This window comes from Streptomyces sp. NPDC096152 (genome assembly GCF_044763235.1).
In the GTDB taxonomy this organism is placed as follows: Bacteria; Actinomycetota; Actinomycetes; order Streptomycetales; family Streptomycetaceae; genus Streptomyces.
Genome location: NZ_JBIWFW010000011.1, coordinates 114,191 through 171,861, shown reverse-complemented (window position 1 = coordinate 171,861; position 57,671 = coordinate 114,191). Strand labels below are relative to the sequence as shown.

Sequence of the window (57,671 nt, the reverse complement as noted above, 5' to 3'; positions counted from 1 at the left end):
CGAGGTCCATGTGGACCCTCCGCCACAGGCGCACATCGGTGTCGGTCATGATCCGGAGTACACCACGGGGGTGCGAAACGGTCAACTGACCGTCACCATGCGGACGGGGCACGCGCCGGGCACCCGCAGACCGGCGCCTGCGCCGGACCGTGCCCGCCCACCAGCCTGCGACCCCGCGCTCCGCGCTCAGCGCGTCCCCGCGCCGCCGGCGTCAGCGAGCCGACCCACCGATCCTCAGCGCGCCCCCGCCGACGCCCGTGCCGTCGACGGCAGGGGGCCGCCGAGTGCCGCCTCCGCCGCCGAGTACAGGTCGGCCGGCCGTACCCCGCTCAGCGCGGTGACGAGGTGCCCGTCGGGCCGTACGAGGAGCACGGTGTGGGCGGCGGCGCCCGGGTAGCTCTCGGCGACGAGCAGTTCGGCCGGTCGGGGCAGCGCGGTCACCGCGGCCGCCAGCCGGGGCATGAGACCGGCGCTCACCCAGTGCCGGCGCTCCCACACGACGGTGCCCGGCGCGACCAGCACCACCAGCAGCGCGCCGCGGCCGAGCCGGTCCCGCAGCGGTACGAGGGAGCCGTCCTCCGCGGTGACCGGTACGTCGGCGACCTGCGCGCCGACCGGCGTGTCGACCGGGGTCTCGCCCTCGGCGGGCGCGGGCGCGAGCGGCGAGTCGGCGTACGTCCCCGGCGCGCCCAGCGGCCCGCGCCCCAGATGGGCGTCCAGGAAGAGGGCGTCGTGCCCGCGGGACGTCCCGGGGACGTACGAGCGCAGCCCGCCGCCCCCGCGCAGCAGGGGCAGGGCCTGGTCCGCCGCACGCAGCCGGGCGGCGACGGCGGCCCGCCGCTCCGCCTGGTAGCTGTCCAACAGGGCCTCGTGCGGCCCGTGGTGCCAGGCGAGCGAGAGTTTCCAGGCGAGGTTGTCGGCGTCCCTGAGTCCCTCGTCGAGACCCTGTGTGCCGAACGCGCCCAGCAGGTGCGCCGCGTCGCCGGCGAGGAAGACCCGCCCGGCGCGCCAGCGGCGGGCCAGCCGGTGGTGGACCGTGTGGACGCCGGTGTCCAGCAGCTCGTACGTCGGTGTGGGGTCGCCGGTCCAGCCGGTGAGGGTCTCGCGGACGCGGTTGACGAGCAGTTCCGGCGTGACCAGGTCCTTGCCGGGCGGCAGCAGCCAGTCCAGGCGCCAGGACCCGCCGGGAAGCGGGCGCGCGGAGACTTCCCCGGCCGAGGGGCCCGTGGTGCGCCAGGGCGGCAGCCGGTGGAGGAACGCTTCGCCCGGCCGGGGGAGTTCCGCGCGCAACGCGGCGACGGCGTGCCGCTCGACGGCCGTACGGCCGGGGAAGCGGATGTCCTCCAGCTTGCGCACGGTCGACCGGGGGCCGTCGCAGCCCACCAGGTAACTGCCGCGCCACCATGTGCCCTTGGGGCCGCGAGTGTGGGCGGTCACGCCTGACGGCTCCTGCTCGATCGCGTCGAGGCGGCTGTCCACGGTGAGCTCGACCAGCGGTTCGTCGGCGATGGCGGCGCGCAGGGCGCCGGTCAGGACGTGCTGGGCGAGGTGCAGGGGAGCGGACTCGGCGTCGTCGAAGGCGACCTCGCGCATCACCTGTTTGCGCCGCATCGACCGCCAGCCGGCCCAGCGCAGTCCCGCGTCGCCGAGCGGGACCCGCGCGAGACGCTCCACCAGGGCGGCCGTGTCGGCGCGCAGCACCACGGTGCGCGCGGCGCGCGCCGCGTCCCTGCCCGGCCCCTCGTCCAGGACGACGGACGGCACCTCCTGACGCGCCAGCGCCAGGGCGAGCGTGAGCCCGACGGGCCCCGCCCCGACGACGATCACCGGATCCACGACGCAGCGCCCCCTGCCCGTGTCGGTGTCCCGAGGGCCGCAAGCGAACAGGTTGGTGAAGCAGGGTGCACGATCACAGAACGTATGCAACAGATTGCCGTTGCCTGCGTCAAGCGATGCTGGCTGTGCCATGGCCGAGCGTTCGCTCGGCCGGTGACTGTTCCCTGCTTGCCCGCGCTGAGTCGGCTGGTGCGCGTGAGTTCCCTGGGTGGTACCGACGCGCGACCAGTCGTCAGGCGGGCATGGCGACGACTCCGGCTTGCCACGCGATCCGGGCCGCGTGGATGCGATTGGCGGCTTGAAGCTTGACGCACAGTGTGCGTACGTGGTCCTTCACCGTTTCCGGGCTGATGTGGAGTGCCTCGCCGATAGCCCGGTTCGGGAGGCCGTCGCTGAGGAGCGCCAGGACCTCGCGCTCCCGTGAGCTCAGATTGGCCACGCGCTCCCGCGCCCCGTGGGACGAGCGGACCGGCGTGGGGCAGCCGTGGATGATTGCGTCCGCGATCTCGGGGGAGAGTGCACGGCTGCCCTCGGTGACGGCGGTGAGGGCCCAGGTCAGATGTTGGGGGGCGGAACGGTGGAGCAGGACGCCGGCCGCACCCCGGGCGAGGAGAATACGAGCGTCCTTGTCTGTGATGCGCTCCGCGATCACCAGAATGGCGGGTGACGCCGGAAGCCGGGAAACGGTCTCCACCAGCGGGAGAGAGTCCCTGCCACACGCGTCACCGCTGATCAGAAGGTCCGGGCGGGTCGTCTTCACCAACGTGGCCGCCTGCGCGCGCTTCCCTTCGGCGACGACGCTCGGCAGCAGGTTCCGGTACGGATCTGGAGCCAGGTCCTGCAACATCCCCCGTAGTCCTGCGCGGCACAGCGATCTGTCATCGATGATTCCCACCCGTAGCATGCGATCCCCGTGTGGTTCTGTCCGTACGCGACGGTACCTGCGACATCGCTCCCGTCCGGTCACGACGAGAGCACTCATGTGATCCTCCGGCTCTTGCGCGTGCACGTCAAGCGTGTTTGTCGTGTACGCCCGGGACGCTTGCGCGCGCCGACAATAATCAGCTCCCGAATTTCGCCGCAGTGGAGAGTCGGCTCTGCCGGGAAAGTCAATCCCCAATTCAGGGGGATGCCGTTCATCATCCCCATTGCCGGGGTCCTGTCCTCGTCTCAAAAGAACGCATGGTGGGTGGGAACTTCGCCAGTCCATGGACGAGAGGAACGAAATTCAATGGCTGACAGGGCACGCCGGGGGGCGGTATGGGGAGCGGCCGCAGCCGCCTCTTTGCTGACTATCGGAGCGGCCACCGCGCCCGCGGCGGCCGCTCCCGCCGCATCATCGAGTGCCGCCGCGATCCACTGCGGCAATCCGGTCCTCAAAGTCTGGTACGACTCGGACCAGTTCGGCACTTACCTCAAGGCGTGGTTCCAGACCGACCGGGGCTGCCCGCGGGGGCGCGGGGTCGCCAGCCTCTCCGGGCAGATCCACTGCTTCAAGCCGCACCCCAAGGTTGTCTACCGCGACAACGTGGCGAACAAGAAGGCCCCGGCTCAAACCATCATCAAGGCGCTGCCGCCGAAGAGTAAGTGCAAGACCTTCTATGCCGAGGCAACCATCGTCTACAAGAATGCCGGCCGAGTCCCCTTCAGGGACACCTGGCGCTGGAACTGGGGTGACTACCCTGCGTAATTCGATTTCCGCCAGAAAAGTCCACGACTTCCTCCTGTGCGGAATCTCCGCGCGGGAGGCTTCTGAAGGAGGTTGTTCATGCATGACGGGCAGAGGACCAAGGTGAGGCGCCGCGCGGCCGTGCTTCTCGGCGCAGCAGTCATGGCTTCCGCTCTGGCGGCGCCCTCGGCGTCCGCGGACGGCCCCTCCGAGATCTACCTCGGCAAACGCTCCGGCACCATCCGGGTTGGCGGGTTCTCGCACACCTACACGTGGGTGGACAAGCAGTACCGCAGTACCTCGTTGCCCAATCTGCGCAAGCACTCCATCCGCGTCACCTTCAGCGGGTGCGCCCAGTGGCGGGCCCGTGCCGCAGTGCGGTGGGGCAGGACATACGACACCTACGAGGCGAAGGCCAAGGGCTGTCACAAGTCTGTTCTGCTCACGCCCCAGGGCGACATGAAGGCCAACGTCACGCTGACCATTCACCAGGAGCCCACGGACATGACGGCGAGCACCGTCATCAAGCCCGTCCACTGATCCGAGGCGCCGCAGGTGTCCTGGCCGTCCCCGCCGCGGCGGGGACGGCCAGGACACCTGCGCTTCGGCGACTACCTCTCCGCTTTCTTCGCGTCGCCGTCGGCTGCGCCGAGGGACACTCCTGTGACGTCGAGCACCCCAGGCTGCTCGGCCGGCTCGGCCGCAACCGCCACGGCGACACCGGTCCTCGTACGGCGTCCCCGCCGCTCGATCCAGGTCGCGAGCGAGGACAGCGCCAGACACATCGCGATGTAGATCGCCGCGACGACGATGGTGACCGCCGTGAACGGGTTCTCCCCGTTGACGATGATGTTGTTGGCCATCGTCCGCGTGGCGAACAGAAGCTCCGTGTACGTGATGACGTAGCCGAGCGAGGTGTCCTTCAGGGTGACCACGAGCTGACTGATCATCGTCGGCAGCATGGAACGCACCGCCTGCGGCAGCAACAGCGTCGTCATGACCTGGTACTTGCGCAGACCGAGCGCGTACGCGGCCTCCACCTGTCCCCGGGGCACCGCGTTGATGCCTGCGCGGAAGACCTCGGCCTGGACACAGCCGTTGTAGACGGTCAGGCCGATGACGAGACCCCAGAACGCGCTGTTCTCCCCGATGACTCCGAGATCGTTCTTGTAGGTGAGGAACACCACCCACAGGGCGTAGATGGTGATGAGGAGCGGGACCGCGCGGAACAGTTCGACGAAGGTGGTCGCGGCCCAGCTGACGGCCCGATGCTCGGAGAGCCGCGCCACAGCGAGCAGCAGCCCGAGAGCCAGGGACAGCGCACCCGCGAGGGCGAACACCTTCAGGGTGGTCAGTACGCCGTCGCGGATGTTTGTGCGCACCCCGGCGTTGTTGAAGATGTCCCAGACTTTCGGGTCCAACTGGCCCTTGACGTTGAGCCGATACACGACGAAGGCGAGCACGGCGACCACGGCGAGCGAGCCGATCACCAAGTAGAGGCGGTTGCGTGTACGGGCCTTGGGGCCCGGTGCGTCGTACAGAACGCTCGAACTCATCGTGCGACCCCCAGACGTCGCTCCAGCAGCCGGAAAAGACCGCTGATCGAGAACGTGATCACGAGATAGCCCAGAGCCACCCACAGGAAGATCCAGGCGATGGCGAACCCCTGGTCACTCAGCATCTTCTGCACGCCGAACAGCTCCGTGACGCTGAAGGCGCCCGCGATCGCCGAGTTCTTGGTCAGCGCGATGAAGATCGAGCTCAGCGGCGGGAGCACGGTGCGCGTCGCCTGCGGGAGGACGATCAGACGCAGGGTCTGCGAGAAGGTCATGCCGATGGACCGGGCGGCCTCAGCCTGCCCCAGGGGCACGGTGTTGATGCCGGACCGCACGGCCTCGCAGACAAAGGCCGAGGTGTACAAACCCAGGGCCAGGAGTGCCTTCGCCCATGGGCTCAGCCCCGGTACGAAGATGACCGGGACGACGAACCAGGCGATGAGGAAGAGCAGGGTGAGGGGCGTGTTCCGGAAGAGGGTGACCCACGCAGTGCCGAACATCCGCAGCGGAGGCACGGGGGAGACACGGAACCCGGCGATAATGACCCCCAGCACCATCGCGAGGAGCCCGCTGGCGAGGGTTAGCAGGACGGTGCCGATGAACCCCTCGCGGAATTCCGCGAGATGGTCGAGCAATACGTTCACGGGGAGGTCCTCGTGGCGGTGTACGGGCAGGGAGGAGCGCGTCCATGGCGGTGCGCCGACCGGCGCCGCCAGGACGGGCGGGCCTGCCGCCGGGCACCGGTGGGGCACCGGGACCGGGGCAGCAGGCTCGTGTGACGCCGTGGTCGCGACGTCTGGGACTCGTCAGTAGCGGTTGACGGCCGGCGGCTCCGTGTACGGGGAGCCCGAGAGGCCGAGGGTCGCCTCGTACGCCTTCTTGTAGTCGCCGTTCTTCTCGTGCTTCTCGATCGCGTCGTCGATGGCGTCGCGCAGAGCCTTGTCGTTCTTGTTCATCCCGACGCCGTACGGCTCCTGGGTAAACGGCTTGCCTACCACCTTGAGCTTGGTCGGCCGCTGCGCCGCATAACCCTTGAGGATCGCGTCGTCGGTGGTGACGGCGTCAACCTCGTTGTTGAGCAGCTGCTGCACACACTCGGAGTACTTCGACAGCTCGACGGTCTTGGCCCCGTACTTGGGCTTCTTGATCTCCTGCAGGGGCGTCGAGCCCTTGATGGAGCAGACCGTCTTGCCCTTGAGTGAATCGGGTCCGGTGATGCCCTTCTCGTCCTTGCGTACGAGCAGGTCCGCGCCCGCCATGAAGTACGGACCGGCGAAGCCCACCTGCTTCTTGCGCTCGTCGTTGATCGTGTACGTACCGACGTACAAGTCGACCTCGCCCTTGGAGATGGTGGTCTCACGGACGTTGGAGTCGACAGTCTTGAACTCGATCTGGGAGGGCTTGAACCCGAGGTCGCCGGCGACCATCTTGGCGATCTCGATGTCGAAGCCGGTTCGCTTGCCGCTCGTGTCCTCGAATCCGAGATACGGCTGGTCGTTCTTGGCGCCGATCACGAGCTTGCCGGCTTGCTGGGCTTTCTTCAGCGTGGGGGAGTCGATCTTCACGTTCCCCGCGACGGCATACGTCGGCAGCTTGGGCGCGTTCGAACCGCTGGCTTCGCCGGCGGGCTGGTCGCCGGCGTTGCCGGATTCTCCACCGCAGGCCGTGAGGGCCAGCGCGAGCGCGGTGAGGACTGCCGCGGAGGCAGACGTACGGAACTTCATCCTGGACATCCTTCGAGTCGGCAGATGTGTTGAGTGCGGCATCGCGGGTGCCGCGCAGCTCGGACGCCGGGGGCGTCGGAGCCGGTGGTACGGGGTGTCGGCGTCAGTGGTTGAGGATCTTCGACAGGAAGTCCTTGGCCCGGTCGCTGCGCGGGTTGCTGAAGAACTGGTCGGGTGTGGCCTGCTCGACGATCCGGCCGTCGGCCATGAAGACCACGCGGTTGGCGGCCGACCGGGCGAAGCCCATCTCGTGGGTGACGACGATCATCGTCATGCCGTCCCGGGCGAGCTGCTGCATGACCTCCAGGACCTCGTTGATCATCTCCGGGTCCAGGGCGGAGGTCGGCTCGTCGAAGAGCATGACCTTCGGGTCCATCGCCAGCGCCCGGGCGATGGCCACGCGCTGCTGCTGGCCGCCGGAGAGCTGGGCGGGGTACTTGTCGGCCTGGGCGCCCACGCCCACCCGGTCGAGCAGGGCCCGGGCCCGCTCCTCGGCCTTCTTCTTGTCCGCCTTGCGGACCTTGACCTGGCCCAGGGTGACGTTCTCGAGCACGGTCTTGTGCGCGAAGAGATTGAAGGACTGGAAGACCATGCCGACGTCGGCGCGCAGCCGGGCCAGCTCCCTGCCCTCGTGGGGCAGCGGCTTCCCGTCGATCGTGATCGTGCCCGAGTCGATCGTCTCCAGGCGGTTGATGGTGCGGCACAGGGTGGACTTCCCGGACCCGGAGGGCCCGATGACCACGACGACCTCGCCGCGGGCGATCGTCAGGTCGATGTCCTGGAGCACGTGCAACGCGCCGAAGTGCTTGTTGACGCTCTTCATGGCGACCAGATCCCCGGTCGACGCCACGTCTTCCTTGGCCATCGATACTTCGGTCATCGCTTCTCTGGCTCCGTCCTCCTCGGTTTCGGAGGACACTAATTTCCCCGTACGACCTGCGTCATTACATCTGAGGGAGATCTGAGCATCACGATCCGATAGCAATCGGACACGTGTCGTAGCAGCGGCCGCCGGGCCGCGTACCGGCTGGATAACGGAAGCCGTGCGCGACCGGAACCCTCTTGACGCCGTCGTCGTCCATCAGCGTGACTGCCATGGTGCACACGTGCGTGCACGCGCCTCTACAGACCACGATCGTACGACGGATGAACCGGAGGGGGCCGGGATGAGACTGCTCCTCGTCGAGGACGACAACCACGTCGCCGCCGCCCTGTCCGCGGTCCTGGCGCGGCACGGTTTCGACGTCACGCACGCCCGCAGCGGCGAGGAGGCCCTCCAGGCACTCGTCCCGGAGGGCGCCGGCTTCGGGGTGGTCCTGCTCGACCTCGGCCTGCCCGACCAGGACGGCTACGAGGTCTGCGGCAAGATCCGCAAGCGCACCAGCATCCCGGTGATCATGGTCACCGCCCGTTCCGACGTCCGCTCCCGCATCCACGGCCTCAACCTCGGCGCCGACGACTACGTCGTGAAGCCGTACGACACCGGAGAGCTGCTCGCCCGCATCCACGCCGTCAGCAGACGCACCGCCCACGAGGAGCAGGACAGCGGCGGCGAGACCGCGCTGCGCCTCGGCCCCGTGCGCATCGAACTGCCAACCCGGCAGGTCAGCGTCGACGGCTCGGTCGTCCAGCTGACCCGCAAGGAGTTCGACCTCCTCGCCCTGCTCGCCCAGCGCCCGGGTGTCGTCTTCCGGCGGGAGCAGATCATCAGCGAGGTGTGGCGCACCAGTTGGGAGGGCACCGGACGCACCCTGGAGGTGCACGTCGCATCCCTGCGCTCCAAGCTGCGCATGCCGGCCCTGATCGAGACCGTACGCGGCGTCGGCTACCGCCTCGTCGCCCCGGCCGCGTAGCGGGCACGGGTGCGCACGCGTCTTCTGCCGCTGCTCATCGTCCTGATGGCGGCGGTGCTGCTCGCGCTCGGTGTCCCGCTCGCCGTCAGCGTGGCCGCGGCCGAGCAGCAGAAGGTGGTCGTCGACCGGATCGACGACACGGCACGCTTCGCCGCCCTCGCCCAGTTCGTCACCGACCGCCCCTCCGGCTCCCGCCAGACGACCCCGGACGAGCGCCGCGAGACCCTCGGCCGTGAACTCGAGAGCTACTACGAGGTCTACGGCATTCGGGCCGGGGTCTTCTACCGCACCCGCACCCCCATGGCCAACGCGCCGACGGACTGGTTCCTCCCCCGGACGGGCGAGGTCCGCGACGCGTTCCAGGAGGCGCTGCTCAGCCGCCGCAGCCACGACCCCGCCCAGGTCTGGCCCTGGCAGCGCCGCCGGCTGGTCGTCGCCTCGCCCGTCATCCGGGACGGCGACGTCGTCGCGGTCGTCGTCACCGACTCGCCGACCGGGCAGATGCGGGCGAGCACACTCCACGGCTGGCTGCTCGTCGGTGCGGGGGAGATCGCCGCGATGCTGCTCGCCGTCGGCGCCGCGCTGCGGCTGACCGGCTGGGTGCTCAAACCCGTCGGGGTCCTCGACGCCACCACGCACGACATCGCCACCGGACGGCTGAAGTCACGGGTCGCGGTGGCCAGCGGGCCGCCGGAACTGCGACGGCTGGCCAGGTCGTTCAACGAGATGGCGGACAACGTCGAGGACGTGCTGGAGCAGCAGCGCGCCTTCGTCGCCGACGCCTCGCACCAACTGCGCAACCCGCTCTCGGCGCTGCTGCTGCGCATCGAGCTCCTCGCGCTGGAACTGCCCGAGGACAACGAGGAGATCGCCTCGGTCCGCACCGAGGGCAAGCGCCTGACCCAGGTCCTGGACGACCTGCTCGACCTGGCGCTCGCCGAGCACGCCGAGGCGGACATCCGGCTCACCGACATCGGCGCGCTGACCGAGGAGCGGGTCGCGGCCTGGGCCCCGGCCGCCGAGGCCAAGGGGGTGCGGCTGGTGGCGGACTGCCCGGCCACCACTGCATGGGCCGACCCGGTGGCGCTGTCGTCGGCGCTGGACGCCGTGATCGACAACGCGGTGAAGTTCACCTCGGAGGGCGAGCGGGTCGAGGTGACGGTCTCGGCGGACGGCGGCACCTCGACGATCGTCGTCGCCGACCACGGCCCCGGCCTCGTCGAGGAGGAGCTCGCCCGCGTGGGAGACCGCTTCTGGCGCAGCGGCCGCCACCAGAACATCAAGGGCTCCGGCCTCGGCCTGTCCATCGCGCGGGCGCTCCTCGCGGCGGGCGGCGGCTCGATCGCCTACGACCGCAACGAACCGCACGGCCTGAGGGTGACGGTGACGGTGCCCAGGTCGGAGCCGGGGGCGGGGTAGGCCCAAGGGGCCGGATCGCAGGTGCCGGATCGCAGGTGCTGGGGCGGAGGTGCTGGGGCGGAGGTGCCGGGCGGAGGTGCCGGGCCGTGGGGCGTCCGGGCGGAGGTGCCGTGGCGGGGGTACTGCCCGTGGGGCGGCCGGGCGGAAGCGCCGTGGCCCGGGTGCGTAGGGGGCGGGACGAAGGTGTTGAGCCGCAGGCGCCCGGGCGGAGGTGCTGGACCGCAGGCGCCCGGGCGGAGGTGCTGGACCGCAGGCGCCGGGGCCGGTGTGCCGTGGCGAAGGCGCCGGACCGCGGGCGCCCAGGCATCAGGGGCCGAGGCGTCCAGGTATAAGGGCCGTGCGCGGAGGCGCCGGCGGCGGGTGCTACGGCTTGACCGAGCGGTAGTAGCGGCGCGCGCCCTCGTGCAGGACCAGCGGGTCGGTGTAGATGGCGGTGCGCAGATCGACCAGCTGGGCCGAGTGGACGTGGCCGCCGATCTTGTCGCGACTCTTGATCACGGTGCGGGTCACCCACTCGGTGAGCCTGGGGTCCATGTCCTTGCGGGTGATCAGCACGTTGGAGACGGCGATCGTCGGCACGGTCGAGCCTTGCTGGAAGCCGGAATAGGCAGACTCCGGCATGTTCCTGGCGCGGTAGTAGCGGGTTGCGCCCCCCGCTGCGTGCAGCCGGGACACCAAGTCGGAGCCGATCGGCACGAAGCGGAACGCGAACTTTCCGGCCAGCTGCTCGACCCCGGCCGTCGGCAGCCCGCCCGACCAGAAGAACGCGTCGATCGCGCCCCGCCGCAGCTGGTCCGGGGCCGTGTCGATGCCGTCGCTCCTCGGCCTGATCCCCGTCGTGGGGTCTATCCCGGCCGCCGTGAGCACCCGCCCGGCGATAAGCCGCACCCCCGAGCCGGGAGGCCCGATCGCCACCCGCTTGCCCCGCAGATCCGCGACCGAGGCGATGCGCGCGCCCCGGGGGACGACGAGCTGTACATAGTCGTCGTAGAGGCGCGCGACACCGCGCAGGCGGTCGGCGCCCGGTTCGTGGTTCAGCTGGTACGTCTCCACCGCGTCGGCCGCGGCGATCGTGAAGTCGGCACGGCCGGTCGCCACGCGCGCGACGTTGTCCTGAGAGCCGTTGCTGGCCAGCAACCGCACCTTCAGGCCCGGCATCTCCCGGTCCAGCTCGGTGCGCAGCAGTGTGGCGTACTCCTGGTAGACGCCTCGGGAGGTGCCGGTGCTGAAGGTGATCGTCCCGCTCGGCGGCTCGTCGCCCAGCGGCAGCAGCCACCACAGCAGGAGGCCGAGCGCCACGACGCCGGCGGCCGCGCCCCGCAGGGCCCCGCGCCTGCCGATCCGGGAGAACATCTTGGACATGCGCGCGATCCTGCCAGCCGGGGCGCGGTGCTGGCCAGGGCCGGGCGCGCGCATGCCCGGCCGGGCGGTCCCGGGCCGCGGCTACAGTCGCCGTATGAGCTCCTCGCCCGCCGATCTCGTCCGTGAGTTCCACCGCGCCTTCGGGCTCGACACCCGCGGCACACCCGCCGAGGTGTCACCGGAACTCGCCGCGCACCGCGGGGAACTGCTCGCCGAGGAGGCCGCGGAGGTCGCCGAGGTCTCGGTCGGCGGACCGCTCGACCGGCTCGCGCACGAACTGGCGGACGTCGTGTACGTGGCGTACGGCACAGCCCTGGTGCACGGCATCGACCTCGACGAGGTGATCACCGAGATCCACCGCTCCAACATGACCAAGCTCGGCCCCGACGGGAAGGTCGCCCGCCGCGCCGACGGCAAGGTGCTCAAGGGCGACCACTACCGCGCACCCGACGTGTCGGCCGTCCTGCGCCGGCAGGGCTGGGCGCCCGAGGGCGCCTGACATCCACGCGCCGGGGTGGCCCCCGGCGGCCCCAGACGCGCCCCGGTCCGGGCGCCCCGCGCGGTCAGCGACTGCCTTCGCGCACGCCGTTCCGGGCCGGCGCACGACCCGAGGGCGGGAGGGGCACCTGGGGAACGGGACGGCCCGTGGTCCGCGCCCGGTCGGTGGCCCGCGCCCGGTCCGCGGGCAGCGCCCGGTCCGTGGACGGCGCCGGCTCGGCGGCCGCCCGCGCGGGGAACGGCCGCGCGCACCGTACGGCCAGCGCCGACGCGAGCAGGGACAGGGTGACCGCGTCCTTGAACGCCCTGTGCGTCGAGGCGTCCAGCAGCGGAAACGTGAACTCGGGAACCTGCGGGACGAGCGCCGCCCAGAACCACGGCGAGCGCGTCACCGAGTCCCGCTCCAGCGCACCGGCCAGCAGCAGCGGCACGACGACGACCAGATAGTGGTCGTAGGACGGGCGGGACACCAGGTAGGACGCCAGCATGAGCATCGCGGCCGTGTCCGCGAGCCGCGCCGGGCCGGGGCCGGCGCGGCGGCGGCGCAGCCAGGCGCACCCCACGCCGGCGGCCGCCGCGATCAGGGCGACCCCTTCCGCGAGGGTCGGCGGCACCCCGAGGCGCGGCAGCACCGCGGGCAGGGAGGAGTCGAACGGCCGCATCAGGGCGTCCCCGCCCTTGAGGAGGAAGGGCAGCGTGCGGGTGAAGAACCCGCCCGGGTCCGGCATCATCAGGGCCGCGCCCAGCGACAGGGCCGCGGGCAGCCCCGCCATCCACGCCAGGGCGCGCCACCGCCGGGCCAGGACGAACAGCAGGACGACGGGCAGCAGCAGCGGCTTGACGGCCACGGAGATCCCGAGGACCACCCCGGCGGCGTCCCAGCGTCCGCGGTCCGCCAGCAGCAGCGCCAGCGGCAGGGCGAGGGCGCTGACGGCGGTCCAGTTGCCGAGGTTCACCAGGTGGCCGACGGGCGCCCAGGCCAGCACCAGCCCCAGCAGCCCGAGGACCGCGAACCGGCTGCGCGCCGGCACCCGGAACAGCCGTACGGCGCACCACCAGCCGCCGGCGATCAGCGCCACGCACACCACCGGCGCGGCGACGCGCAGCACGGACGCCGGCAGCGCCGCCTGCGCCCCGGCGAACAGCACGGCGCTCGGCAGGTACAGAAAGCGCCGGTCCGCGTAGGGGGCGCCACCCTGCAGCCAGATCTGCCCGGCGTGGACGACGAAGGCGTTGTCCATGCCGCCCCCCGCGAAGGCGACCGCCACCCGCGCGGCCCGGGCGGCCAGTACGACTGCGAGGAGCGCGACCGCGACCGGCCCGGCCGGACGCAGCAGCCACGCGCGCAGCGCCCCGGCCGAGGTGGACCCGGCCCGGGGGGCGCCGATCGAGGTGGCGCCGGGCGCGGTCGTCCGGAGGGCGTCACGAAGCCGCATCACACCTGCCTGTCCGGGAGGGCCCGCGGGAGCGGTGCTCCGCGGCTGCCATGCTGCGACCCCATTTTGTGCTCCTTGCGCCCATTTCCCGGTGATTCCGGCGAGGCGTTCCCCGCTCTTCCGCCGTCCGGACGCACTGCGCGGACCGCCTACCCTTGTGGCATGAGCAGCATCGACCGGAGCCGAGAAGTGGGCGTCACTCGCAGCTATGAGATCCGCACCTACGGGTGCCAGATGAACGTCCACGACTCCGAGCGGCTCGCCGGGCTGCTCGAGGACGCCGGCTACGTGCGGGCGCCGGAGGGGGCGGACGGCGAGGCGGACGTCGTCGTCTTCAACACCTGCGCCGTGCGGGAGAACGCCGACAACCGGCTCTACGGCAACCTCGGCCACCTCGCGCCGAAGAAGGCCGCGCGGCCCGGGATGCAGATCGCGGTCGGCGGCTGCCTCGCGCAGAAGGACCGCGACACCATCGTGAAGAAGGCGCCCTGGGTGGACGTCGTCTTCGGCACGCACAACATCGGCAAGCTGCCGGTCCTGCTGGAGCGCGCCCGCGTCCAGGAGGAGGCGCAGGTCGAGATCGCCGAGTCCCTGGAGGCCTTCCCCTCCACGCTGCCGACGCGGCGCGAGAGCGCGTACGCGGCCTGGGTCTCCATCTCGGTCGGCTGCAACAACACCTGCACCTTCTGCATCGTCCCCGCGCTGCGCGGCAAGGAGAAGGACCGCCGCACCGGCGACATCCTCGCCGAGATCGAGGCCCTGGTCGGGGAGGGCGTCTCCGAGATCACGCTGCTCGGCCAGAACGTCAACGCCTACGGCTCCGACATCGGCGACCGCGAGGCGTTCAGCAAGCTGCTGCGGGCCTGCGGGAACATCGACGGCCTGGAGCGGGTCCGCTTCACCTCCCCGCACCCGCGCGACTTCACCGACGACGTCATCGCCGCGATGGCGGAGACGCCGAACGTGATGCCGCAGCTGCACATGCCGCTCCAGTCCGGCTCCGACCCGGTCCTGAAGGCCATGCGCCGCTCCTACCGGCAGGAGCGCTACCTCGGGATCATCGAGAAGGTCCGGGCCGCCATCCCGGACGCCGCGATCACCACCGACATCATCGTGGGCTTCCCCGGCGAGACCGAGGAGGACTTCGAGCAGACACTGCACGTGGTCCGCGAGGCCCGGTTCGCGCAGGCGTTCACCTTCCAGTACTCCAAGCGGCCCGGCACCCCGGCCGCCGAGATGGAGAACCAGATCCCCAAGGAGGTCGTCCAGGCGCGCTACGAGCGTCTCGTCGCCCTCCAGGAGGAGATCTCCTGGGAGGAGAACAAGAAGCAGGTCGGCCGCACGCTGGAGCTCATGGTCGCCGAGGGCGAGGGCCGCAAGGACGGCGCCACGCACCGCCTCTCCGGCCGCGCCCCCGACAACCGGCTGGTCCACTTCACCAAGCCGGAGCAGGAGGTCCGCCCCGGCGACGTGGTCACGGTGGAGATCACCTACGCCGCTCCGCACCACCTGCTCGCCGAGGGCGCGGTGCTCGGCGTGCGCCGCACCCGCGCGGGCGACGCCTGGGAGAAGCGCAACGCGGCCGAGGCGGCCGAGCCGGCCGGCGTGATGCTCGGCCTGCCCAAGATCGGCGTTCCGGCCCCGCTCCCAGCGGCCACGGGCAGCGGCTGCGGCTGCGACTGATTGACGGCAACGGCTGCGACCGGCCGGCGGCCGTGGCTGAGGGCCGCCGGCTCCGGCTGAAGGCCGGACGGGCCGCCGCCGCGGCGGCGAGTGACCGGCTGCAACGACTGCGACTGACCGGCGGGCGCCGCTGAGGGCCGCCGGCTCCGGCTGAGGCTCGGACGGGGCCGGCCACTGCGGCTGAGACCGAGACCAGTCGGCGGGTGCCGAGCGCCGGCTGCGGCGACCGGGTTCCGGCCGCCCCACCCCGGGAATGCCGTACCGGCGGCGAGCGGCGTTACCCTGCCGATCATGCTTGTCGCCGCCGCAGTCTGCCCCTGCCCGCCCCTTCTGGTCCCCGCGGTCGCCGCGGGAGCCGCGCACGAGCTGGACGTCGCGCGGGCCGCGTGCACCGACGCCCTCGGCGTCCTCGCCGCCGCCCGGCCCGACCGGCTCGTGGTCGTGGGACCGGCCGAGCGGTCCGGGCGCGGCCCGTACCCCGAGGGCACCCCGGGCTCGTTCCGGGGCTTCGGCGTGGACCTCGGCGTACGGCTCGGCCGGGACACGGGCACCACCTCCGGGCGCGCGCTGCCGCCCTCGCTCGCCGTCGCCGCCTGGCTCCTGGAGCGCACCGGCTGGTCCGACGCGCCGATCGAGGCGCTCGGCGTCGGGGAGACGCTGGAGCCCGAGAGGTGCGCCGAGACCGGGCGGGACATCGCCGCGCGGTCCGAGCGGGTCGCCCTGCTGGTGATGGGCGACGCCAGCGCCTGCCGCACCATCAAGGCGCCGGGCTACCTCGACGAACGGGCCGCGCCCTTCGACGCGGAGGTCGCGCGCGCCCTCGGGGAGGCGGACGTCGCGGCCCTCAAGGCGCTCGACCCCGGACTGGCCGACGAGCTGAAGGCGTCGGGCCGGGCCCCCTGGCAGGTGCTCGCGGGTGCCGCCGAGGAGGCGGGCCTCTCCGGTGCCCTGCTGTACGACGACGCTCCGTACGGGGTGGGATACCTGGTCGCCACCTGGTCGTGACGGCGCCGCGTCCGGTGCCCCGGGTGTCAGGTGCGGGCGCCCTCGCCGACCTCGTGCCCGGCCGCCTCCGGAGAGGCCTGCTGCCGGGGAAGCTCCACACCTTCGGCATCGGCGCCCGCGCCGGCCGGGCTTTCCGGGTCGTCGGCGGCCGACTCCGCCTCGCCGTCCCCGGCCACCGGGGCTGCCGCGGCCGCCGCCACGACGCCCTCCTCGGCCTCCGCAGCCGCCGCGGTGCCCTCGTCGGTCCGCGCCGCCTCCGGCGCGTCCCCCTCGCCGGCGCCCTCCGCCTCCGGGCCGGCCGGCGCCGGGTCGAGGTCCGTCCGGTCCGCTCGCTCCCCGGCGGCCGATACCTCCTCCGCAGCCCTCGACCTGCCGAAAAGTCGCGCGAATACGCCCATGTCCACTCCCTAGGTCACTCCTGCGTGCGGGCGATAACCCGACCGGCCCGGCGCGTCCCACCGCGATGTCCCGCAAGGTGCGGACCGCGGCCGCCTGAATCCGGCAACGGATGTCTCACAACGCGCAACGAACCCCGGCCCGCGCCGTCACGTAACTCGTTCGAGGCGCCGCCAGGACGTTTGCGAGACTGGTGCGGTGAGCAGTGCACCCTCCGCCCCCCGTGTCATCGCCGTCGTCGGCCCCACCGCTGCCGGAAAGTCCGATCTCGGCGTCTTCCTGGCCCAGCACCTCGGCGGTGAGGTCGTCAACGCCGACTCCATGCAGCTCTACCGAGGGATGGACATCGGTACCGCGAAGCTGACGCCCGAGGAGCGCCAGGGCGTCCCGCACCACCTCCTCGACATCTGGGACGTCACGGTCGCCGCCTCCGTCGCCGAGTACCAGCGGCTCGCGCGGGAGCGGATCGACGCGCTGCTCGCCGCGGGCCGCTGGCCGGTCCTGGTCGGCGGTTCCGGCCTCTACGTCCGGGGGGCCGTCGACAACCTGGAGTTCCCCGGCACCGACCCCGAGGTCCGCGCCCGGCTGGAGGACGAGCTCGCGCTGCGCGGCTCCGGTGCGCTGCACGCCCGCCTCGCCGCCGCCGACCCCGAGGCGGCGCGGGTGATCCTGCCCAGCAACGGCCGCCGCATCGTCCGGGCGCTGGAGGTGATCGAGATCACCGGCCGCCCCTTCACCGCCAGCCTGCCCGGCCACGACTCCGTCTACGACACCGTGCAGATCGGCGTCGACGTGGCGCGCCCCGAACTGGACGAGCGCATCGCCCGCCGGGTCGACCGGATGTGGGAGGCGGGGCTTGTGGACGAGGTGCGCGCGCTGGAGGAGCAGGGCCTGCGCGAGGGGCGCACGTCCTCACGCGCGCTCGGCTACCAGCAGGTGCTCGCGGCGCTCGCCGGGGAGTGCACCCTCGACGACGCGCGCGCGGAGACCGTGCGCGCCACCAAGCGCTTCGCGCGCCGCCAGGACACCTGGTTCCGCCGGGACCCGCGGGTGCACTGGCTGAGCGGAGCTGCGGCGGATGTCACAGAACTTCCGCACCGCGCCCTGGCATTGGTCGAACGACCGGTTACAGCCTGATCACGTGATGGCATCGGGACGCCCAGGCCGTCATCCGGGCCTCCGGCGCCATGCCATCATCGAGCTTCGATCGACCAAGTGGAGTCCGAGTTGGGAGGGCGCGTGGCGATGGAGGCCGGCCCTCGCGACACCGCACAAGGCACCGAGCACATCATCATGGAACGCGTTGACGCGGATCCGGACGAGGGCTCGCTGAGCCCCGACGGGCCCGACGAGACGCAGGGCGGTGTGACCGACGACGGTCCGGCGCCCGAGGAGATGTTCGCCGGGCCCGAGGTCGAGGTCGAACTGCGCCCGCAGCGGCGGCTGCGCATCTGGCAGCTCGCGCCCATCGTCGGCCTGGCCGCGGTCGGCTCCCTGATGTTCGCCTTCCCGCTGGCCTTCGACTTCGGCGACAGCGGCGCCGTGATCGCCATGCTGGGCCTGCTGATCTGCTCCTGCGCGGCCGGCTGGGGCATGATGGCCGCCCGCCGGGTCGGCCACACCTGGCCGGGGTTCCCGCAGCGGGGTTCCGGCCGGCGCCCCGACTGGCGCGTCGTCGGCATGTACGCCCTCCTGGTCGCCGTGGTCGTGTTCCTCGCCGTGCTGAGAGTGGCCCGGCTGCGCTAGGCACGTCCGGCAGCCCATGCCCATGCCCATGCCCATGCCCATGCCTGTGCCTGTGCCTGTGCCGAGCCGGGCAACCGAAGCCCGGCAGCCCCTGACGGGCAGGTCGTGCTCACGCGCTGCCGACCGTGATCATTCAGCGGCCCCATCGACGTACCGACCACGTACGATCGAGGCATGAGCACGCGGATCGCCTTCCTCAAGGGGCACGGTACGGAGAACGACTTCGTGATCGTCCCCGACCCGGAGAACACCGTCGACCTCTCCCCGGCCGCCGTCGCCGCCCTGTGCGACCGCCGCGCGGGCATCGGCGGGGACGGCGTGCTGCACGTCGTACGGTCGGCCGCCCACCCGGAGGCCAGGGCGATGGCCGCCGAGGCGGAGTGGTTCATGGACTACCGCAACGGCGACGGCTCGGTCGCGGAGATGTGCGGCAACGGCGTTCGGGTCTTCGCGCGCTACCTCCAGCACGCCGGGCACGTGACGGAGGGCGATCTCGCGATCGCCACGCGCGGGGGAGTGAAGACGGTGCACCTCGCCAAGGACGGTGACGTCACCGTCGGCATGGGCCGGGCACGGCTCCCCGAGGGCGACGTCACGGTGAGCGTCGGCGAGCGCGGCTGGCCCGCGCGGAACGTGAACATGGGCAATCCGCACGCGGTCGCCTTCGTGGACGACCTCTCGGACGCCGGCACCCTGTACTCCGCGCCCCCGTTCAGTCCGGCCTCCGCCTATCCGGACGGGGTGAACGTCGAGTTCGTGGTCGACCGCGGCCCCCGCCACGTGGCGATGCGCGTGCACGAGCGCGGCTCCGGCGAGACCCGCTCGTGCGGCACGGGCGCCTGTGCCGTCGCGGTGGCGGCCGCCCGGCGGGAAGGCGCCGACCCCGCGGTCACCGGCAGCCCGGTGACGTACACGGTCGACCTGCCCGGCGGCACCCTGGTGATCACCGAACGGCCGGACGGCGAGATCGAGATGACCGGCCCGGCGGTGATCGTCGCCGAGGGCGAGATCGACGCCGAGTGGCTGGAAAACGCGGTTCGCTGACACCGCGGCCGGCGAGGCATCGCAGCCCGGGCCGCCTGTCGTCACGGCCTCTCACCTGCTCGCGGGCCGGCCCCGGAAGTGAATCCACGGCTGACCGCCCATCAGGTGACCGGAAATCGTAAACCTCGCAACTATCGCTCGAATGGGTGATCCGTTTCACGCTCGCCGAGAGACGGCCGGTTGCGCGTGCTGGGGTCGGTAGCATCAAGCACCGGCCCGGACGGGGGAATCCGAAGCCATCCCCTGAGCCGTTGTACGCCCTGGGGCACCCCGTCCGCCGGTCCACGCAGCCGGAGGTGCCCATGAGTGCGGATGCCACGAATCCTGCGACGCCGGGCCCAGTCGCTCCCGCGGCGCCCCGCAGGAGGGCGCGCCCCCGGATCGACCTGCGCCGCCTCGGCCGGGCGGCCCTGCTCGGCACCGCCTCCCGCGACCGGCTGCCCGACGCCATCGGCCACGTGGCCGAGGCCCATCGCGCCCACTTCCCCGACGCCGACCTCGAACCGCTGCGCCGCGCCTACGTCCTGGCCGAGTCCTCGCACCGCGGCCAGATGCGCAAGAGCGGCGAGCCGTACATCACGCACCCCCTCGCCGTGACCCTGATCCTCGCCGAACTGGGCGCCGAGACCACGACGTTGACGGCTTCCCTGCTCCACGACACGGTCGAGGACACGGACGTGACCCTGGATCAGGTCGGCGAGCAGTTCGGCGCGGAGGTGCGCTATCTCGTCGACGGCGTCACCAAACTGGAGAAGGTCGACTACGGCGCCGCGGCCGAGCCGGAGACGTTCCGCAAGATGCTCGTCGCCACCGGCAACGACGTCCGCGTGATGTCGATCAAACTCGCCGACCGGCTGCACAACATGCGCACCCTGGGCGTCATGCGCCCGGAGAAGCAGGCCCGCATCGCCAAGGTCACCCGGGACGTCCTCATCCCGCTCGCCGAACGGCTCGGCGTGCAGGCGCTCAAGACCGAACTGGAAGACCTCGTCTTCGCGATTCTGCGCCCCGAAGAGTACGAGCACACCCGCGAGTTGATCGCGCACAACGCGGCCCGCCCGGACGACTCGCTCGCCGTGACCGCCGAGAGGGTCCGGACCGTCCTGCGCGAGGCCGACATCCAGGCCGAAGTCCTGATCCGGCCAAGGCACTTCGTCTCCGTGCACCGGGTGGCCCGCAAACGCGGCCGGCTGCGCGACTGCGACTTCGGCCGCCTGCTGGTCCTGGTCAACGAGGACGCCGACTGCTACGCGGTCCTCGGCGAACTGCACACCTGCATGACGCCGGTCGTCTCGGAGTTCAAGGACTTCATCGCCGTCCCGAAGTTCAACCTGTACCAGTCGCTGCACACCGCCGTGGCCCTCCCGAAGGCGCGCCCGGACGGGCCCGCCGGGCTCCCGGCGGACGACCAGGTCGTCGAAGTCCTCATCCGTACCCACCAGATGCACAAGGTCGCCGAGGCCGGCGTCGTCGCGCTGGGCAACCCCTACGCCCCGGTCGCCGACCCCTCCGCCGCCGACGCCACGGCCCTCGACGCCCCGGCCGACGGCGAGCGCGTCGACCCCACCCGGCCCGGCTGGCTCTCCCGCCTCCTCGACTGGCAGCGGGCCGCGCCCGACCCCGACACCTTCTGGTCCACCCTGCGCGAGGATCTCGCCCAGGACCGCGAGATCACCGTCTTCCGGCCCGACGGCGGCAGGCTGGGCCTGCCCGAGGGGGCCAGTTGCGTGGACGCCGCCTACGCGCAGTACGGCGAGGACGCGCACGCGTGCATCGGCGCCCGGGTCAACGGCCGCCTGGCGACGCTGAGCACCGTCCTGCGGGACGGCGACACCGTGCAGCTCCTCATGGGCCAGGACCCCGCCTCGGAGCCCTCCAGGGAGTGGCTGGACCACGCGCGCACCCCGGCAGCGCGCATCGCGATCCAGCGGTGGCTGACGGCCCATCCGGCACCGGCCGGCGACGGGACCGGGGAGAACTCCGACGCCGACGCCGACGCCGTCTCTTCCGGTCCGGCAGCCGGAGAGGCGGAGAGACCACCCGCCTCGGGCGCCCTCGCGCCGGACGGCCCGGCGGGCGTGAAGGCTTCCGCCGGCGCGAGAGAGGGCGCAGGTCCGGGAGGGTGGGACGGCGCGGAGGCCGGGGAAGGCGACTCCGCGAGTTCCCTCCCGACAACGAGCGACGCACAAACAGCGCAGACGGCTCACGCCGCTCACGCCGCTCACGCCGCACAAGCCCCACGGACCGCACGCGGGTCACACGCGTCACGGGCCGCACAGTCCGCACAGACGGCGCAGGCCGCACCGCCCGCCGACGGCACCTCCGCGAGCGGCCCGGCCCGCCGCCCCGGCCGGGCGAGCGTCGTGGTCGTGGACCGGCCGCGGGCGACCGCGCGGCTCGCCGGCTGCTGCACTCCGGTGCCGCCCGACGAGGTGACCGGGTTCTCCGTACGCGGGGGAGTGGTGACGGTGCACCGCGTGGAGTGCTCCGCGGTGGAGCGGATGAAGGACGCGGGGCGCGCGGAGGTCGCCGTGCGCTGGGGCGACACCACCGCGTGCCGGGTCACGCTGCTCGCTGAATCGTTCGGCCGCCCGCATCTGCTCGCCGACCTCACGGAGGCCATCGCCCTCGAAGGCGTCGCGATCGTCTCGGCGACCGTGGCCCCGCCGGCCCAGCAGCGCGTCCGCCACACGTACACCCTCCAACTCCCCGACGCGGCCGGACTCCCCGCCCTCATGCGGGCCATGCGCAACGTCCCGGGCGTGTACGACGTGAGCCGCACCCAGCCCCAGCCGCCGAACGCCTGAGCGGACCCGACCGCCGGGAAAACCCCGTTCGGGTGGGCCGGGCGCGCGCCGCCGCCGCCCCGCCCGTGCGCGCTGGTAGCCGTGGTGCATGGCGATCACCTTCCGCAATCAGGTCCGCCCCTCCGGCCCCGGCGCCTCCGATCCAGGCGCCGACGTCCACCCCCACGACATCCGGCCAACCGGCCCGCGCACCGCGGCCCGCCGCCGCCCTCTGACGGCGGCACTGCTCGCGAGCGCCACCTCCCTCGGCCTCCTCGCCGCGAGCGCCCCGCCCGCGCCGCTGGGCGTCGGCGACCGGCTCTTCCCGACCCTCGGAAACCCCGGGTACGACGTGACGTCGTACGACCTCTCCTTCACCTATCCCGGCCGCAACAGCGAGCCGCTGCGCGCGGTCACCACGATCGACGCGCGGGTCACCTCCACGCTCGAGCGCGTGAACCTCGACTTCGCGCACGGCACCGTCGACTCGGTGCAGGTCGACGGGCTGCCCGCGACGTTCGCCTCGGCCGGTGAGGACCTGGTGGTCACCCCGGCCGTGCCGCTGCCCCGGGGCAGCTTGATGCGGATCACCGTGCACCACACCAGCGACCCCGTGCCCGAGAAGGGACGGGACGGCGGCTGGGTGCGCACCGAGGACGGCCTCGCCATGGCCAACCAGGCCGACGCCGCCCACCTGGTGTTCCCGTGCAACGACCACCCCTCCGACAAGGCGATGTTCACCATCCGGGTCACCGCGCCCGACGGCTACACCGCCGTCGCCAACGGACTGCCCGTCACCGGCGTCGTGCCCGGCCGCGCCGGCCGGACCCCCGGCGGGACCACCTGGACGTACCGCACCCGCCACCCCATGGCCACCGAACTGGCGCAGGTCTCCATCGGCCGCTCCACGGTGCTGCACCGCACCGGTCCGCACGGCCTGCCCGTGCGGGACGTCGTCCCCACCGCCGACCGCGCCGCGCTGGAACCCTGGCTCGCCAAGACCCCCGGCCAGATCGCCTGGCTGGAGGGCAAGGTCGGGCGGTACCCCTTCGAGACCTACGGCGTGCTCATGGCCTCCGCCGCCACCGGCTTCGAGCTGGAGACGCAGACCCTCTCCCTCTTCGAGAAGGGCATCTTCACCCAGCCCGCCTTCCCCAAGTGGTACGTCGAGTCGGTCATGGTGCACGAGCTCTCCCACCAGTGGTTCGGCGACAGCGTCACCCCGCGCACCTGGTCCGACCTGTGGCTCAACGAGGGACACGCGACCTGGTACGAGGCCCTGTACGCGGAGGAGAAGGCGGACAAGCCCATGGCGGTCCGCATGAGGGCCGCCTACGGCGCCTCCGACGGCTGGCGGGCGTCCGGCGGCCCACCCGCGCTGCCCAAGGCGCCCAAGCCGGGCCAGAAGATCAGCATCTTCCGCCCGAACGTCTACGACGGTGCCGCGCTCGTCCTCTACGCGCTGCGCCAGGAGATCGGCAAGCCCGCCTTCGAGCACCTGGAGCGCGACTGGGTACGCACGCACCGGGACGGCACCGCGACCACGGCCGACTTCGAACACCTCGCCGAACAGATCTCCGGACGCGACCTGAGCGGCTTCTTCCAGGCCTGGCTGTACGGCGCGAAGACGCCGCCGATGCCGGGCCACCCGGACTGGAAGCCCGGCCCGTCCCGGCCGGCGAAGGTCAAGAAGTAGCTCCGGGAGGCGAAGCAATAACACCGTGGCGGGACGATCCGTGCCGTGCGACCATCTTCGGGTCGGCACGGCACGGGGCACGGGAATCTCCCGGGGTACCCGAGCGTTGTGAGCAGTGACGGAGCGGCTGTCGAGGCCCCTGAGGTTCCGCCGCGGCTCCGTCGCCGCACTACGGATTCCCAACGACGTAAGGACCCAATGACCTCCTCTTCTTCCTCTTCCCAGGCCACCAAGCGCCTCGCGCAGTCCCACCCCGAAGGTCTTCGGGCCGATGCCCTGATGGAAGAGGACGTCGCCTGGAGCCACGAGGTCGACGGAGCGCGGGACGGCGACCAGTTCGACCGCTCCGACCGCGCGGCCCTGCGCCGAGTCGTGGGTCTCTCCACCGAGCTCGAGGACGTCACCGAGGTCGAGTACCGCCAGCTCCGCCTGGAGCGGGTCGTGCTCGTCGGCGTCTGGACCTCGGGGACCGTGCAGGACGCGGAGAACTCGCTGGCCGAGCTCGCCGCTCTCGCTGAGACCGCAGGCGCGGTCGTGCTCGACGGCGTGATCCAGCGCCGCGACAAGCCGGACGCGGCGACCTACATCGGCTCCGGCAAGGCCCTCGAGCTGCGCGACATCGTCCTCGAGACGGGCGCCGACACCGTCATCTGCGACGGTGAGCTGAGCCCCGGCCAGCTGATCCAGCTGGAGGACGTCGCCAAGGTCAAGGTCATCGACCGCACGGCCCTGATCCTCGACATCTTCGCCCAGCACGCCAAGTCCCGGGAGGGCAAGGCGCAGGTCGCGCTGGCCCAGATGCAGTACATGCTGCCGAGGCTGCGCGGCTGGGGTCAGTCGCTGTCCCGGCAGATGGGCGGTGGCAGCGGCGGCCTCGCCACCCGAGGCCCCGGTGAGACCAAGATCGAGACGGACCGGCGCCGGATCCGCGAGAAGATGGCGAAGATGCGCCGGGAGATCGCGGACATGAAGACCGGCCGCGAGATCAAGCGCCAGGAGCGGCGCCGCAACAAGGTGCCGTCCGTCGCCATCGCCGGCTACACCAACGCCGGCAAGTCCTCCCTGCTCAACCGCCTCACCGGCGCGGGCGTCCTGGTGGAGAACGCGCTGTTCGCGACCCTGGACCCGACCGTGCGCCGGGCCGAGACCCCGAGCGGCCGGCTGTACACGCTGGCGGACACCGTCGGCTTCGTCCGGCACCTGCCGCACCACCTGGTCGAGGCGTTCCGCTCCACCATGGAGGAGGTCGGCGACTCCGACCTGATCCTGCACGTGGTGGACGGCTCGCACCCGAACCCGGAGGAGCAGCTCGCCGCCGTGCGCGAGGTGATCCGGGACGTCGGCGCCACCGACGTGCCCGAGATCGTGGTGGTCAACAAGGCGGACGCGGCCGATCCGCTGGTGCTCCAGCGGCTCCTGCGGGTGGAGAAGCACTCCATCGCCGTCTCGGCCCGCACCGGCCGGGGCATCTCCCAGCTGCTCACGCTCATCGACGACGAGCTGCCGCGGCCGTCCGTCGAGATCGAGGCGCTCGTGCCGTACACCCACGGCAAGCTGGTCGCCCGTGCCCACACCGAGGGCGAGGTGATCTCCGAGGAGCACACCGCGGAGGGCACCCTGCTCAAGGCCCGGGTGCACGAGGAGCTCGCGGCGGACCTGGCACCGTACGTGCCCACCCCCGCGCTCTGACCGGCAGCCCGACCGGCAGCGCGAAGGCCCGCCCCCGCATCGCGGGAGGCGGGCCTTCGCCGTGCCGTCGTCAGCGGTCGCCGTACGTCCGGCTCATGTTCTGGTAGAGCGCCTCGGCGCCCCGGCCGAGCTGCGGTCCGGCCAGCCAGGTGTGGTCGGACGGGCCGATCGAGGTGTTGGAGACGAGCTCGGTCCTGCCGTCGACCACCCGGAACCAGCCGCCGCCGGACGAGCCGCCGGTCATGGTGCAGCCGATGCGGTACATCGTGGGCAGGGCGGGGCTGAGCGACAGCCGGCCCGGACGGTCGACGCACCGGAACATCTTCAGGCCGTTGTAGGGCGGCGCGGCCGGGTAGCCCCAGGCGCCCATCTTGGCGGCCTCGGCGGCCGACGGGGCGGAGAAGTCCACGTCCAGGGCCGCGCCCACCGTCTCCTCCAGGGACTTCGCGCCGGACTCCGGCTTCACGTGCAGCACGGCGTAGTCGTACGCCGCGCCCGCGCCGCCCGTCTCCGAGCCGCCCTGGATCCACTGGTCGGAGGTCGAGGCCCAGTCCGCCCACCAGGCGCCGTACGGAGCGACCTCGGTGGAGTCCGCGCTGCTCAGTTCGGAGGCGGGCCTGCCCAGGTCGTTGTAGGCCGGGACGAAGGCGATGTTGCGGTACCAGCCGCCGCCCCGGCCGGCGTGCACGCAGTGGCCCGCCGTCCACACCAGGTTGGACCTGCCCGGGTGGTTGACGTCCTTGACGACGGTGCCGGAGCAGACCATCGAGCCCTCGGGCGAGTCGAAGAAGACCTTGCCGACCGGAGCGGCGTTCTCGTGGTACGGGGTCTTCTCGGCCTGCGCCTGGACCGGCCGGGGCTCCGGGTCGCTGACGCCCTCGGCGGCGGCGTCCTGGGTGACCGTCTTGTTGGCCTCCTGCGCGGACTTCATCCGCTCCGGCTTCCACAGCCCCTTGATCATCGGGTTGACGAAGTCCTTGGCCTCACTGAGCCACTTGTCCCGGTCCCAGTTCTTCCAGCCGCCGTTCTTCCACTGGTCGACATCGATCCCGTGCTCCTTGAGCTTGTTCGCGATGTCGGCCGGGACGTGGACCTTGCCGTCGTCGCCGTCGCCGGCCGCCCGCGAGGCGGTGGCGGCGGGTCCGGCGCCCTCGTCCTTGCCGTCGGAGCCCCCGCAGGCGGTGGCGGTGAGCGCCAGGGCCGCGACGAGACCGCCGGCCACGAGGACGGTGCGCCGCCGGTCGCGGCGGGACACCGAAGGCGTACGTATGGAACGCGTACGTATGGAACGCATGGTGCGTCGACCCCCGTTGAAGCGTGTGGGGACGGCTCCCGCGATGGCGCGGGCGAGCCGTCCGAAGTGACACCCCACTATGCCCGTGGAGTTGGGAGAGAACTGCGAGAGGGCGGTGAAGGTTCCCGTGCGACCGGACCTCCACCGCCGTGGACGTCGGAAGTCCTACCGGCCGGCGAACTTCCTGCTGACCGAGTCGTAGACGCCCCTGGCCACCGTGCCCAGACGCGGTCCCGCCAGCCAGCCGGCCGTCACCGGGCCGATCGAGGTGTTGGAGACCAGAGCGGGCTTGCCGTCCGGTCCCGTCTCGACCCAGCCGCCGCCGGAGGAACCACCGGTCATGGTGCAGCCGATGCGGTACATCGTCGGGTCCGGCGTGTTCAGCGACAGCCGTCCCGGCCTGTCCTGGCACTGGTACAGCCGCTGGCCGTCGTACGGCGGCGCCGCCGGGTAGCCGGTCGCGGTGATGCTGTCCACCTTCGGCACGGCCGGGGCGTTGAAGTTCACCGGCAGCGCGCCGCCGACCGTCTCCTCCAGCGACTTGCCGTCGCCGCCCTTCTCCGGCGTGACATGGATGACCGCGAAGTCGTACGAGGCGCCCTGCCCGCCGGTCGAACCGCCCTGCTCGATCCACTGCTCCGAGGTCTGCGCCCAGTCGCCCCACCACACGCCCAAGGGGGCGACCTGGTCCCGGGTGGCGCTCTCCAACTGGCCCTCGGTGCGGCCCGCGTCGTTGTACGACGGCACGAAGGCGATGTTGCGGTACCAGCCGCCCTTCTTGCCGGCGTGCACGCAGTGACCCGCCGTCCACACCATGTTGGACCTGCCCGGGTGGGCCGGGTCCCGCACGACCGTCGCCGAGCAGACCATCGTGCCCTCGGGGGAGTCGAAGAACACCTTGCCCGCCGTCGCCGCGTTGGCGTGATAAGTCGGCCGTATCGCCTGGGCCTTGACCGGGGCGGGCGTCGGATCGGTGACCCCCTGGTCACCGGAGAGGTCGTTGTCGTCGACCGGCTTGTCGGGGTCCTCGGCCCGGCGCATCCGGTCCGGGTTCCACAGGCCCTTGATGATCGGGTTGACGAAGTCGTTCGCCTCGCGCAGCCAGTCGTCCCGGTTCCAGTTCTTCCAGGCGCCCTTCTTCCACTGGTCGACGTCGATCCCGTGTTCCTTCAGCTTCCGCCTGATGTCGTCCGGGATCCTGACCTTGCCGTCGCCGGTGGCGCCGGGGTCACCGGCGGTCGCGGAGGCGGTCGCGGCCCGGCCCTCCGCCGTGTCCTTGCCCGAGTCGCAGCCGGTGGCCGTGAGCGCCAGCACCGAGGCCAGGGCAACGGCGGTCACCACGGGGGGACTTGTACGACGGGCACCTCCTCCTCGGCGGGCGGTGCGGGACGGCCGTATGGGTCGCATGGTGGTGACTCCCCCTGATGTGGTCGAACTCGTTGGTGCGGCCGCGGCACTCCACCGGATGCGGTGGACGGCTCTCGGGACGTGCTCACGGCGAGCTGGAACGGCACCACACACTATGTGCTCGCGGTGGGGGACCACCGACGGAACGGCAACGGTTTCGCTACGGGGGCGGTCCGGCCGGCGCTCCGGCTGCCCGGCTCTTTCCGTCTCCACGGGTGGATCTCCGAACCACCCGTAACCGTGCGGGCGTTCCGCTGTTGTAGCGGGTGGGGGGCCCGCTGCCCAAGTCCGGGTCCGCCTGTGGCGAGGGCGGAAAGCCGCCTGGTCAGCGCGAGAGCGCCTGGGGACATCGGGAGGACAGAGAGCCGTGACCGTGACCGAGTCAGCGCCCGGGGAGTGCGCGCCCACGGGGGCGCGCGCCGCGCACGAAGGGATCCTGCGGCGTCAGTCGGCGCGTGAGTCCGCCGCGCGCACCTATGCGCGCGCCCTGCCGATCGTCCCGGTCCGGGCGCGCGGACTGACCATCGAGGACGCCGAGGGCCGGCGCTACCTCGACTGCCTCTCCGGCGCGGGAACCCTCGCCCTCGGGCACAACCATCCGGTCGTCCTGGAGGCCGTCCGCGCGGTCCTCGACTCGGGCGCGCCGCTGCACGCCCTCGACCTCGCCACACCGGTCAAGGACGCCTTCATCACCGAGCTGTTCCACACCCTGCCGCCGGGTCTCGCCGACCGCGCGCGCGTGCAGTTCTGCGGGCCGGCCGGCACGGACGCGGTGGAAGCCGCGTTCAAGCTGGTGCGTGCCGCCACCGGCCGCACCACGATGGTCGCCTTCGCCGGCGCCTACCACGGGATGACCGCGGGATCCCTCGCCGCCTCCGGACACGCCGCCGACGTGCAGGTCGCCCACCTGCCCTACCCGCAGGACTACCGCTGCCCCTTCGGTGTCGGCGGCCCCCGCGGCGCCGAACTCGCCGCCCGCTGGACCGAGTCCGTCCTGGACGATCCCAAGTCCGGAGTCCCGCTGCCGGCCGGGATGATCCTCGAACCGGTGCAGGGGGAGGGCGGGGTGATCCCCGCGCCGGACGCCTGGCTGCGGCGGATGAGGCAGCTCACCGCGGACCGGTCGATCCCGCTCATCGCCGACGAGATCCAGACCGGTGTCGGGCGCACCGGCGCCTTCTGGGCGGTGGAACACAGCGGCGTGACACCGGATGTGATGGTGCTGTCCAAGGCCATCGGCGGCAGTCTGCCCCTGGCCGTCGTGGTCTACCGCGACGACCTCGACGTCTGGGCGCCCGGCGCCCACGCGGGCACCTTCCGCGGCAACCAGCTAGCCATGGCCGCCGGTACCGCCACGCTCGCCTACGTCCGTGCGAACGCGCTCGCCGAACGCTCGGCGACCCTGGGCTCCCTGATGCTGGCCCAACTGGAGCGACTCGCAGCGGAGTTCCCGTGCGTCGGTGAAGTGCGCGGGCGGGGACTGATGATCGGGCTGGAACTGGTGGATCCGCAGGGGGAGGCCGGGGCTTCGGCCGGCGCTCAGGGGCCGCGCCCCGCGGCGCCCGAACTCGCCGCCGCCGTACAGCGGGAGTGCCTGCGGCGGGGCCTGATCGTCGAACTCGGCGGCCGGCACGCGAGTGTCGTACGGCTCCTTCCGCCTCTGACGATCAGCGACGAGCAGGCGGCGGCGGTGCTCGACCGGCTGTCCGACGCGGTCGCGGCGGTCGCCCGCGGCCACGACGAGCGCACCGGCCGGCCGGGACCGTCGCACGAGCGGCCGGGACCGTCGAACGGGCGGCCGCACGAGCGGATGCCACGCCCGGCCGGGTCCGTGGAGGGGGCGGGGTAGCGCCGGGGCGCGGGTGCTCCGGCTGGGGCGCGGTGGTCGTGCGGGGTGCGGGGTGCGGGGTGCGGGTCGGCCGGTCGGCGCGGGCGGTGGGGCAGACGCCGACCTGGCCGGGACCGAGCCCGCCGCCGACCCGGCCGGGAGCACCCCGGCCGCAGAAGGTCCGGCCGGGAGTGTCCCCGGCCAGAGTGACCGGCTGGGACCGACCTCGCCCAGCCGACCCGGCCGGGAGCGCCACGACCGGAGAAGACCCGGCCGGGAGCACCCTGACCGGAAAAGACCCGGCCGGGAGCGCCACGGCCGGTGCGCCCTGTCGGCGCAGAGCCGCGCCCCCTCCGCCACCGCCCCGAACCCGCGACGACCCGAACGACCTCAGAGGAACCGCCTTGAACGCCACCCCCGAAACCGACGGCCGCTCCCGGACCCATGACGCGACCGTGACCGAGTCCGCGTCCGAGTCCGAGTCCGAGTCCGCGTCCGAGCCCGAGTTCGAGACCGTGACCGCGTCCGAGTTCGAGACCGCGACCGACTCCGAGACCAAGTCCGAGACCGACTCCGCCTCCGAGACCGGAACGGTCCCGCACCAGTGGGGAAGGGTGGACGCCGGGCAGCAGCCGGACACCCGGCAGCAGCCGGACGCCGGACACCAGTCGGACACCGGTCAGCAGGCGAATGGCGCGACCGCCGACCTCCTGGACCACCCAGACGCGCACACCGCCGCCCAGGCCGCCGCCGTGGAGAGCCTGCTGCGCTGCTGGGTCCGGGAGACCGGCACCGCCGCCCCCGGCGACGGCACCCTCCGCATTCCTCTCCCGGCCAGCGCCACGGCCCTGTGCGTGCCGGTGCGCCACTGGTCCCCGACCGGCTGGCACCGCTTCGGCCTGCCGTACCTCGCCGGCGCCCCCGAGGACGCCCCGCCCGTCGACGCGCCCACCGTCGCGGCCCTGATCGCCCGGGAAACGCGCACGCGGCCTCCCGCACCGGCGTTCCCGGAACCGGCGCCGCCCAGTCCGTCACGGCCCCGGAACGCGGCACCGACGGCATCGGCGCCCGCGGGCTCCGCCGACGCCGTCGATCTCGTCGCGCGGGTCGCGGACTCCGTCCGTCGTACCGCGCTCTTCCTGGCCGACCGCCGGGAACGCCCCGCCGACGGCCCCGACCGCTTCCTCTCCGCCGAACAGGCCCTGCTGTTCGGGCACCCGCTGCACCCCACCCCGAAAAGCCGCGAGGGCCTGTCGGAAGCCGAGGCCCGCCGGTACTCACCTGAGTCGCGCGGCTCCTTCCCGCTGCACTGGCTGGCTGTCGCCCCAGCCGTGCTCGCCGCCGACTCCGCCTGGACCGAACGCGGCCGCTCCGTCCCCGCGGCCGGGCTCACGACCCGGCTCGCCGGGGCGGACCTGCCGCTGCCCGACGGCCACGCGGCCCTGCCCCTCCACCCGTGGCAACTGCGCGAGGTCCGTCATCGCGCCGACGCGGCGGCCCTGTTCGAGGCGGGGCTGCTGCGCGACCTCGGCCCCCACGGCCCCTCCTGGCACCCCACGTCCTCCGTACGCACCGTGCACCGCACCGGTTCCCCGGCCATGCTCAAGCTGTCGCTGGGCCTGCGCATCACCAACTCCCGGCGCGAGAACCTCCGCAAGGAGCTGTACCGCGGCGTCGAGGTCCACCGGCTGCTGCGCACCGGTCTTTCCCGGCAGTGGCGAGCGGCCCACCCGGGCTTCGACATCGTCCGCGATCCGGCCTGGCTGGCCGTGGACACCGAGGAGGGTGCCCCCGTACCCGGACTGGACGTGGTGATCCGGCACAACCCGTTCGGCCCGTCGGACGACGTCTCCTGCATCGCCGGCCTCGTCGCACCCCGCCCCTGGCCCGGCGCCGATTCCGGCTCCCACTCCCGCGCGGGGTCCGCCGCCCCGACCCTGCGCTCCCGGCTGGACGACGTCGTCACCCGCCTGGCCCTCCGCACCGGCCGTCCCAGGGGAGCCGTCGCCGCCGAGTGGTTCCTGCGCTATCTCGAACAGGTCGTACGCCCCGTCCTGTGGCTGGACGGCGAGGCCGGTATCGCCCTGGAGGCCCACCAGCAGAACACGCTGCTCCTGCTGGACGCCGACGGCTGGCCCGCGGGCGGCCGCTACCGCGACAACCAGGGCTACTACTTCCGTGAGTCCCGACGCGCCGAACTCGACGCCCGGCTGCCCGGCATCGGCGAACCGAGCGACACGTTCGTGGCGGACGAGGTCACCGACGAACGCTTCACCTACTACCTCGCCCTGAACAACGTGTTCGGCCTCATCGGCGCCCTCGGCTCCCAGCGCCTCGCCGACGAACGACTGCTGCTGGCCGCCTTCCGCCGCTTCCTCGGCGCCCTCGCCTCCGGTCCCGCCCGCACACGCTCCACCCTCCCCGGCCGGCTGCTCGACTCACCGGTCCTGCGCTGCAAGGCCAACCTCCTGACCCGGCTGCACGGCCTGGACGAACTCGTCGGCCCGGTCGACACCCAGTCCGTCTACGTCACCATCGCCAACCCGCTGCACCCCTGACCGCCCCCGCCTCCCCCTTTCCTGTCTCCGCGGGGCACGCCCCACCCCGTCTCCCGAGAGGAACGCGCCATGCCTCCCACCGACGCCGACGCCGACGCCGGTACCGACGCCGGCCAGGCCTCCGGCACCGGGACCGCCCTCGGAACCGCCGCGGGCCCCGCCGCCAAAACCGCCCTCGGCCCCGCCACCACCGGCCACCCGACGGAGCCGTGCCGCGTGGACCCCGACGGCGAGGACACACTCGATCTGCGTCTGCCGGACGACTTCCTCACCCTCTTCACCGAGACGAAGCGGACCGACGTCCCCGCCCCGGCCGTGGACGACCTCCTCGACGGCGTCGGCGGCTGGGGCCCCACCGCGACCCGGGCCGGCGCCTTCCAGCTGGTCCCCGTCCGCCTCGAGCGCGACCTCCCGCTCATCAGTGGCTGGATGAACGACCCCGCCGTGGCCAAGTTCTGGCACCTGGCCGGCACTCCGAGCGTGACCGAGGCCCATCTGCGTGCCCAGCTCGACGGCGACGGACGCAGCGTGCCCTGCCTCGGCCTCCTGGAGGGGACCACGATGAGCTACTGGGAGATCTACCGGGCGGACCTCGATCCGCTCGCCCGCCACTTTCCCGCCCGCCCGCACGACACGGGCGTCCACCTCCTCATCGGCGGAACCGCCGACCGCGGACGAGGGCTCGGCCGTGTCCTGCTCAGAGCCGTTGCCGACCTGGTGCTCGACCGGCGGCCGGCCTGCGCGCGCGTCGTGGCGGAACCCGATCTGCACAACGCACCGTCCGTGGCCGCCTTCCTGAGCGCCGGCTTCCGGTTCTCGGCCGAGATCGAACTGCCCGCCAAGCGGGCCGCCCTCATGATCCGCGACCGATCACTGCGCGACCGGCCGTGACATGAGGTCCCCGTGTGCCTCCGTTCGCCGTGCCACGCGTACGGATCCGGTTTCCGGTCCCGGTCGTCCCCGGGGCGGAGTCCCGGGTCCCCGCTTGATCGCACCTTTGTCAGTCCCGAGCCGTAGGGTGGTCGCGCTATGACGAAGCCCTCCCTCCCCGAACTCCTGCACGCCGCCGTCTCCGCCGTCGGCGGCACGGAGCGCCCCGGCCAGGTGACCATGGCCCAAGCCGTCGCCGACGCGATCGACGACGGCTCACACCTGCTGGTCCAAGCCGGCACCGGCACCGGAAAGTCCCTGGGCTATCTCGTGCCCGCGCTCGCTCACGGGGAGCGGGTGGTCGTGGCGACCGCCACCCTCGCCCTGCAGCGTCAGCTCGTGGAGCGGGACCTGCCGCGCACCGTCGATTCCCTGCATCCCCTGCTGCGCCGCCGCCCGGAGTTCGCGATGCTCAAGGGCCGGTCGAACTACCTGTGCCTGCACCGCCTGCACGAGGGCGTGCCGCAGGACGAGGAGGAGGGCCTCTTCGACCAGTTCGAGGCGGCGGCCCCCACCAGCAGGCTGGGCCAGGACCTGCTGCGGCTGCGCGACTGGGCGGACGAGACCGAGAGCGGCGACCGCGACGACCTCACGCCCGGCGTCTCCGACCGGGCCTGGGCGCAGGTGTCGGTCTCGTCCCGTGAGTGCCTGGGCGCCTCCAAGTGCGCCTACGGAGCCGAGTGCTTCGCCGAGATGGCCCGCGAGCGCGCCAAGCTGGCCGAGGTCGTCGTCACCAACCACGCGCTGCTCGCCATCGACGCCATCGATGGCGCGCCGGTCCTCCCGCAGCACGAGGTGCTGATCGTCGACGAGGCGCACGAACTGGTCTCCCGGGTGACCGGCGTCGCCACCGGCGAGCTCACCCCCGGCCAGGTCAACCGCGCGGTGCGCCGCGCCGCGAAACTGGTCAACGAGAAGGCCGCCGACCAGTTGCAGACCGCGGCCGAGGGCTTCGAGCGGCTGATGGAGCTCGCGCTGCCCGGCCGCCTGGAGGAGATCCCGGAGGACCTCGGATACGCGCTGCTGGCGCTGCGGGACGCCTCCCGCAACGTCATCTCCGCCATCGGCGCGACCCGCGACAAGTCCGTCCAGGACGAGGACGCGGTGCGCAAGCAGGCCCTGGCCTCGGTCGAGAGCGTGCACGACGTGGCGGAGCGCATCACCAACGGCTCCGAGTGGGACGTCGTCTGGTACGAGCGGCACGACCGCTTCGGCGCCTCCCTGCGGGTCGCCCCCATGTCGGTGTCGGGCCTGCTGCGCGAGAAGCTCTTCGCGGACCGCTCCGTCGTCCTGACCTCCGCCACCCTCAAGCTCGGCGGCGACTTCAACGGCGTCGGCGCGTCCCTGGGCCTCGCCCCCGAGGGCACGGAAGGGGACGACGTACCGCAGTGGAAGGGCGTGGACGTCGGCTCGCCCTTCGACTACCGCAAGCAGGGCATCCTCTACGTGGCCAAGCACCTGGCACGCCCCGCGCGGGACGGCGACCGGGGGGACATGCTCGACGAGCTCACCGAGCTGATCCAGTCGGCCGGCGGCCGGACGCTCGGGCTGTTCTCCTCGATGCGGGCCGCCCAGCTCGCCGCGGAGGACCTGCGCGCCCGTATCCCGGAGTTCCCGATCCTCCTCCAGGGCGAGGAGACGCTGGGCGAGCTGATCAAGAACTTCGCGGCGGACCCCAGGACGTGTCTCTTCGGCACGCTGTCCCTGTGGCAGGGCGTCGATGTGCCCGGCCCCAGCTGCCAGCTGGTCGTCATGGACAAGATCCCGTTCCCGCGCCCGGACGACCCGCTGATGAGCGCCCGCCAGAAGGCGGTCGAGGACGCCGGGGGCAACGGCTTCATGGCGGTCGCCGCCACGCATGCGGCGCTTCTGATGGCCCAGGGCGCCGGGCGTCTCGTCCGGGCGTCCGGGGACCGCGGTGTCGTCGCCGTCCTGGACCCGCGACTGGCCACCGCCCGCTACGGCAGCTACCTCAAGGCGTCACTGCCGGACTTCTGGTACACCACCGACCGCAACCAGGTACGCAGGTCGCTGGCCGCGATCGACGCGGTGGCGCAGCAGGCGGAGGCCCAGTGACGGTGCGGTGAGTCCCCGCGGCACAGATCGAGAGCCTGGCCCGGCACGGGCGAAGATGGCCCGGCACAGCTCGAGAAGGCCCGCCCCGGCCGGCGCAAGGCGACGCAGGTCCGGCGCAGCGCACGGTGACGCGGGCCCGGCACAGCACAGGGCCCCGGAACCGGCGCAGGGGTTCCGGGGCCCGGTCTGGAAGCGGATTCGCGTGATCCGCCGCCCGACCGCTCGGCGCGGCCCGCCGTCAGGGTGCGTGAGGCGCGTGTCCCTGCGGCCGGCTCGCTCGGCCGAGCGTCAGACGCGCCGCAGAACGGCCACCACCTTGCCGAGGATCGTCGCGTCGTCGCCGGGGATCGGCTCGTACGCCGCGTTGTGGGGGAGCAGCCACACGTGGCCGTCCTCGCGCTTGAAGCGCTTGACGGTGGCCTCGCCGTCGATCATGGCGGCCACGATGTCACCGTTCTCGGCGACCTGCTGGCGTCGGACCGTGACCCAGTCGCCGTCGCAGATCGCGGCCTCGATCATCGAGTCGCCGACGACCTTCAGGACGAACAGCTCACCGTCACCCACGAGCTGCCGGGGGAGCGGGAAGACGTCCTCGACGGACTCCTCGGCGAGGATCGGGCCGCCGGCCGCGATCCGGCCCACCAGCGGGACGTAGGAGGCGGCGGGCTTGCCCACCGTGTCCGTGGACTGCAACGTCGCGGCCTGGTCGGAGCCGCGGACCTCGTAGGCGCGCGGGCGGTGCGGGTCGCGGCGCAGGAAGCCCTTGCGCTCGAGTGCCATCAGCTGGTGCGCGACCGAGGAGGTGCTGGACAGGCCGACGGCCTGGCCGATCTCCCGCATGGACGGCGGGTAGCCGCGCCGCTGCACGGAGTCCCTGATGACCTCGATCACCCGGCGCTGCCGGTCGGTGAGTCCGGAGCTGTCCGCCCGGATGCCTGGCGGTCGGCCCGGCAGGGAGCGCTTGTGCCCCTCCGGATTCACGGCTTCGTTCATCGCATGCACCGGCTCGAGTCGGCCCTGGGAGCGGTCCTGGGCAGTGATGGTGGCACTGTCTGCGGTGGTGGTCACGTCGGCCCCTCTCGATGGTCTCCCTGCTGCACAACGGTAGATGCTTTCGAAAGGTTGCGCCAAACACACGTTCGAGTGAAAAACCGCGAATCAGCGGAATTGATCATGGTTCGGGGTGTATAGCTGACGCGGATCCTGGCGGACAAAAAGGCCCATTGTTGTACTCTTCTCCGCCGGGGTGGCGACCTCGTGGGTGCCTGCCCAGTCTGCCATCCGGCGCCCCGCAGGCCGGCCGCCGACTCCCATCTTGCCCGGGAGTCCCACGCGCCCTCCGTGCGGCGCCCACGGTATCTCCGTAACCGCGCCGCGGGTACGTGCGCGCCTCCGCGTGTTTCCCGCGGCGATGGGGGCAACTGTCGCCTGCGGGGGCGCGCGCGGCGGAGGGCGACACGCGTGCGTGGCTTCGATGTAAGAGCCAATCCCCACATCTAGTGGTTGGATGGCTACAGCAGCCCACAAGTTGTGGTCCCCCGGGTCTTCGGTCCCTCGATCATCGCCTATGCTTGGGGCTGCTTCGCGGGGCTCCTGGGGCTCGGCGAGGCTATTGAGTCTGCTGTGAGGAGGGTTGGAGTCCATGCACTGCCCCTTCTGCAGGCACCCCGACAGCCGTGTGGTCGACAGTCGTACGACCGACGACGGCACGTCGATCCGCAGGCGCCGCCAGTGCCCTGACTGCTCCCGTCGGTTCACGACCGTGGAGACGTGCTCGCTCATGGTGGTCAAGCGGTCCGGAGTCACCGAGCCCTTCAGCCGTACCAAGGTCATCAACGGCGTGCGCAAGGCATGCCAGGGACGGCCTGTCACCGAGGACGCGCTCGCCCTGCTCGGCCAGCGGGTCGAGGAGGCGGTGCGGGCCAGCGGAAGCGCCGAGGTCGCCGCCCACGACGTGGGCCTGGCCATACTCGGCCCCTTGCAGGAACTCGACCTCGTCGCCTTTCTGCGGTTCGCCTCCGTCTACCGGGCTTTCGACTCGCTCGAGGACTTCGAGGCCGCGATCGCGGAACTCAGGGAAGGGGCGCGACACCCCGCCGCGGAGGACGTGGACGGCGACGACGCCGTCGCGGGGAGCCAGGAAGACGACCGCGGGCGCGGTGGGACGGCTGAGGTCCCCGTGCCCGCGCGTGCCGCCGACTGATCGGCGCGCCGGCCCGGACCACGTGTCCGGGGCCGGCCGGACGGCGGCGACGAAGACCGGTTGCGGGCGGCAGCGACAGGGGTGCCCGCAGCACCAGACAGAACACCGTGTCTCCGGAACATCGGGGCACTTCAGGGCGTTTTCGCCCGTAGAGGGAGGCGGCATGACAGAGACGGCGAGCGGTCCGGCACGAGGTTCCCGCGCCAAGGGCGGCAAGGGCACCAAGGGACTGCACATCGAGCGCATCCACACCACCCCCGGCGTACACCCGTACGACGAGGTGGCCTGGGAGCGCCGTGACGTCGTCATGACCAACTGGCGCGACGGCTCGGTCAACTTCGAGCAGCGTGGCGTCGAGTTCCCCGACTTCTGGTCGGTGAACGCGGTCAACATCGTCACCAGCAAGTACTTCCGCGGTGCCGTCGGCACCCCGCAGCGCGAGGTCAGCCTGAGGCAGCTGATCGACCGCATCGTGAAGACGTACCGGAAGGCCGGCGAGGACAACAAGTACTTCGCCTCGCCCGCCGACGCCGAGATCTTCGAGCACGAGCTGGCCTACGCCCTCCTGCACCAGATCTTCAGCTTCAACAGCCCCGTCTGGTTCAACGTCGGCACCCCGCAGCCCCAGCAGGTCTCCGCCTGCTTCATCCTGTCCGTCGACGACTCCATGGAGTCGATCCTCGACTGGTACAAGGAAGAGGGCATGATCTTCAAGGGCGGTTCCGGCGCCGGCCTGAACCTCTCCCGCATCCGCTCCTCCAAGGAGCTGCTCTCCTCCGGCGGCAACGCCTCCGGTCCGGTCTCCTTCATGCGCGGCGCCGACGCCTCCGCCGGCACCATCAAGTCCGGCGGTGCCACCCGCCGCGCAGCCAAGATGGTCATCCTCGACGTCGACCACCCCGACGTGGAGGACTTCATCGAGACCAAGGTGAAGGAGGAGGAGAAGATCCGCGCGCTGCGCGACGCGGGCTTCGACATGGACCTGGGCGGCGACGACATCACGTCCGTCCAGTACCAGAACGCCAACAACTCGGTCCGTGTGAACGACGAGTTCATGAAGGCGGTCGAGAAGGGCGGCAAGTTCGGCCTGCGCGCGCGGATGACCGGCGAGGTCATCGAGGAGGTCGACGCCAAGTCCCTGTTCCGCAAGATGGCCGACGCCGCCTGGGCCTGCGCCGACCCGGGCATCCAGTACGACGACACCATCAACCACTGGCACACCTGCCCGGAGTCCGGCCGGATCAACGGCTCGAACCCCTGCAGCGAGTACATGCACCTGGACAACACGTCCTGCAACCTCGCCTCGCTGAACCTGATGAAGTTCCTGAAGGACGACGGCAAGGGCAAGCAGTCCTTCGACGTCGAGCGCTTCTCGAAGGTCGTCGAGCTGGTCATCACCGCGATGGACATCTCCATCTGCTTCGCGGACTTCCCGACCCAGAAGATCGGCGAGAACACCCGCGCCTTCCGCCAGCTCGGCATCGGCTACGCCAACCTCGGCGCCCTGCTGATGGCGACCGGCCACGCCTACGACTCCGACGGCGGCCGCGCCCTCGCCGGCGCCATCACCTCCCTGATGACCGGCACCGCGTACAAGCGCTCCGCCGACCTGGCCGCGGTCGTCGGCCCGTACGACGGTTACGCCCGCAACGCGCAGCCGCACCTGCGCGTCATGAAGCAGCACTCCGACGCCAACGCCACGGCCGTCCGCATGGACGACCTGGACACCCCGGTGTGGGCCGCGGCCACCGAAGCCTGGCAGGACGTGCTGCGCCTCGGCGAGAAGAACGGTTTCCGTAACTCCCAGGCGTCCGTCCTCGCGCCCACCGGCACCATCGGTCTCGCGATGTCCTGCGACACCACCGGTGTCGAGCCGGACCTCGCGCTGGTGAAGTTCAAGAAGCTGGTCGGCGGCGGCTCGATGCAGATCGTCAACGGCACCGTCCCGCAGGCCCTGCGCCGCCTGGGCTACCAGGAGGAGCAGATCGAGGCGGTCGTCGCCCACATCGCCGAGCACGGCAACGTGATCGACGCCCCCGGCCTCAGGCACGAGCACTACGAGGTGTTCGACTGCGCCATGGGCGAGCGTGCCATCTCCCCGATGGGCCACGTCCGCATGATGGCCGCGATCCAGCCGTGGATCTCCGGCGCCATCTCCAAGACGGTCAACATGCCGGAGTCGGCGACCGTCGAGGAGGTCGAGGAGATCTACTTCGAGGCCTGGAAGCTCGGCGTCAAGGCGCTCGCGATCTACCGCGACAACTGCAAGGTCGGCCAGCCTCTCTCCGCCAAGAAGAAGGAGGAGGAGAAGGTCGAGGTGACCGCCAGGACCGAGGCGGCGATCCGCGAGGCGGTCGAGAAGGTCGTCGAGTACCGCCCGGTCCGCAAGCGTCTGCCGAAGGGGCGTCCCGGCATCACCACCTCCTTCACCGTCGGCGGCGCCGAGGGCTACATGACCGCCAACTCCTACCCGGACGACGGTCTCGGCGAGGTCTTCCTGAAGATGTCCAAGCAGGGCTCGACCCTCGCGGGCATGATGGACGCCTTCTCCATCGCCGTCTCGGTGGGCCTGCAGTACGGCGTGCCGCTGGAGACGTACGTCTCGAAGTTCACCAACATGCGCTTCGAGCCCGCCGGTATGACGGACGACCCGGACGTGCGGATGGCGCAGTCGATCGTCGACTACATCTTCCGCCGCCTGGCGCTGGACTTCCTGCCCTTCGAGACGCGCTCCGCGCTCGGCATCCACTCCGCCGAGGAGCGCCAGCGTCACCTGGAGACCGGCTCCTACGAGCCGATCGACGAGGAGGTCGACGTCGAGGGCCTGGCCCAGTCGGCGCCGCGCGCCCAGGAGCTGAAGGCCGTCGCGCCGAAGGCCGAGGTCGAGGCGGCCAAGCCCGCTCCGAAGCAGGCTCACACCAGCGCCGAGCTGGTGGAGATGCAGCTGGGCATCCAGGCCGACGCCCCGCTGTGCTTCTCCTGCGGTACGAAGATGCAGCGGGCCGGCTCCTGCTACATCTGCGAGGGCTGCGGCTCCACGAGCGGCTGCAGCTGATCCGGACGGCGGCGCGGTGCCGTGACACCGTGAAGTGAGGTAAGGGGCGTCGGCCACGGCCGACGCCCCTTACCCGTCTCCCGCCGGACTACGACAGGTGCACCCGGCCCATACGCCGGGTGAACGTCGCCGGATCGTCCTCGAAGCCGTGCGTGCCGGGACGGAAGTCCCAGCTCCCGGACTCCTCGCGCACGAACTCCGCGACCGCCGCCGCCGTCGCCCCGGGTATCCCGCCGAAGCCGTCCTCGGCGAGGACCGTGTAGCCCTCGCGGATGCGCAGCCCCGGGCCGAGCACGTCGGCGAAGGTCCGGTGCTCCTCACCCTGCTGGATGACGACGCCGACCACCACGCGCGCGTACCGGTCGGCGAGGCGGTCGAGTTCCAGCGTCATGATCTCGTCCCAGCCGAACCCCTTGCCGTCCCTGCTGTCCCGGTTGAGGTAGATCGTGCCGTCCGGGGAGCGGCTGTCGAAGTGCACCACGTACGCCGGGGTGCCGTGAGGATCGTCCGCGGTATAGGTCGCGGCGACGATGTCCAGGTCCGTCGGCGGCTGCCCCGCCGGACTCGGATCCCACCTCAGTGACACCTCGACCTTGCGAATCCCCTTGCTGAGCCCGCTCACCAGCCTCCCCCTTCTCCGGTCGCCGTGCCTCCCCGTGCCCCAACTGCGCGGCATCGGGGGCTCGTTGTCCATCGTGCCACGCGCGCGGGGGCGCTTGCGCGGGTGCTGTCCCCACGAGCGTGACCGGCGCCACGCTCCCTGGCCTTACGATGGCGCGGTGCTGGTCAAGTGGATTCGCTGCACCGTGGTGGACCGCCGCGGCTTCGAGCGGGGGCAGCGGAAATGGGCGGGGCTTCCGGGAGAGCCGGGATTCCGGGGGCAGGGCGGTGGCTGGAGCCGGCTGCGGCCGCAGGTGGCGCACGTCTTCGCCTTCTGGGAGAGCCGTGCCTTCTACGACTCCTTCATGGCCCGCTCCCATGACCGGCTGGCGGCGGCGCAGGCCGGCACGTTCAAGGACGCGCAGGTCAGGCTGTTCGACTACCGGTTCGACGTGAAGACCGGCTTCGAGCCGCGCTTCGCCGACGCCGACCTGCTGCGGGTGGCCCTCTGCCGCATCCACGAGGAGCGCGCCGAGCACTTCACGCTGATGCAGGAGAAGGTCTGGAACCCCGCGATGGCGGGGTCGCCCGGCATGGTCCGCGGCCTGTTCGGCGAGGCCCCGGGGAACGAGTTCCTGGTGCTGTCGATGTGGCAGTCCTCCGCCGAACACGGCAAGTACCGCACCGAACGGGTGGAGCGGCTCGCCCTGCGCGCCCAGACGGAGGCCGACGTAGCGGCCCTGACGGGAGACATCGTGGAGCTGGAGCCAGGCTGGACGGTGTGATCCCGCCGATCACCGGGAGGCGGTGATCGTGTGCTCTGTGTGGTGCACGGTGCACGATCTGTGTGACCTACGCCGTACGGCGCCCTTTCGAGTCCTCGATCGGACGTCACCCGATCTAGTGTTCTGGCATGGCACGACCACGGCGCATCGTTCTTGTCCGGCACGGCGAGTCGACGGGCAATGTCGATGACTCCGTCTACGAGCGTGAACCCGACCACGCGCTGGCGCTGACCGAGCGCGGCTGGCGGCAGGCCGAGGAGACCGGCAAGAAGCTGCGCGAGGTGTTCGGGCGCGAGCAGGTCAGCGTCTACGTCTCGCCCTACCGCCGCACCCACGAGACTCTCCGCGCCTTCCATCTCGACCCCGAGCTCATCCGGGTGCGCGAGGAGCCCCGGCTGCGCGAGCAGGACTGGGGGAACTGGCAGGACCGCGACGACGTACGCCTCCAGAAGGCCTACCGGGACGCCTACGGCCACTTCTTCTACCGCTTCGCCCAGGGCGAGTCCGGCGCCGACGTGTACGACCGGGTCGGCGGTTTCCTGGAGAGCCTCTTCCGCAGCTTCGAGGCCCCGGACCATCCGCCCAACGTGCTCCTGGTCACCCACGGGCTGGCCATGCGGCTGTTCTGCATGCGCTGGTTCCACTGGACGGTCGCCGAATTCGAGTCGCTGTCGAACCCCGGGAACGCCGAGATGCGGATGCTCGTTCTGGGGGACGACGGCAAATACACCCTTGACCGGCCGTTCGACCGATGGCGGAACCCGGAACCGTACGGGATCACCGGATAGAGTGACAAAACGATGACCCCTGACCTCTCTCCCGAAGGGCGCCTGGAGCGCGCCCTCGCAAGCCTGCGCGGACTCGCGGTGGGGGACGCCCTCGGCTCCCAGTTCTTCGTGCCGGTGAACTACCCGCTGCTCAAGCGCCGCGAGCTGCCATCCGGCCCGTGGCAGTGGACCGACGACACGGAGATGGCCTGCTCCGTGGTCGCCGTCCTGACCTCACACCAGCGCATCGACCAGGACGCGCTCGCGCTGTCCTTCGCGACCCACCACGACTTCGACCGGGGCTACGGGCCCGCGGTCAACCGCCTGCTGCGCCTGGTCAGGGAGGGCGGCGACTGGCGCGAGCTCGCCGCCGCGCTCTTCAACGGCCAGGGGTCCTGGGGCAACGGCGCGGCGATGCGCATAGCCCCGCTGGGCGCCTGGTACGCGGACGACCCGGAGCAGGCCACCCACCAGGCGGAGATCTCGGCCTACCCCACGCACCAGCACCGCGAGGCCGTGGTGGGCGCCATGGCCGTCGCCGCGGCCGCCGCGCTGGTCGCCGCCCCGGGCGGCCCGCCGACGGCCGAGGCCCTGCTCGACGGGGTCATCACCCTGGTCCCGGCCAGAAGCGCCGTGGGCGCGGGCCTGCGACGCGCGCGCGACATGCTCGACTACGCCGACGCGGGCACCGTCGCCGCCGTCCTCGGCTGCGGCCGGCGGACGACGGCCCACGACACGGTGCCCTTCGCCCTCTGGTCGGCCGCGCGGGCTCTCGACGACTACGAGGCGGCCTTCTGGACGACCGCGCAGGCCGGCGGGGACGTCGACACCACCTGTGCGATCGTCGGTGGGGTGCTGGCAGCCGGGAAGGCCGGCGCTCCGCCCGGCCCGTGGCTGGGACGGACGGAGACACTGCCGGAGTGGATCCCGGCCGCCGTGTGAGGTTTCCGCCCGGCCGCCCGCGCGGGCGGCCGGCGCGGTCAGCCGAGGGCGGGGCCCGCCGAGCCGGACAGGGCCTCCAGGTCGCTCGTGCGGACCCGGATCACCAGCCAGGCCGTGACCAGGGCGAGCACGGCCATGGCCGCCGCCGGGACGAAGGCCGTGGCGATGCCGTGGGCGAGCACGTCGTGCCCCCAGGGGGCGGGCAGCTGACGGGTTCTGGCGAACTCCGCCTTCTGCTCCGCCGAACCGTGGGCGAGGAACTTCGGCAGCTGCTTCTTCGCCTCGTCCTTGCTGGCCGAGCCGAACACCGTGGTCAGGATGGACAGTCCGAGCGAACCACCCACCTGCTGCGTGGCGTTGAGCAGGCCGGAGGCGGCGCCCGCCTCGTGCGGGGCCACGCCCGAGACCGCGGTCACCGTCGCGGTCACGAAGTTCAGGCCCATGCCGAACCCGAAGACCAGCATCGGCCCGAGGACCCCGCCGAGGTAGGAGCTGTCCGGGCTGATGAGGGTCTGCCAGGCCAGTCCGGCCACCACGAGCGTGGAGCCGGTGAGCATGAACGGCTTGGGCCCGAGCCTCGGGAGGAACCGCTGCGACAGACCCGCGCCCACCGCGATGGCCGCGGTCACCGGCAGGAAGGCCAGCCCCGCCTTGATCGGGCTGTACCCCAGTACGTTCTGCACGAAGAGCACGATGTAGAAGAACATGCCGAACATCGCCGCGGCCAGGCTCAGCATGATCACATACGTGCCCGAGCGGTTGTGGTCGGCGAACATCCGCAGCGGAGTGATCGGCTCCTTGGCACGCCGCTCGGTGAGCGCGAAGGCCAGCAGCAGGACCGCCGCGGTCGCGAACGACCCGACCGTCAGGCCGTCCCGCCAGCCGTCCTCCGACGCGCGGATGAAGCCGTACACGAGCGCGGCCATGCCGACCGTCGAGGTCAGCGCGCCCGCGATGTCGAAGCGCCCGGGATGCCGCTCGGACTCGTGGATGTATATCGGGGTGAGGAACGCGATCAGCACTCCGATCGGCACGTTGACGAAGAGCACCCAGCGCCAGTCGAGCCACTCGGTGAGCATGCCGCCCGCGAGCAGACCGATCGCGCCGCCCCCCGCGGAGACGGCGGCGAAGACCCCGAAGGCCCGGTTCCGCTCCGGGCCCTCGGGGAAGGTGGTGGTGATGAGGGCCAGCGAGGTGGGCGACGCGATCGCGCCGCCCATGCCCTGCAGGGCGCGCGCGGCCAGCAACTGCCAGGGCTCCTGGGCCAGTCCGCCGAGCAGCGAGGCGAAGGTGAAGAGCAGGATGCCGGTCATGAACACCCGGCGGCGGCCCAGGATGTCGCCGGCCCGGGCGCCGAGGAGCAGCAGACCGCCGAACGTGAGCGTGTAGGCGCTGACGACCCAGGTGAGGTCGGTGGTGCTGAACTTGAGCGCGTCTTGAATGTGCGGGAGGGCGATGTTCACAATCGTCGCGTCGAGTACCACCATGAGTTGGCAGGCCGCGATGACCGTGAGCGCGATACCGGGATGCCCGTCCCGGCGGGCCGCACCCGGCTTCTGGTGTCGGATCAACTGAGAGGTTGTCACTATGGGTCCCCCACAACAGCTTTAGTGAACGATGGCGTTCACTGTCGCGTCAACGGTAGTGAGTCCCCGCTAGTGAACGCAAGCGTTCACTTATGGCTCCGTCATGCGGCGTGTCCCCCGCCGCGGCCGACGGGCCTCCTCACCCCGCACAATCCGCTCCCCTGTTCGCTGGAGAATCACAGATGGTTACCTCGCGCTGGGCGGCTTCCCCCGCCCAGACGGCCACCCCCCGCCGGCGCGGCGCCGTGCTCGAACGCGCCATCCTCGACGCCGCGCTGGAGCAGCTCAGCACGGTCGGCTGGAAGGGGCTGACCATGGAGGGCGTGGCCGCCGGCGCCCAGACCGGGAAGGCCGCCGTCTACCGCCGCTGGCCCTCCAAGGAGGACCTCGTCGCCGACGCCCTGCAGGCCGGACTGCCACGCGTCGAGGGGGCGCCGGATCTGGGAAGTGTGCGCGAGGACCTGCTGGCGCTCTGCCGTCAGGCCCGCGACGCGATGTACTCCCGCCCCGGCTTCGCGCTTCGCGCCGTGATTCACGAATGCGACCCGAGTCAGGCGGAGCGCTTCCATGGCGTGATCTTCGAAGGTGTCGTGGAGCCGATGATCCAGCTGCTCCGCGAAGTCGTCGTCCGTGGAATAGGACGCGGAGACGTGCGCGCGGACGCGGCCAACGGCTATGTCTTCGACGCCGTGCCCGCCATGATGATGTACCGGTCGAAAATGTGCACCAGCGAATGGAGTGATCGGGATCTGGAGGAGATGATCGACCAGCTGATGGTTCCGCTGCTGCGGCCGGGCGGACCCTGAGCGCGCGCCCGAAGGGCCCTGGAGCCACCAGGGGTGACCAGGGTGTCGCGACGGGATCCGGGCGGCGTACGCTAAGGGCGCCATGCCGTACGAACCACCCACTCACACCGTCGAGCGCTCCCTCCGGGCCACGACCGGAGCGAAGGTCATTGCCGGTGTCGACGAGGTGGGGCGCGGTGCCTGGGCCGGTCCCGTCACCGTCTGCGCGGCGGTCACCGGACTGCGCCGGCCCCCCGTGGGCCTCACCGACTCCAAGCTGCTCACCGTCAAGCGCCGTACCGCGCTCGCCGGGGAGTTGCGGGGCTGGGTGACGGCATACGCGCTCGGTCACGCCTCCGCACAGGAGATCGACGACATGGGGATGACGGCGGCGCTGCGGCTCGCGGCGGTGCGTGCCCTGGAGGCGCTGCCGGTCCGACCCGAGGCGGTCATCCTCGACGGCAAGCACGACTACCTCGGCACACCCTGGACCGTCCGCACGGTCATCAAGGGCGACCAGTCGTGCGTGGCCGTCGCGGCGGCTTCGGTGATCGCCAAGGTTCACCGCGACAAAATGATGGCCGAACTGGGTGTCGACCATGCAGACTTCGGTTTTGCGGCCAACGCCGGGTATCCGTCGCCCGTGCACCGGGCCGCGCTGGAGGAGCGGGGCCCCACCCCGTACCACCGGCTCACGTGGGCGTATCTTGATGCGCTGCCCCGGTGGCGGCACCTCAAGAAGGTCCGCGCCTGGGCGGACGGAGGCGCTCCGGAGATCGAGGGTCAGCTCGGCTTCGACTTCTGACGGTTCCACCCGCCCCGATGTGCCACCCGCCCACGCGGGCCGTACCAATGTTTGATAAACATCAGCCCATGCCTCTCCTTCCCGAGGAGCCTCAGATTCACGAGAGTGCCCAGGGTCCCCGCGCCACTCCGGCCACCGGACGCACCGCGCCGACCCCCCGTCCCGTACCCGGCCCCCGCCCCGCGGCTCCGTCGCGTCCCGGTCGTCCCGGCCCTGTGCGGCCGGCGCCGCCGGCGCAACGCATGCCACGGGACGTGATCGCCGCCAAGCCCGGGCCTTCGGCTCCGGCTGCCCCCGTGCCCTCGGGGAGCCCGCAGATCCAGCTGATCCCGGCTTCGGCCGAGGGGGCGCTGGACGCGGCCGAGGAAGCGGTCGACCTGCTTCTGGACTCGGGTCGCGCGCCCGGTGAGGTGCTGGTGGTCACCACCGGCGAGCCGCACCCGTGGGCCGCCCACGAACTGTCCTTCGGCGAAGCCGCCTACTGGGCCCAGCACGACGCGGGCGACGACGTCTTCTACGCGAACGCCTCCGCGGTCTCCCGTGCCGCGGGCCGTCCCGTGGTCGTGGTCGCCGTCAACGGCGGTGCGACTGCCGCTGTCGCCGAGGCTCTGCCCCTGGCCCGCACCCGGGCCGGTGCCCTGCTGATCGTCTGCGGAGACCCGCAGCGGATCAACTCGGTGCTGGGCGCGAGCGTCTGACCGCCTGACCATCTGGCCGCCTGACCGTCTGACCCGTTCCCGGCATGCCGGGGAGCGGGGCGTCGGTGCGCCAGGTGCGTCCTGGTGCGTCCGGGTACGCCTGTCCGGCAGACCTCGGACGCGGCAGGTGCGTTCGGGCGCAGGCACGCGGACGGACCTACGGACGCGGACCGACGTACATGGTGGAGGCGCCCTTCCGGCGCCACTGCACAGCGGGCGTTCCGGCGTGCGCGGACGACCGTGCCGGACGGCCGCGTGCCGGACGGTCGGGGGCGGCGGCCGGGGGGGCTGGTCGGGGGTGGCCGTGGGCGGTAGGTGCGGGCAGGCCCCCGCAGCCGTCGCGGTCGTAACCGGATTCGTGTGACCGCAGGGCCGTGGTGCCCTCGATACGTCCCTGGTGCCCGTGGTGGGTCCGTGGTGCCCCTGGTGGTCCCGCGGTCAGCGGGCCGCCACGCGCCGCAGGACCTCGGAGGCAGCCCCTCCGGTGCGCGGCAGCGGAGGCAGTGACGCGGGGGAGCCGAACGGTTCGGGTGCCGAGTGCGCGTTCGGCCGGCGACCGCCGCGGCCCTCGCCGAGCACCTGCCAGCCCTCCCGGGTCAGCGTGATGTACGCCCCGCAGCGCAGTCCGTGCAGGGTGCAGGCGTCACGCAGCCCCCACATCCAGGCGCCGTCCTCCTCCGTCCAACGCCCGTCCCCCTCACGGCAGTAGAGCAGCACGGCGGTGCGCACCGGAGTGCGGCGCCGCAGGTCGTGCGGGATGACCCGGCGCAACTGGGAGAGCAGCGCGTTGCGGAACATCCAGCCGTCGGCGGGGGCCGGGCGGCGCACGAAGGAGGCGCTCGCCTGCACGCGCTCGTCCGGGTCGAGGACCGCGACGACCGCGGTCGCCGGTCCGGGGTGGTGCCGGGCATGCAGTCCGCTGACCACTTCCCGGGGGTTGCGCAGCAGAGGGATGCCCGCGGAGGCCCACTCGGCGGGTTCGAGCACACGATGGGCGGAGGCGGCGGACGTCGACAGCGAGGCCGCCGAGGACGGAGCGAATCCGAAGGTCACGTTCCTCCCTTCGGCTACGCGCCCACACTGCGGGCGGGGTCGGACTCGGGGGAGCGCACACCGCAGCAGAGCCCTACCGGATCACGTCCGAGCCGTGCGGGGAGCGGACTTCAATTCTTCCTGCCGAACTTGGATGCGGCAACGAGCAATTGGGGCCACCGACCGTTATCGGGTGAGCCGTGGCTTATATCCTTACCCCGAGTGCACCCGCGCGACGCCTGAGCCGTTCGAACCCCCCATGTTCCTACGCCACGGAGCCCCGCGCGGTCCAGAGGGGCGCACGCTCCGTGACGGCGGGAACGCGGGCAGCTCCCCGCACGGAGCCTTTTCAGCCCTGCACGGCCAGGACCAACGGCAGCACACCCTGGGCGCCGGACCCTCTCAGCAGGCGGGCGGCGACAGCGAGGGTCCAGCCGGTCTCGGTGTAGTCGTCGACCAGGAGCACCGGACCGGGGTTCCCGGCGAGGGCCGCGGCCAGGGCGGGCGGCACCGTCAGCGCCCCGTCGAGAGCCTTGAGGCGCTGGGCGCTGTTGCTCCGGGCCGCCCGGTGCGCCTCCCCGGCGTACTCCACGGTGCCCAGCAGCGGCAGCCTTCCGATCCGGGCGATGTGCTCGCCCAGGGAGTGGATCAGCCGCGGCCGGGTGCGCGAGGCGAGTGTGACGACGCCGACCGGGCGCGGTGCCCCGTCCGCAGTCCCCGCGGTCCAGCCGTCCGGCCCCTTCGCCCAGTCGGCCAGCACGTCCACCACGGCCCGCGCCACGTCTTCCGGCACAGGACCGTCGGGCGCGTGCGACGCGAGCATCGGGCGCAGCCGGTTGCCCCAGCCGATGTCCGACAGGCGCCCCAACGCCCTGCCCGGCCCCGCCTGTTCACCAGCCGGAATGCGTCCCTTGAGCTCGACGCCGATCGCCGGGAGGCCCGTCGGCCACATGCGGCGGGGCTCCACCTCGACGCCGGCCCGGCCGAGATCCACGCGCGCGGCCTCCACCGCCGTGGTCGACGTGTCCGCCGTGAACCGGCCGCCCGCGCAGGTGTCGCAACGCCCGCACGGTCTGGCGGTGTCGTCGTCGAGCTGGCGCTGGAGGAACTCCATCCGGCAGCCCGTCGTCGCCGCGTACTCGCGCATCGCCTGTTGTTCGGCCTTGCGCTGCTTCGCGACCCAGTCGTACCGCTCCGCGTCGTACGACCACGGCCGGCCGGTGGCGACCCAGCCGCCCTTGACCCGCCTGACCGCCCCGTCGACGTCCAGGACCTTGAGCATGGCCTCCAGGCGGGAGCGCCGGAGCTCGACCAGCGGTTCCAGCGCGGGCAGGGACAGCGGGCCCGCCGCGCGGGCGAGCACGTCCAGCGTCCGGCGCACCAGCTCCTCGGAGGGGAAGGCCAGCGACGCGAAGTACTCCCAGATCGCCTCGTCCTCCTTCCCGGGGAGGAGGAGCACCTCCGCGTGCTCGACACCGCGGCCGGCGCGGCCCACCTGCTGGTAGTAGGCGATCGGGGAGGACGGCGAGCCCAGGTGCACGACGAATCCCAGGTCGGGCTTGTCGAATCCCATGCCGAGCGCCGAGGTGGCGACCAGGGCCTTGACCTTGTTGTTCAGCAGATCGTCCTCGGCCTGCTGCCGGTCGGCGTTCTCCGTCTTTCCCGTGTAGGAGGCGACGGTGTGGCCGCGGCCGCGCAGGAAGGCGGTGACCTCCTCGGCGGCCGCCACGGTGAGCGTGTAGACGATCCCGGACCCGGGCAGCTCGTCGAGGTGGTCGGCGAGCCAGGCCATCCGGTGCGCGGCGTCGGGCAGCCGCAACACGTTCAGACTGAGGCTCTCCCGGTCGAGCGGGCCGCGCAGCACCAGCGCGTCAGACGCGCCGCCGGTCCCCAGCTGCTCGGCCACGTCGGCGGTCACGCGCGCGTTGGCCGTGGCCGTGGTCGCGAGGACGGGCACTCCCGGCGGGAGCTCGGTGAGCATCGTGCGCAGCCGCCGGTAGTCCGGGCGGAAGTCGTGGCCCCAGTCGGAGATGCAGTGGGCCTCGTCCACGACCAGCAGCCCGGTCGCGGCCGCGAGCTTGGGCAGGACCTGGTCGCGGAAGTCGGGGTTGTTCAGCCGCTCCGGGCTGACCAGGAGCACGTCGACCTCGCCCGCGGCGATCTCGCTCTGAACGGTGTCCCACTCCTCGGTGTTCGCCGAGTTGATGGTGCGGGCGTGGATGCCGGCGCGGGCCGCCGCCTCCACCTGGTTGCGCATCAGCGCCAGCAGCGGGGAGACGATCACCGTGGGGCCGGCGCCCCGCCCGCGCAGCAGGGAGGTGGCCACGAAGTAGACCGCGGACTTGCCCCAGCCCGTGCGCTGGACGACCAGGGCGCGGCGGCCCTCGGCGACCAGCGCCTCGATCGCCCGCCACTGGTCCTCGCGCAGCCGTGCCGTGCCCGTGCCGTCGCCGACGAGCCGGGCGAGAACCGCGTCGGCCGCCGCCCGGAGGTCCGCGTTGTTCGTGTGCTCCATGCGTTCCATACAACAGGACGGCACTGACAATCGGGACGGTGGCGGTCCGCGCCGGGTGCGGTTGATGTGTCCCTGATCGGACTTATCCACAGGCCAAAGCGGGATTCGACGTTCCGCGAGATCGTCGGCGCATGACGAATCACAGCGAAACGACTGGATCCCCCGAAAGCGGAGACTTCGGCACGGGCGCATACGGCGCGGGTGAGTACGGCAAGGGCCTGTCCGGCGAGGGCGTGTCCGGCGACCACAGGCACGGAGGGGACGCGCAAGGGGACCCCGAGCCCGGCGGCGGCGACATCGCCTACGACACTTTCGCCGGCCCGGAGTCAGGTCAGGAGGGCCCGGAACATCAGGTCACCCTCCGCACCCCGGCCGAGCTCGCCGACGCTCTGCCCTATCTGCTCGGGTACCGCCCGGAGGACAGCATCGTCCTGGTCGCGCTGCACGACCGGGACGGACGCGGCCGGTTCGGCGGCCGGGCCAGGCTCGGCATTCCACCGGGCATGGACGACTGGCCGTCCGCCGCCCGGCAGCTGGCCCAAGGCCTGATCGCGGGCAGCGAGCGCCGCGGTGCCAAGCCCGAGCAGATGGTCGCCTTCCTCTGCCAGGAGCCGGCCGCGGGTGAGTCGGGACGACAGGTCATGCGGCGGCTGGAGCCGCTCGCCCAGAAGCTGCGCACGGAATGCGGCCGCCTCGACGTCCCCGTGATCGAGGCGCTGTGCATCTCCGACGGCCGCTTCTGGTCGTACTGCTGCCCCTCCGAGGGATGCTGCCCCGACGAGGGGCTGCCAATGGGACTGCCCGGTACCTCCGTACTGGCCGCCGCGGCGGCCTACGCCGGAATCCAGGTGCGGGGAAGCCTGCGGGAGATGCGGGCCAGACTGCTGCCCTGGGAGACGGCCGCGGCGCTGGACCAGGAGATCGCCCTCGACACCGCCGGCATGGACCTGGTGCCCCGGATCCTCGACGAGGGGAGCCGCGCTGCGGTGGCCGAGCAGACGCTGGAACTGGCCGAACGCGTCGTGCGGCGGTTCGCCGAGGCGCCCTTCGTCCCCGGCAGCACGCCGGCGGACCTGCGGGACGACGATCTGCTCACGCACCAGGAAGCCGCGGCGCTGATCCTCGGCCTGCAGGACCGCGAGACGCGGGACCGCGCGGCCGAGTGGATGGAGGGCGACGAGGCCGGTCCGGCACTTCGGCTCTGGCGAGCCCTGGCCCGCCGCTGCGTCGGCCCCTACGGCGAGCACGCGGCCGTGCCGCTGACACTCGCGGGCTGGGTCGCCTGGTCCACCGGTGACGACCTCGAGGCGAGGGAGGCGCTGGCCATGGCACTGGGCGCGGACTCCGACTACCTCTTCGCCCGCCTTCTGCACCAGGCCTGCAACGAGGGGCTGGACCCGGAATCGGTGCGCCGCTGCCTGCGCGCGGAGCGTGACGGACGGGCGCGACCGAAGGTGGGGGGAAGCGAAATCCCTGAGGCGAGGGGAGTCCCTGAGGCGGAAGGGGCCGTCGGTGCCGTCGGCGAGGAGACGAACGGGGCGGCGCCTCGCGAGGCGAGCCCGACCGACGCCCGGGAGACGCACGGGGCCGCGCCCCACGGCGCGGCGGAGACCGCCGCCCGGGAAGCCGGACCGGCTGCCGAGGGCGACACGGACACGCGGACACCCCCGGACGGGCGGGCCACCAGCGGTACCTGCCGACCCCCGGCGTCGGAGGTCGCGCCGTCCCGACGCAGGCGTCGGACCAGGGCAGGCCGACCGGACCCGTCGCGCTCTGGCCGGGAGGACATGCGCCAGGGCGGGGACGGGAGGCGCCCGAGCGGGACGCGCCGGGTGGCCAGGACGCACCCCGCGACGTCCCGGAGCGACACCTTGCACCTGGACTCCTCGCAGTCGGCAGGCCGCCCGCGCCGGGGCATCACGGCCGGGGACGCCGCCCCATTCCGAGGCACCACGGCCGGGGACGCCGCCCCATTCCGAGGCGCCGCGGCCGGGGACCGCACCCGACGCCGAGGTACCGCGGCCAGGAACGGCGCACCGCGTCGAGGTGCCGACAGCCCCCCGAGCCCGATCGCCCGAGGTGACGCCCCCGACGGCACCCCGTGAGCGGCAGCCCCGAGCCGGGGACGGATCGCCGACTCGCCCAGGCGAGCGTGCCCCGTGCCCGGCGCGCGCCGGGTCGGTCGGCCCCTCGCCGCTGGGGAATTCCCGACCGCGAGACGGAGGAACTGCTGCCGGCGGCCGGACAGTGTCTGACCTGGCTACGGACAGCCGTGGGGGCACGTACCTGTGTGATCCGCGTCCAGGAGACGGCCGTCGCTGTCGCCGGCCTGGCCGCCGAGGGCTGCGAGAAGGAGGCGGCCTCACTGCTGCTGGGCATCCTGGCGGCGGCCGAGGCGTTCGGTCACCGGCTGCCGGAGACGCACGCGGGGGAGCAGCGCACCGGCGGCGGCGCCCCCCGTCCCCCGGCGGCCTGCCGCCCCTCGGCCACGTCGGCGGCGGCCGGGGTGCTGCTGCCGACCGCGCTCGTGGGCGTCTGCCCCGACGCCCCGGCCCGGAAGGTCACGCTCCGCTCCCTGCGCTCCGCTCCCTGCGCTCCGCTCCCTGAGCTCCGCGCCGCTCGGAGAGATCGGCCTCATGGGGCTGCGGGTCGCCGGCGCCCCCTTCTCCGTACGGGTCGGCCGGCTCGGACCGACCCTGGTCGAGGAGGCCGCCACGGACCGCGGTTGGGAACGTGACCTCGGACGAGGCGGCACAGGCCGACGGGAGGCGAGAACGTTTTGAGAGCCGTGAGAACCGTGACCGATCGAAACGGATCGGTCATGGACGTCCTTGACGGAGGGAGTGTTTATCGTCAGGCAGACGACTATGATCGCGGCATGCCCTACGACCCGTCAGCCTTTCCGCCTTTCGCCGTCACCGTGGACCTGGTCGTGCTGACCGTGCGCCGCCATGCCCTGTGCGCGCTGGCGGTGCGCAGGGGGGAGCCCCCCTTCCAGGGGCGGTGGGCGCTCCCCGGCGGCTTCGTACGGGCCGACGAGGACCTGTCGCAGGCCGCGGCGCGCGAACTGGCCGAGGAGACCGGGCTGCGCGCCCACGACCCGTCCGTTCCCGCCCAGGACAACGGCGCCCACCTGGAGCAGCTCGCGACCTACGGTGATCCCAAGCGTGATCCCCGCATGCGCGTCGTCAGCGTCGCCCACCTGGCCCTCGCCCCCGACCTTCCGGCACCCCGGGCGGGCGGCGACGCCAGCAACGCGCGCTGGGCGCCCGTCGAGGAACTGCTGCAGCAGGGCGGGTACGGCCGGGACGGCGAGCCGGTGGCCCCGCTCGCCTTCGATCACGCCCAGATCCTCGCGGACGGGGTGGAACGCGCACGGTCCAAGATCGAGTACTCGTCGCTGGCGACCGCGTTCTGTCCGCCCGAGTTCACCGTCGGTGAGCTGCGCCGGGTGTACGAGGCGGTGTGGGGCGTGGCGCTCGACCCGCGGAACTTCCACCGCAAGGTGACCGGCACGCCCGGGTTCCTGGTGCCGACCGGGGGCACCACCACCCGCCAGGGAGGTCGCCCGGCTCAGCTCTTCCGGGCCGGCGGCGCCACCCTGCTCAACCCGCCCATGCTGCGCCCGGAGGTCTGACCGCCGCGCCCCGTGGGAGAGGCTTGGTACGGCGACTGGTCGGCCCGGGGCGGCCAGGGCCCGATCTTCCTTGCGATTCCTTCCCGTGAACGGCCAACCAGGGACCGAGATGGGGTATGGGCGGAGATCAACGCGCGTCGCGCTACCCGAAAAAACGGACATAACGCGCTATCTTGCTGCGGGTGATCCAGGCCTTCGGATTGACCAGCGACTCCCGCAAGGACCTTCCGCCCGCCGTCGACGATGTCTCCTTCGAAGCGCACGCGGGCCGTGTCACCGCGCTCCTCGGAACGCCGGGCGCGGGCAAGACCACGACGCTCAGACTCATGCTCGAACTCCAACAGGGCCGTGGCATCACCTATTTCAAGGGGCGACCCCTGCACCGCATCGCCCACCCGTCGCACGAGGTCGGGGTCCTTCTGGGCGACGTCCCGGGACACCCCTCGCGAACGGTCCGCGGTCACCTGCGCATGCTCTGCGCCGCGGCGGGCCTGCCGGCCCGGCGTGCCGACGAAGTGCTGGAGGTCGTCGGGCTCGTCAGCCTGCGCGAAGAGCGGCTGGGCACCCTGTCGCGGGGTATGGACCGCCGCCTGGGTCTGGCCTGCGCCCTGCTGTCCGACCCGCACACACTGGTGCTCGACGACCCGGCCGCCGGACTCTCCCCCCGCGAAGCCCGCTGGTTCCACGGCATGCTCCGGGCCCACGCGACCCAGGGCGGCACGGTCCTGTACACCACGGCCGACTCCAAGGAGGCGGCGCGCACGGCCGACCGCGTCGTCACACTCGCCCGGGGGATCCTGGTCGCCGACCAGGAGGCCGCCGACTTCGCCCGCACCCGGCTGCGCCCCCGGGTCGCCGTCCGCAGCCCGCACGCCACCCGCCTCGCGGCCGCCCTGACCAAGGAGGCCCGCACCGCCCGCCACTCCGTGGAGGTCGTGCGGGAGGAGGGCAATCGTCTGTCCGTCTACGGCAGTACGTGCGCCGACATCGGCGAGACGGCGTTCCGCCACGGCATCCTCATCCACCAACTAGCTGACGAGTTGGGGGACATGGGCCCAGGTGCCGCTGCGGCGCCTCCGGACGGCGCAGCGGTCACCGGGCAGCTCCAGTCCGCGCCGACGCCGACGTCGGGGCCGTCGGCCACCGGGCGGCGCAAGGCCCCCGTGAACGTCGTACGCGCCCCGGAGCAGCCGGCCCCCCGGCGCTCCGGCGCCGACGCGGGCACGCCGGTGACCGAGGACGCGTCGCCGGCCGGCGACGCCCGCTCCGGCGGCGAGGCCTCCCCATCCCCGTCCGATCCGGCGTCCGTCGCCGCACACGCCGAGGGCGCGTCCGACACGGCCCCTGCCGCCGGCGCGCCGGTGACGGCATCGGCCCAGAGCGCCTGCTCCACGGCCCCCCTTCAGGGGGTCTCCGCCGCGGACCGCCCCGAACACGCCCCCGCAGCCCGTCGGCCCGCAGGCCCCTCCAACGCCTCCCACCCTGCGGAAGCCCGTTCCGGGGGCACACCCGCAGTCGCCCGTCCCCAGGACTCGTCCGCGACCGCCACGCCCGCGCAGTCATCGACGCCCGGCCACTCCGGGCACTCACCCGCGACCGGGCGTCCCGCGGGCTCATCCGCGATCGAGCGTGCCGTTGATTCGTCCGCGGCCGGGCATCCCGGGCGCGTGTCCGCGCAGTCACCCGCGACCAAGCGCCCCGCGCCCCCCTCCGCTGCCGTGCGCCCCGGGAGCAAGGGCGATCCCGCCACGGCGCGCTCCACGGGAGACGCGCCCACCACCCGCGAGGCCGACCCCGGCGCGTCCGGCGCGGCGACCGGGCAGCCCTCGATTCCGACCCCGCGCCCGGCCGAGGCCGCCGCGCCCGCTCTCTCCTCCCCCTTGCCGCCTCCCATCGCCGTCCGGCCCGGCCCCCGCCCCCTGCGTCCCCTCCGCTACGAGCTGCGCCGCGCCGCCGGAATCAGCACGGGCTTCGTCATCGGTGCCGCCGCCCTCGTCGCCTCCGCCCTCACGGCCCTGGTCCTGGGCCGACTCGGTCACACGCCGCAGCCGCGCCTGCTCGCCGCATGGCCGCAGCAGTTCCCCCTGCCGCCCGCGGCGCTCGCCGCCGGTCTGCTGGGTGCCCTCTCCTTCGGCGACGAGTTCCGCCACCCCGCCCTCGCCGCGGACCGCGGCTCCGTACCCCGCCGACTGGGACTGCTCAGCGCGAAGCTCCTCGTCGCGGGCGCCTCCGCGCTGCTGCTGGGCTTCCTCACGGTGGGCTGTGACGCCGAGGTGCTCTACCTCGTCTACGGACGGGAGCTCACCCAGGTTCCCGGAGACTGGCTCTCCCCGGCGGCGAGTTGGGGCGGCCTCGTGGTCGGGTGCGCCTGGGCCGGCGTACTGGCCGCCGGCCTGTTCCGGTCCACCACGGCCGGGCTCGCCGCGGTGCTCGCCGTGCCGGTGCTCGCCGTGCCCCTGATGGAGAAGGTCTTGGCGGGGGCCACGGACCGGGCCGCCGCCGGTTTCCCCCAACGTCTTCGCGAATCGTTCCTGCTGCAGTGGCCCTTCGGAGGGGACCGCTTGGTGGCCGCCGCTGCCCAGGTGATCGCACAACCCGTGGGCGGCGCACTGACGTTGTCGCTGGCCACGCTGTTGTGCGCCTACCTGCTGACGACCCTGCGAAGCAGGATCGGGTGACCGCCCTTCGCGTCTTTTCGGTCGTCCCGCGGGCACAACTCCCCGAGGGGTGCTCATTTCTTTTCGATAAGGCGTCAATTGCGACGGAGTGA

At 72.3% G+C, this 57,671-nt stretch carries 45 protein-coding genes and 1 pseudogene (1 of these 46 cut by a window edge); 29 read left to right on the top strand and 17 right to left on the bottom strand.

Annotated features, from left to right (window positions below; translation table 11 throughout):
• From ACIQ9G_RS32435 to ACIQ9G_RS32425, 3 genes are all read right to left on the bottom strand, one after another.
• A protein-coding gene (locus tag ACIQ9G_RS32435) for a putative leader peptide (RefSeq protein ID WP_311605579.1) crosses the window boundary here: on the bottom strand, positions 1–49 show its 5' portion. It extends 38 nt beyond the left edge of the window; the window shows 49 of its 87 coding nt (coding positions 1–49); it begins with the start codon at positions 47–49; the stop codon falls past the left edge of the window.
• 185 nt (positions 50–234) lie between these two features.
• Positions 235–1,836, bottom strand: a complete 1,602-nt coding sequence (locus ACIQ9G_RS32430; RefSeq protein WP_403616797.1) for an FAD-dependent monooxygenase — start codon at positions 1,834–1,836, stop codon at positions 235–237.
• A gap of 232 nt (positions 1,837–2,068) precedes the next feature.
• On the bottom strand, positions 2,069–2,683 hold the full coding sequence (locus ACIQ9G_RS32425; protein WP_403616794.1) for a response regulator transcription factor: 615 nt from the start codon (positions 2,681–2,683) through the stop codon (positions 2,069–2,071).
• 384 nt (positions 2,684–3,067) lie between these two features.
• On the opposite strand from ACIQ9G_RS32425, the gene ACIQ9G_RS32420 reads away from it, so the two are divergent.
• Together ACIQ9G_RS32420 and ACIQ9G_RS32415 are read left to right on the top strand one after the other, a co-directional pair.
• Complete coding sequence (locus ACIQ9G_RS32420) at positions 3,068–3,526, top strand: hypothetical protein (protein ID WP_403616792.1); 459 nt, start codon at positions 3,068–3,070, stop codon at positions 3,524–3,526.
• A gap of 78 nt (positions 3,527–3,604) precedes the next feature.
• On the top strand, positions 3,605–4,045 hold the full coding sequence (locus tag ACIQ9G_RS32415) for a hypothetical protein (protein ID WP_403616789.1): 441 nt from the start codon (positions 3,605–3,607) through the stop codon (positions 4,043–4,045).
• A 71-nt stretch (positions 4,046–4,116) separates the two neighbouring features.
• Here ACIQ9G_RS32415 and ACIQ9G_RS32410 read toward each other — a convergent pair whose 3' ends face one another.
• From ACIQ9G_RS32410 to ACIQ9G_RS32395, 4 genes are all read right to left on the bottom strand, one after another.
• Entirely contained in the window at positions 4,117–5,061 is a 945-nt protein-coding gene (locus ACIQ9G_RS32410; RefSeq protein WP_403616786.1) for an amino acid ABC transporter permease, read from the bottom strand.
• Positions 5,058–5,705, bottom strand: coding sequence for an amino acid ABC transporter permease (locus ACIQ9G_RS32405; RefSeq protein WP_403616784.1), 648 nt, complete (start codon positions 5,703–5,705; stop codon positions 5,058–5,060). Before ACIQ9G_RS32405 ends, ACIQ9G_RS32410 begins: the two co-directional genes overlap by 4 nt.
• 162 nt (positions 5,706–5,867) lie before the next feature.
• On the bottom strand, positions 5,868–6,785 hold the full coding sequence (locus tag ACIQ9G_RS32400) for a glutamate ABC transporter substrate-binding protein (protein WP_403616781.1): 918 nt from the start codon (positions 6,783–6,785) through the stop codon (positions 5,868–5,870).
• Between the two features lie 103 nt (positions 6,786–6,888).
• Positions 6,889–7,665 carry an amino acid ABC transporter ATP-binding protein gene (locus tag ACIQ9G_RS32395; RefSeq protein ID WP_403616779.1) on the bottom strand — a complete coding sequence of 259 codons (777 nt, stop codon included), beginning with the start codon at positions 7,663–7,665 and terminating at the stop codon, positions 6,889–6,891.
• Between the two features lie 286 nt (positions 7,666–7,951).
• Here ACIQ9G_RS32395 and ACIQ9G_RS32390 point away from each other — a divergent pair, with 286 nt between their 5' ends.
• The gene (locus ACIQ9G_RS32390; RefSeq protein WP_403616776.1) at positions 7,952–8,638 is read left to right on the top strand and encodes a response regulator transcription factor; all 687 of its coding nucleotides are present in this window, start codon (positions 7,952–7,954) and stop codon (positions 8,636–8,638) included.
• A 9-nt stretch (positions 8,639–8,647) separates the two neighbouring features.
• Positions 8,648–10,057 carry an ATP-binding protein gene (locus ACIQ9G_RS32385; protein ID WP_403616774.1) on the top strand — a complete coding sequence of 470 codons (1,410 nt, stop codon included), beginning with the start codon at positions 8,648–8,650 and terminating at the stop codon, positions 10,055–10,057.
• Positions 10,058–10,420: 363 nt separating this feature from the next.
• On the opposite strand, the gene ACIQ9G_RS32380 is transcribed toward ACIQ9G_RS32385, so the two are convergent.
• The gene (locus tag ACIQ9G_RS32380) at positions 10,421–11,419 is read right to left on the bottom strand and encodes a TAXI family TRAP transporter solute-binding subunit (RefSeq protein ID WP_403616771.1); all 999 of its coding nucleotides are present in this window, start codon (positions 11,417–11,419) and stop codon (positions 10,421–10,423) included.
• 94 nt (positions 11,420–11,513) lie between these two features.
• Between ACIQ9G_RS32380 and ACIQ9G_RS32375 the strand changes: the two genes are divergently transcribed.
• Positions 11,514–11,918: a MazG nucleotide pyrophosphohydrolase domain-containing protein gene (locus ACIQ9G_RS32375; RefSeq protein ID WP_403616768.1), complete on the top strand. Its 405-nt coding sequence runs from the start codon at positions 11,514–11,516 to the stop codon at positions 11,916–11,918.
• 64 nt (positions 11,919–11,982) lie between these two features.
• Here the strand turns inward: ACIQ9G_RS32375 and ACIQ9G_RS32370 are convergent, their stop codons facing one another.
• Positions 11,983–13,353 carry a glycosyltransferase family 87 protein gene (locus ACIQ9G_RS32370; RefSeq protein WP_403616765.1) on the bottom strand — a complete coding sequence of 457 codons (1,371 nt, stop codon included), beginning with the start codon at positions 13,351–13,353 and terminating at the stop codon, positions 11,983–11,985.
• Positions 13,354–13,515: 162 nt separating this feature from the next.
• Between ACIQ9G_RS32370 and miaB the strand changes: the two genes are divergently transcribed.
• Positions 13,516–15,036 carry a tRNA (N6-isopentenyl adenosine(37)-C2)-methylthiotransferase MiaB gene (gene miaB / locus ACIQ9G_RS32365; RefSeq protein ID WP_403616762.1) on the top strand — a complete coding sequence of 507 codons (1,521 nt, stop codon included), beginning with the start codon at positions 13,516–13,518 and terminating at the stop codon, positions 15,034–15,036.
• Between the two features lie 291 nt (positions 15,037–15,327).
• A complete protein-coding gene (locus ACIQ9G_RS32360) occupies positions 15,328–16,041 on the top strand; it encodes a class III extradiol dioxygenase subunit B-like domain-containing protein (protein WP_403616761.1) in 714 nt (237 codons plus the stop codon).
• A gap of 26 nt (positions 16,042–16,067) precedes the next feature.
• Here ACIQ9G_RS32360 and ACIQ9G_RS32355 read toward each other — a convergent pair whose 3' ends face one another.
• Positions 16,068–16,439 (bottom strand): hypothetical protein, encoded by a 372-nt coding sequence (locus tag ACIQ9G_RS32355; RefSeq protein WP_403616759.1) that lies wholly within the window; start codon positions 16,437–16,439, stop codon positions 16,068–16,070.
• 196 nt (positions 16,440–16,635) lie between these two features.
• Here ACIQ9G_RS32355 and miaA point away from each other — a divergent pair, with 196 nt between their 5' ends.
• The 6 genes from miaA (at position 16,636) to hflX (ending at position 25,398) form a co-directional block, all read left to right on the top strand.
• Positions 16,636–17,574 (top strand): tRNA (adenosine(37)-N6)-dimethylallyltransferase MiaA, encoded by a 939-nt coding sequence (miaA, locus tag ACIQ9G_RS32350; protein ID WP_403616756.1) that lies wholly within the window; start codon positions 16,636–16,638, stop codon positions 17,572–17,574.
• 108 nt (positions 17,575–17,682) lie between these two features.
• Complete coding sequence (locus tag ACIQ9G_RS32345; protein ID WP_403616862.1) at positions 17,683–18,183, top strand: hypothetical protein; 501 nt, start codon at positions 17,683–17,685, stop codon at positions 18,181–18,183.
• A 174-nt stretch (positions 18,184–18,357) separates the two neighbouring features.
• Entirely contained in the window at positions 18,358–19,227 is an 870-nt protein-coding gene (dapF, locus tag ACIQ9G_RS32340; RefSeq protein ID WP_403616754.1) for a diaminopimelate epimerase, read from the top strand.
• Positions 19,228–19,529: 302 nt separating this feature from the next.
• Positions 19,530–22,034, top strand: coding sequence for a RelA/SpoT family protein (locus ACIQ9G_RS32335; protein WP_403616751.1), 2,505 nt, complete (start codon positions 19,530–19,532; stop codon positions 22,032–22,034).
• Between the two features lie 88 nt (positions 22,035–22,122).
• Entirely contained in the window at positions 22,123–23,709 is a 1,587-nt protein-coding gene (locus ACIQ9G_RS32330; protein ID WP_403616749.1) for a M1 family metallopeptidase, read from the top strand.
• Between the two features lie 360 nt (positions 23,710–24,069).
• Entirely contained in the window at positions 24,070–25,398 is a 1,329-nt protein-coding gene (gene hflX / locus ACIQ9G_RS32325; RefSeq protein ID WP_403616859.1) for a GTPase HflX, read from the top strand.
• Positions 25,399–25,468: 70 nt separating this feature from the next.
• On the opposite strand, the gene ACIQ9G_RS32320 is transcribed toward hflX, so the two are convergent.
• Positions 25,469–26,692 carry a trypsin-like serine peptidase gene (locus ACIQ9G_RS32320; RefSeq protein ID WP_403616747.1) on the bottom strand — a complete coding sequence of 408 codons (1,224 nt, stop codon included), beginning with the start codon at positions 26,690–26,692 and terminating at the stop codon, positions 25,469–25,471.
• A 165-nt stretch (positions 26,693–26,857) separates the two neighbouring features.
• Positions 26,858–28,099, bottom strand: a complete 1,242-nt coding sequence (locus ACIQ9G_RS32315; RefSeq protein ID WP_403616744.1) for a trypsin-like serine peptidase — start codon at positions 28,097–28,099, stop codon at positions 26,858–26,860.
• A gap of 367 nt (positions 28,100–28,466) precedes the next feature.
• Between ACIQ9G_RS32315 and ACIQ9G_RS32310 the strand changes: the two genes are divergently transcribed.
• The 4 genes from ACIQ9G_RS32310 to ACIQ9G_RS32295 all read left to right on the top strand — a co-directional run bounded on the left by ACIQ9G_RS32310 (position 28,467) and on the right by ACIQ9G_RS32295 (position 35,491).
• Positions 28,467–29,948: a diaminobutyrate--2-oxoglutarate transaminase family protein gene (locus ACIQ9G_RS32310; RefSeq protein ID WP_403616742.1), complete on the top strand. Its 1,482-nt coding sequence runs from the start codon at positions 28,467–28,469 to the stop codon at positions 29,946–29,948.
• 593 nt (positions 29,949–30,541) lie between these two features.
• A complete protein-coding gene (locus ACIQ9G_RS32305; protein ID WP_403616856.1) occupies positions 30,542–32,485 on the top strand; it encodes an IucA/IucC family protein in 1,944 nt (647 codons plus the stop codon).
• A gap of 69 nt (positions 32,486–32,554) precedes the next feature.
• Complete coding sequence (locus ACIQ9G_RS32300; protein WP_403616740.1) at positions 32,555–33,376, top strand: GNAT family N-acetyltransferase; 822 nt, start codon at positions 32,555–32,557, stop codon at positions 33,374–33,376.
• A gap of 138 nt (positions 33,377–33,514) precedes the next feature.
• Positions 33,515–35,491, top strand: coding sequence for an ATP-dependent DNA helicase (locus ACIQ9G_RS32295; RefSeq protein ID WP_403616737.1), 1,977 nt, complete (start codon positions 33,515–33,517; stop codon positions 35,489–35,491).
• 288 nt (positions 35,492–35,779) lie between these two features.
• Here the strand turns inward: ACIQ9G_RS32295 and lexA are convergent, their stop codons facing one another.
• Positions 35,780–36,559 carry a transcriptional repressor LexA gene (lexA, locus tag ACIQ9G_RS32290; protein WP_356193672.1) on the bottom strand — a complete coding sequence of 260 codons (780 nt, stop codon included), beginning with the start codon at positions 36,557–36,559 and terminating at the stop codon, positions 35,780–35,782.
• A gap of 574 nt (positions 36,560–37,133) precedes the next feature.
• On the opposite strand from lexA, the gene nrdR reads away from it, so the two are divergent.
• Complete coding sequence (gene nrdR, locus ACIQ9G_RS32285; RefSeq protein ID WP_403616734.1) at positions 37,134–37,694, top strand: transcriptional regulator NrdR; 561 nt, start codon at positions 37,134–37,136, stop codon at positions 37,692–37,694.
• Between the two features lie 163 nt (positions 37,695–37,857).
• Positions 37,858–40,749, top strand: a complete 2,892-nt coding sequence (locus ACIQ9G_RS32280) for a vitamin B12-dependent ribonucleotide reductase (protein ID WP_403616731.1) — start codon at positions 37,858–37,860, stop codon at positions 40,747–40,749.
• Between the two features lie 88 nt (positions 40,750–40,837).
• Here the strand turns inward: ACIQ9G_RS32280 and ACIQ9G_RS32275 are convergent, their stop codons facing one another.
• On the bottom strand, positions 40,838–41,371 hold the full coding sequence (locus ACIQ9G_RS32275; protein WP_403616729.1) for a TerD family protein: 534 nt from the start codon (positions 41,369–41,371) through the stop codon (positions 40,838–40,840).
• A 157-nt stretch (positions 41,372–41,528) separates the two neighbouring features.
• On the opposite strand from ACIQ9G_RS32275, the gene ACIQ9G_RS32270 reads away from it, so the two are divergent.
• From ACIQ9G_RS32270 to ACIQ9G_RS32260, 3 genes are all read left to right on the top strand, one after another.
• Entirely contained in the window at positions 41,529–42,134 is a 606-nt protein-coding gene (locus ACIQ9G_RS32270; protein ID WP_403616727.1) for a YdbC family protein, read from the top strand.
• Between the two features lie 128 nt (positions 42,135–42,262).
• A complete protein-coding gene (locus ACIQ9G_RS32265) occupies positions 42,263–42,922 on the top strand; it encodes a histidine phosphatase family protein (protein WP_392195167.1) in 660 nt (219 codons plus the stop codon).
• Between the two features lie 12 nt (positions 42,923–42,934).
• A complete protein-coding gene (locus ACIQ9G_RS32260; protein WP_403616725.1) occupies positions 42,935–43,843 on the top strand; it encodes an ADP-ribosylglycohydrolase family protein in 909 nt (302 codons plus the stop codon).
• Between the two features lie 38 nt (positions 43,844–43,881).
• On the opposite strand, the gene ACIQ9G_RS32255 is transcribed toward ACIQ9G_RS32260, so the two are convergent.
• A complete protein-coding gene (locus ACIQ9G_RS32255; RefSeq protein ID WP_403616722.1) occupies positions 43,882–45,429 on the bottom strand; it encodes an MFS transporter in 1,548 nt (515 codons plus the stop codon).
• A gap of 182 nt (positions 45,430–45,611) precedes the next feature.
• On the opposite strand from ACIQ9G_RS32255, the gene ACIQ9G_RS32250 reads away from it, so the two are divergent.
• From ACIQ9G_RS32250 to ACIQ9G_RS32240, 3 genes are all read left to right on the top strand, one after another.
• Complete coding sequence (locus tag ACIQ9G_RS32250; protein WP_403616720.1) at positions 45,612–46,235, top strand: TetR/AcrR family transcriptional regulator; 624 nt, start codon at positions 45,612–45,614, stop codon at positions 46,233–46,235.
• Positions 46,236–46,317: 82 nt separating this feature from the next.
• On the top strand, positions 46,318–47,019 hold the full coding sequence (locus tag ACIQ9G_RS32245; protein WP_403616717.1) for a ribonuclease HII: 702 nt from the start codon (positions 46,318–46,320) through the stop codon (positions 47,017–47,019).
• A gap of 68 nt (positions 47,020–47,087) precedes the next feature.
• Positions 47,088–47,717, top strand: a complete 630-nt coding sequence (locus ACIQ9G_RS32240) for a hypothetical protein (protein ID WP_403616714.1) — start codon at positions 47,088–47,090, stop codon at positions 47,715–47,717.
• A 438-nt stretch (positions 47,718–48,155) separates the two neighbouring features.
• Here the strand turns inward: ACIQ9G_RS32240 and ACIQ9G_RS32235 are convergent, their stop codons facing one another.
• Both ACIQ9G_RS32235 and ACIQ9G_RS32230 read right to left on the bottom strand, forming a co-directional pair.
• Positions 48,156–48,770, bottom strand: coding sequence for a hypothetical protein (locus tag ACIQ9G_RS32235; protein ID WP_403616711.1), 615 nt, complete (start codon positions 48,768–48,770; stop codon positions 48,156–48,158).
• Positions 48,771–49,098: 328 nt separating this feature from the next.
• Entirely contained in the window at positions 49,099–51,264 is a 2,166-nt protein-coding gene (locus ACIQ9G_RS32230) for a RecQ family ATP-dependent DNA helicase (protein ID WP_403616709.1), read from the bottom strand.
• A 131-nt stretch (positions 51,265–51,395) separates the two neighbouring features.
• On the opposite strand from ACIQ9G_RS32230, the gene ACIQ9G_RS32225 reads away from it, so the two are divergent.
• From ACIQ9G_RS32225 to ACIQ9G_RS32210, 4 genes and pseudogenes are all read left to right on the top strand, one after another.
• Positions 51,396–53,369, top strand: coding sequence for a DUF4192 family protein (locus tag ACIQ9G_RS32225; RefSeq protein ID WP_403616706.1), 1,974 nt, complete (start codon positions 51,396–51,398; stop codon positions 53,367–53,369).
• Between the two features lie 170 nt (positions 53,370–53,539).
• Positions 53,540–54,047 (top strand): annotated as a pseudogene (locus tag ACIQ9G_RS32220) (hypothetical protein); the annotation flags it as partial.
• Positions 54,048–54,142: 95 nt separating this feature from the next.
• Positions 54,143–54,901 carry an NUDIX domain-containing protein gene (locus ACIQ9G_RS32215; RefSeq protein WP_067301855.1) on the top strand — a complete coding sequence of 253 codons (759 nt, stop codon included), beginning with the start codon at positions 54,143–54,145 and terminating at the stop codon, positions 54,899–54,901.
• A gap of 182 nt (positions 54,902–55,083) precedes the next feature.
• A complete protein-coding gene (locus tag ACIQ9G_RS32210; RefSeq protein WP_403616703.1) occupies positions 55,084–57,579 on the top strand; it encodes an ATP-binding cassette domain-containing protein in 2,496 nt (831 codons plus the stop codon).
• The last annotated feature ends 92 nt before the right edge of the window (positions 57,580–57,671 follow it).

Excerpts from the sequence above, each read along its gene's own strand:
- ACIQ9G_RS32425 (WP_403616794.1), bottom strand. The coding sequence starts at position 2,683 with ATGTTGCAGGACCTGGCTCCAGATCCGTACCGGAACCTGCTGCCGAGC.
- ACIQ9G_RS32420 (WP_403616792.1), top strand. The coding sequence starts at position 3,068 with ATGGCTGACAGGGCACGCCGGGGGGCGGTATGGGGAGCGGCCGCAGCC.
- ACIQ9G_RS32415 (WP_403616789.1), top strand. The coding sequence starts at position 3,605 with ATGCATGACGGGCAGAGGACCAAGGTGAGGCGCCGCGCGGCCGTGCTT.
- ACIQ9G_RS32410 (WP_403616786.1), bottom strand. The coding sequence starts at position 5,061 with ATGAGTTCGAGCGTTCTGTACGACGCACCGGGCCCCAAGGCCCGTACA.
- ACIQ9G_RS32400 (WP_403616781.1), bottom strand. The coding sequence starts at position 6,785 with ATGAAGTTCCGTACGTCTGCCTCCGCGGCAGTCCTCACCGCGCTCGCG.
- ACIQ9G_RS32395 (WP_403616779.1), bottom strand. The coding sequence starts at position 7,665 with ATGACCGAAGTATCGATGGCCAAGGAAGACGTGGCGTCGACCGGGGAT.
- ACIQ9G_RS32390 (WP_403616776.1), top strand. The coding sequence starts at position 7,952 with ATGAGACTGCTCCTCGTCGAGGACGACAACCACGTCGCCGCCGCCCTG.
- ACIQ9G_RS32380 (WP_403616771.1), bottom strand. The coding sequence starts at position 11,419 with ATGTCCAAGATGTTCTCCCGGATCGGCAGGCGCGGGGCCCTGCGGGGC.
- ACIQ9G_RS32375 (WP_403616768.1), top strand. The coding sequence starts at position 11,514 with ATGAGCTCCTCGCCCGCCGATCTCGTCCGTGAGTTCCACCGCGCCTTC.
- ACIQ9G_RS32370 (WP_403616765.1), bottom strand. The coding sequence starts at position 13,353 with ATGCGGCTTCGTGACGCCCTCCGGACGACCGCGCCCGGCGCCACCTCG.
- miaB (WP_403616762.1), top strand. The coding sequence starts at position 13,516 with ATGAGCAGCATCGACCGGAGCCGAGAAGTGGGCGTCACTCGCAGCTAT.
- ACIQ9G_RS32360 (WP_403616761.1), top strand. The coding sequence starts at position 15,328 with ATGCTTGTCGCCGCCGCAGTCTGCCCCTGCCCGCCCCTTCTGGTCCCC.
- ACIQ9G_RS32355 (WP_403616759.1), bottom strand. The coding sequence starts at position 16,439 with ATGGGCGTATTCGCGCGACTTTTCGGCAGGTCGAGGGCTGCGGAGGAG.
- ACIQ9G_RS32345 (WP_403616862.1), top strand. The coding sequence starts at position 17,683 with ATGGAGGCCGGCCCTCGCGACACCGCACAAGGCACCGAGCACATCATC.
- dapF (WP_403616754.1), top strand. The coding sequence starts at position 18,358 with ATGAGCACGCGGATCGCCTTCCTCAAGGGGCACGGTACGGAGAACGAC.
- ACIQ9G_RS32335 (WP_403616751.1), top strand. The coding sequence starts at position 19,530 with ATGAGTGCGGATGCCACGAATCCTGCGACGCCGGGCCCAGTCGCTCCC.
- ACIQ9G_RS32330 (WP_403616749.1), top strand. The coding sequence starts at position 22,123 with ATGGCGATCACCTTCCGCAATCAGGTCCGCCCCTCCGGCCCCGGCGCC.
- ACIQ9G_RS32320 (WP_403616747.1), bottom strand. The coding sequence starts at position 26,692 with ATGCGTTCCATACGTACGCGTTCCATACGTACGCCTTCGGTGTCCCGC.
- ACIQ9G_RS32315 (WP_403616744.1), bottom strand. The coding sequence starts at position 28,099 with ATGCGACCCATACGGCCGTCCCGCACCGCCCGCCGAGGAGGAGGTGCC.
- ACIQ9G_RS32300 (WP_403616740.1), top strand. The coding sequence starts at position 32,555 with ATGCCTCCCACCGACGCCGACGCCGACGCCGGTACCGACGCCGGCCAG.
- ACIQ9G_RS32295 (WP_403616737.1), top strand. The coding sequence starts at position 33,515 with ATGACGAAGCCCTCCCTCCCCGAACTCCTGCACGCCGCCGTCTCCGCC.
- nrdR (WP_403616734.1), top strand. The coding sequence starts at position 37,134 with ATGCACTGCCCCTTCTGCAGGCACCCCGACAGCCGTGTGGTCGACAGT.
- ACIQ9G_RS32280 (WP_403616731.1), top strand. The coding sequence starts at position 37,858 with ATGACAGAGACGGCGAGCGGTCCGGCACGAGGTTCCCGCGCCAAGGGC.
- ACIQ9G_RS32265 (WP_392195167.1), top strand. The coding sequence starts at position 42,263 with ATGGCACGACCACGGCGCATCGTTCTTGTCCGGCACGGCGAGTCGACG.
- ACIQ9G_RS32260 (WP_403616725.1), top strand. The coding sequence starts at position 42,935 with ATGACCCCTGACCTCTCTCCCGAAGGGCGCCTGGAGCGCGCCCTCGCA.
- ACIQ9G_RS32250 (WP_403616720.1), top strand. The coding sequence starts at position 45,612 with ATGGTTACCTCGCGCTGGGCGGCTTCCCCCGCCCAGACGGCCACCCCC.
- ACIQ9G_RS32245 (WP_403616717.1), top strand. The coding sequence starts at position 46,318 with ATGCCGTACGAACCACCCACTCACACCGTCGAGCGCTCCCTCCGGGCC.
- ACIQ9G_RS32240 (WP_403616714.1), top strand. The coding sequence starts at position 47,088 with ATGCCTCTCCTTCCCGAGGAGCCTCAGATTCACGAGAGTGCCCAGGGT.
- ACIQ9G_RS32230 (WP_403616709.1), bottom strand. The coding sequence starts at position 51,264 with ATGGAGCACACGAACAACGCGGACCTCCGGGCGGCGGCCGACGCGGTT.
- ACIQ9G_RS32225 (WP_403616706.1), top strand. The coding sequence starts at position 51,396 with ATGACGAATCACAGCGAAACGACTGGATCCCCCGAAAGCGGAGACTTC.
- ACIQ9G_RS32215 (WP_067301855.1), top strand. The coding sequence starts at position 54,143 with ATGCCCTACGACCCGTCAGCCTTTCCGCCTTTCGCCGTCACCGTGGAC.